The organism is Pedobacter alpinus (assembly GCF_042684645.1).
Classification (GTDB): domain Bacteria; phylum Bacteroidota; class Bacteroidia; order Sphingobacteriales; family Sphingobacteriaceae; genus Pseudopedobacter; species Pseudopedobacter alpinus.
The window spans coordinates 182054-239724 of sequence record NZ_JBHULV010000052.1 but is presented as its reverse complement, the minus strand read 5'-3'; the positions used below and the strand labels follow the sequence as shown (position 1 = coordinate 239724).

Genomic DNA, 57671 nt, shown 5'->3' with positions numbered 1-57671 from the left:
CATCACTCATAATTGGCAAATAAGCACCGCCAGCTACACAAGAACCCATTATTGCTGCTATTTGGATAATCCCCTCGGCGCTCATAATGGCATTGTTTCTGAAAATACGCCCAAAATGCTCTTTATCAGGGAAAATTTCGTCTTGCATGGGTAAAAACACACCTGCAGAATCTACCAAATAAATGGTTGGCAAGCGGTTTTCCATGGCTATTTCTTGTGCTCTTAAATTCTTTTTTGCCGTCATAGGAAACCAAGCACCGGCTTTAACAGTTGCATCATTTGCTACAACCATACACTGCCTGCCACTTACATATCCAATACCACAAACAACTCCAGCAGATGGACAACCGCCCACATCCTCATACATTCCATCAGCAGCAAAAGCTCCAATTTCTAAAAATGGTTGATCGTTATCCAATAAATACTTTACCCTTTCACGAACCAACATTTTACCTTTAGCCTTTTGCTTATCAGCTGATATTTTACCGCCACCTAAATAAACTTGTTTCAGTTTATATTTTAAAGCATCTACTAATTGTTTGTTGACGTCTTCATTTTTATTGAATTCCATATCCATAATTACAATTTAGTAGATATTATTTCTAAAAACAAAAGGATTGGTGTGTTTAGATTTAATTGCAGTATGTATTTTACAATTGTTTTGTTGATGGTCAACTATTGCGGAATTTATCTTTTCATTTTAATGAGTTTCTTAATACCAAAATAACAAGCAAAAAAAAGCTGTTTCAAGTTTTGCCTTGAAACAGCTTTTTAAATTTTAAAGGAAATAATTATTCTCCGCCTTCTTTTTCCTCTTTCTCTTCTTCCTTCTTTTTCTTCTTTTTAGCAGCTTTGCCAACGATAACAATTTCTTCTTTTTCTTTATCAAAACCAACTTCCATCACATCTCCTTCAGCTACATCACCTTTTAAAATTTCTTCGGCAATTGGGTCTTCTAAAAATTTCTGAATAGCTCTTTTTAACGGTCTTGCTCCAAAATTAGCATCAAAACCTTTTTCGGCAATATAATCTTTGGCTTCTTCTGTTAACTTAATTTCATAACCTAAAGCACTTACTCTACCAAATAAAGCTTTCAATTCAATATCAATAATTTTGAATATTTCTTCTTTAGCTAAAGAGTTAAACACAATCACATCATCAACCCTGTTCAAAAACTCTGGTGCAAAAGCTTTCTTTAAAGCACCTTCAATCACTGATCTGCTATGTGTTTCAGCTTGTAAAGCTTTTGCAGAAGTTGTAAAACCAACACCTTGCCCAAAATCTTTTAACTGGCGAGCGCCAATGTTAGAAGTCATAATTACTATGGTGTTTCTAAAATCAACTTTACGCCCTAATGAATCTGTTAACTGACCTTCATCTAAAACTTGTAATAAGATATTAAAAACGTCTGGATGTGCTTTTTCAATCTCATCTAATAAAATTACTGCATACGGCTTGCGTCTAACTTTTTCTGTTAATTGTCCGCCTTCTTCGTAACCTACATATCCCGGAGGCGCTCCCACTAAACGTGAAACAGCAAATTTCTCCATGTATTCACTCATGTCAATCTGAATCAAAGAATCATCAGAATCAAACATGAACCTTGCTAATTCTTTAGCTAATTCTGTTTTACCTACACCTGTTGGGCCTAAAAAAATAAATGAGCCAATTGGTTTTTTAGGATCTTTTAATCCCGCTCTTGTTCTTTGTATGGCTTTAGTTAATTTCTTAATCGCATCATCCTGACCAATAATTTTCTCATTAATCTTATCAAACATGTTTAATAGCTTTGTGCTATCTGTTTGTCCAACTCGTTGTAAAGGAATACCGGTCATCATAGAAACAACCTCAGCAACATTATCTTCTGTTACTGTATAACGCTTGGTTTTAGTTTCTGCCTCCCATTCTACTTTAGCTGCATCTAATTCCTCTATTAAATTTTTCTCAGTATCTCTTAATTTAGCAGCTTCTTCATATTTCTGACTTTTAACAACTCTATTTTTTTCAACCTTAATCAACTCAATTTTCTGCTCAATATCAATAATGTTTTGCGGAACATGAATATTGGTTAAATGAACACGAGAACCTGCTTCATCTAAAGCATCTATGGCTTTATCAGGTAAAAACCTATCTGTAATATACCTTGTAGTTAAGTTTACACAAGCATTTATTGCTTCGTCTGTATAAGTTACTCCGTGGTGATCTTCGTATTTATCTTTAATTCTGTTTAATATCTCAATAGTTTCCGTTGGTGTTGCAGGCTCAATCATTACCTTTTGGAAACGACGATCTAAAGCACCATCTTTTTCTATATACTGACGGTATTCATCTAAAGTAGTTGCACCAATACATTGAATTTCTCCCCTAGCTAATGCAGGTTTAAACATATTTGAAGCATCTAAAGAACCAGAGGCTCCACCAGCACCAACTATAGTATGTATCTCATCGATAAATAAAATTACATCTGGAGATTTTTCTAGCTCGTTCATCACCGCTTTCATACGTTCTTCAAACTGGCCACGGTATTTGGTACCAGCAACCAAAGAAGCTAAATCAAGCGTTACTACTCTTTTTCCAAATAAAACCCTAGAAACTTTACGTTGTACAATTCTTAAAGCTAAACCTTCTGCTATGGCAGATTTACCAACACCTGGTTCTCCAATTAAAATTGGATTGTTTTTCTTTCTTCGGGATAAAATTTGAGAAACTCTTTCAATTTCTTTTTCTCTACCTACAATCGGATCTAATTTCCCATCCTCAGCCATTTTGGTTAAGTCTCTACCAAAATTGTCTAATACTGGAGTTTTAGATTTAATATCTGAAACTTTTTTAGGAGCAGTAAAAGCATCATCCTCTTTATAATCATCGCCTTCGGCAGCAGAATTAGTTGGCTCATCTCTAAATCCATCTTTATTATGCTCTACCTCAGCTTTAAAAATTTCGTAGTTTAAATTAAACTGCGCTAAAATTTGAGATGCAATATTGTCTTCTTCTCTTAATACTGAAAGCAGTAAATGCTCAGTACCTATAATATCGCTCTTAAATATTTTTGCTTCTAAATAAGTGATTTTAAGCACCTTTTCAGCTTGTTTTGTTAAAGGGATATTCCCTAAATTAACTGTAGTGCCAGAATTACCTCTAACAGCATCCTCAACAGCTCTGCGTAGTTTAGAAGTGTCAACACTTAAAGATTTTAAAATCTTTATAGCCATGCCGTCTCCCTCTCTAATCAAACCCAATAATAAATGCTCTGTTCCAATATAATCGTGGCCTAATCTTAAAGCTTCTTCTCTGCTGTAAGAAATAACATCTTTTACTCTTGGTGAAAATTTAGCTTCCATAATAAAACCTTTCTCTTAATGTGTTGAACGTTCTAATGTATAAAATTGTTTTATAAACCGAACAGATTGTTTTGTTAGTATTTATCAACAATATATCCAAATACGTTGAAAACTCCAATAATGATTCGTATTTGAGAATAATTACTCGAATTTGACCAAAAAAACGATATTTGCACCTCAATTAAAGGAAAAAATGGCAGACGAGAAAATAATATTTTCAATGGCTGGGGTAAATAAGATTTATCCGCCTCAGAAACAGGTTTTAAAGAATATTTATTTATCTTTTTTTTACGGAGCTAAAATTGGCGTAATCGGTTTAAATGGTTCTGGAAAATCATCAGTATTAAAAATTATTGCTGGTTTAGATAAGGCTTACCAAGGTGAAGTAGTTTTTTCGCCAGGCTATACCGTGGGTTATTTAGCCCAAGAGCCTCAATTAGACCCAACTAAAACAGTTAGAGAAATTGTGGAAGAAGGCGCTAAAGCAATAACTGATATTATAAAGGAGTACGAAGAGATCAATGAAAAATTTGGCTTGCCAGAGGTTTATGAAAACGCTGATGCGATGGATAAACTAATGAACAGACAAGGCGAATTGCAAGATCAAATTGATGCTGTGGATGGCTGGAGCTTAGATGCAAAGTTAGAAAGAGCAATGGATGCTCTACGTTGCCCTGAACCTGATACAAATATAGCCACTTTGTCAGGAGGTGAACGTAGAAGGGTAGCACTTTGTCGCTTATTGATACAACAACCAGATGTTTTATTATTAGATGAGCCAACCAACCACTTGGATGCAGAGTCTATTGACTGGTTAGAACAGCATTTGCAACAATATGCAGGAACTGTAATTGCTGTTACCCACGATAGGTATTTCTTAGATAACGTTGCTGGTTGGATTTTAGAATTAGACCGTGGCGAAGGTTTACCTTGGAAAGGGAATTACACCAGTTGGTTAGATCAAAAATCTAAACGTTTAGCACAAGAAGAAAAAACAGAAAGTAAGCGTCAGAAAACTTTAGAGCGTGAATTAGAATGGAGTAAAATGGCTCCTAAGGCTCGTCATGCTAAATCTAAGGCTCGTTTATCTAATTACGAAAAACTAGCTTCTGAAGAAACTAAAGAACGCGAAGAAAGATTAGAGCTGTTTATTCCTCCGGGGCCACGTTTAGGAAATGTGGTAATAGAGGCAACCAATGTGACGAAAGCTTTTGGTGATAAGGTTTTGTTTGATAATTTGAATTTCTCTTTACCTCCAGCAGGAATTGTTGGTATAATTGGCCCCAACGGAGCGGGTAAAACTACTTTGTTCCGTTTAATTACCGGACAAGATCAACCAGATAGCGGAACTTTCAGGGTTGGAGATACTGTAAAATTAGGTTACGTAGATCAAAGTCATGATGACTTAGATGCTGAAAAATCTGTTTGGGAAAACATTACTGGTGGATTAGAGAGTATGCAATTAGGCAATAGAGTAACCAACTCTAGAGCGTATGTTTCTCGTTTTAACTTTAACGGTGCGGACCAACAAAAGAAAGTTGGTGTTTTATCTGGAGGAGAGAGAAACCGTGTGCATTTAGCCATCACTTTAAAAGAAGGTAGTAATGTTTTGTTACTGGATGAGCCAACAAACGATATTGACGTTAATACTTTAAGGGCTTTAGAAGAAGCTTTAGATGATTTTGGTGGTTGTGCTGTTGTTATTTCTCACGATAGGTGGTTTTTAGATCGTATTTGTACACATATTTTAGCCTTTGAAGGCGATTCGCAAGTTTACTTTTTTGAAGGTAATTATTCTGATTACGAAGAAAACAGAAAGAAACGTTTAGGTGATGTTGCTCCAAAAAGGATCAAATATAGAAAGATTGTTTAAAGGAAATGCCGCTGAAAAAGAGGGCACTGAAAACCTACCCATTAAAAAAGGGCTTATGAATTTTTTATTCCATAAGCCCTTTTCTTTGTGATATTCGCAATCTCCTAAATTTTATTTTGCAATTAGCCGATTCTAAGAGGCCTTATCTGCCGTTTTTTCTCAATGTTTAATACGACATTTTTTCACAAGGACTTTTTCAGTGCCCTCCTGAAAAAGCGGCATTTTTTATTACAGGCAATCTTTAATTATCTCACAAATAAGTTTTCAATCTAAACTTTAAAACTGTTTTTAATTGCTTTTGAATTTTCATTTTTTACTTTTATAAATATGAAAACTACCTTAATCATCATCACATTTTTAATTACGGCTTTTTCTGCAAAATCCCAAATATTAAACCCAGGTTTTGAACAGACAACACCTCAAAACAAGCCATTAATTTGGGGAATAAAACCACCTGCAAATTTCAGTTACACCTTAGATACAGTTGCAAAACACAGCGGTATTAATGCTTTAAAAATAACTGGAACACAAACATCAAAAACAGAATTTGTTCCTTTTTCACAAATCATAAATATTTCTGTTAACAGATTAGAAAACATTAAGCTAACAGCTTTTATTAAAACACAAGCGTTAAAAGGAAACGCTGCATTGTGGTGTCAAATTTGGGATAGAAACGATAAACAAATTGGTTTTCAAAACTCGGAAATGCAAGACTTATTTGTTAATGGAGATACGGATTGGAAGAAATACAATTTGGTGTTAAGCGTTGATACCAATGCTAAAAAACTTTTAATTGGCGGTTATGTAAGTGGCGATGGAACAGCTTGGTTTGATGATTTTAATTTGGAGCAATCGGCAAAAAGTGCTGAAGATGCTTCACAAATGGTAAGCAATTATGTTAAAGAATTTAAAACCATCGTAAAAACAAATTCTATTTATACAGATTCTTTAAATTGGGAGCAAATTGACAAAGATTTACAGCAATTGGCTAAAGGATTAAATACTATTAGTGAGGCAAAGGTTTTGACTGATTACATAATCAAACAGTTGAGGAAAGTTGGCGACAATCACTCATTTGTACAATCAAAAACCAATGCAGATAATTATACCCGTACAAACTCAAATCCGCTTAAACCTAAGGCCAAATTATTAGGAAGCAAAATAGGTTATATTTATGTCCCAGGATTTGCATCTACCAACAAAACAGTTTCTCTACAATTTACAGACACCATTCAAAATTTGATTAAAAATTTAGAACACAATAATCCTATAAAAAACTGGGTGGTTGATTTAAGAGATAATACAGGAGGAAATATGTACCCAATGATTGCTGGACTTGGACCGTTAATTGGTGACGGCACCTTAGGTTATTTTATAAAAGCTACCGTTAAAGAGGATATTAAAAATAGATGGTTCTATAAAAACGGAGCTACAGGAACTGGTAAAAATTCTATCATATTAAAATTAAAAAATTCTTATTTATTAAAGCATAAAGCTCCAAATGTGGCCGTATTAATTGGCAAAAAAACCAGTAGTAGCGGCGAAATGACCGCCATGTCTTTTATTGGCAAACCGAATTTAAAAACATTTGGACAAGCAACAGGTGGTTACACTACCGGAAATAGAATTTTTAGATTATCTAACGGTACTGCTTTAGTTTTAGCTACTTCTTTAACTGCCGACCGTAATAAAAAGCGTTACTTAAGCAGTATAATGCCAGATGTTGTGGTAGAGAAAACAAAAGATGATACTGATGCTGAATTAAAAGCAGCTGAAAATTGGTTGTTAAACAAGGACTGATTTGATTACAAAGTATGCAAATTCTTCTGGATTGTTTCTTTTAAATCATCCCTCACACCTACTTCATTGGCGTAATTGAGCCATTTCTTAATTTCACTATTAATATCATCTATAATTTTCTCTGCTTTTTTGATATTGTTAGCTTCGGCTATAGTTAACAAATCTTCTTTATTGATGTTCTTAAATTTGCCATTCACACTTAATGTTTGTTGGTTTACCCAAACGTTATTGGCATCAAAAGAATAACAAACATCATAAGCTGGTGCCAATTGCCATTTACCGCCCTGCTTCAACATAAAAGAAAAGTTTTTAGTATGGTCATCGCAATTGGTAGCCAAAACATTAAAAACCATTCTTTTAAACATTTGCTCGGCTTCTGGATAGCTTAAGCGTAACAATCGCATGGTTAAAAAAACTTGTTCGTAACTATAGCTTTGCAAATTATTATAATCAAAATGCTGAATACCGCATAAAGTTTGAATATGGTGTTTCGTATTATTCCCTTCTCTATCAAAACGTTTGGTCATAAAATGTGCCCTTGTGTTTTCTTCTAACAATTTACATTCAGACATTTCAATACCACAAGCAGTGGCCATTAAATAATAAGCATATTCTACCTTTCCCCAACCGCTACTTTCTCCAAATTGCGCATCATAAACTCCATCTAACTTAATTAACCAATGTTCAAAACCGTTAGGCACATTTGTTTGTCCAGACCGTACCTCGCCAGTTAAATGATTATAAGCAATTACCGCTTTTGGTCTTGCACCACCAGCAGAAGTTCCTATTTTTAAAATTTGGCTCAAAGCCGTTTCATCATCTTCACTTAAATTTGTATTAAAAGCCTCTTTATCTGTCAATAATCTTTGTGCAACCTCCACCAAACTATCTAATTGTATGGCAAAATTTTTTGTGTTTTCAGCAATTTGAGCAGGCCTAAACTCTAATGCGCCCATCGCCCTTGAACCTATAAAGCATAATTGCTCTACCGGGTTCATGCTATTTAATGCCCTTCCTTGTTGTGCCAGCCAAATATTTATCAATTGGTTACCGTACCTATCCGGCAAAACATCGGCTAATAAACCGGGTAAACCTTTAAAAGTATCAACCGTATTGTTTTTGTTTTTTCTTAATTCTGGGAAATTATAAATTCTTGCTCCGTTACCAATCGGCATTTTTATAGGCGCTAAATCCCATCCTTTTTTTAAAAAATCTGGTGCATACTCAAAACTTGCTAACTGTAATTGCGCATCCCATTTAACAGCACCAACCAACAAACCCCAAATTTTAACTTCTGCTATATCTACCATGATAATTCTTCGCTATCATTTAAAGTATTATTGATGATATTGCTTTTCTTAGATGCCCTTTTACGACTTTTCTTTTTCATTTTTGCGTAGGCAAGCGGACTTATTTCATCTGAAACCTCAAAATTATTAATCACATAAAGCAAATCTAAAACCCTTAAAACCCTAATAAAAGTATTTAAGCTTGTTTGCCCATCCTTTTCTAATAAACTTAAAGTAGAACGACTAATGCCCGCAGCTGCTGAAACATCATCCTGACTGCGGTTTTGTTTTACCCTATGGTGTTGCACAAACTTGCCCATTTGCGTGGTGATGGCTTTATCTGTTGAGGCTACTAAATTATTGTATGATTTATCATTCATAATGTGATTAAAATATATTTAATGTATGCTTTTACATTCAAATATACAATTTTAATTTATCAATATAAAAATGCATTAAATATCATTCAAAATACTAAGTAATATTATATTTTGAATTAAATATCATACAAAAAATGACTTAAGTATAATTAAAAAATATTTTTAGAATATTATAGTCATTTAATTAAATTGCGAAAAATAAAATCAAACATGACTTACATAGCCAAAGCCCAACGTTACCAAGAGATGCAATACCGACATTGCGGCAATAGCGGATTAAAATTACCTGCACTTTCTTTAGGTTTGTGGCATAACTTCGGCGATGTTGATGTTTATGAAAACTATAAAGCCATTTTAAAATTAGCCTTTGACAATGGAATTACCCATTTTGATTTGGCAAACAATTATGGTCCACCGGCAGGTTCGGCAGAAGAAAACTTTGGACGTATTTTACACCAAGATTTTAAGAATTACAGAGACGAGTTAGTTATTTCTACCAAAGCGGGTTATTACATGTGGGAAGGACCTTATGGGGATTGGGGATCAAAAAAATATTTAGTTTCTAGCCTAAACCAAAGTTTAAAGCGGATGAAATTAGATTATGTGGACATCTTTTACCACCACCGCCCCGACCCTGAAACACCTTTAGAAGAAACAATGGCGGCGTTGGATTTGGTGGTACGCCAAGGCAAAGCACTTTATGTAGGTTTAAGTAACTATAAAACTCCAGAGTTTGAAAAAGCGATAGCTATTTTAAAAGATTTAGGCACCCCTTGCATCATTCACCAACCTAAATACTCTATGTTTGAGCGCTGGGTAGAAGATAGTTTGTTAGATGCTTTAGAGAAGTACCAGGTGGGGTGCATCCCATTTTCTCCACTGGCACAAGGCTTATTAACCAATAAATACCTAAAAGGAATACCAGAAGATAGCCGCTTGGCAAAAGAACATGGTTTTTTGAATGCGGAGTATGCCACACCAGATAAAATTGAAAAGGTAAAAATCTTAAATACCATTGCCGAAGAAAGAGGACAAACTTTAGCTCAAATGGCAATAGCATGGTTATTAAAAGACGACAGGGTAACTTCTGTATTGGTTGGTGCAAGCAAACCCGCACAATTGGCAGATTCTTTAACAGCTTTAGACAATATTATTTTTGAGGAAAATGAGTTGAAAGAGATTGAGAGGATTTTGAGATAGGTTTAAGTTTTTTTTGAACATAATACATGATTTTAAAATTGGCGATATAATTTAGAATTCCTCCGCCGGCGGTGTATTAATACCTTATTTTTGTTGATGGCTTAAGCTTTTTGATAAATTACTAAACCAACTCTTTCAATATGATCTAATAAACCTGAGTTATTAATGTGTGATGAGATGCTTACATCAAAAGTATAAGGTAAATATAATTCATCTAAAGCTTCAACAACTTTAAATTGGGTATCTAAAACAAGATTTTCACCTTTTAAGGTAATATCGATATCGGAATATGTTTTAAAATCTCCCTTTGCTCTAGAACCATAAAGTAAAACTTGGTCAATATTTTCAATGACAGAAAAAACAGTTCTAATTTTATTCAAATCTATTTCAGATAAGCCAATTTCTTCTGCTTTACAATAGTTTTCCTTACTCACCATCTCTAATGCTTTCTATTTTAATTTCAAAATCTATCAATAGCGGATAATATAACTTCATAATATTACAAAAAATCTCATTTGCTGTTTCGGAGTTATAGGTATGAGATGATTCATTCCTACTTAAAATCATGTTCATCCAGTCTTGGGCGTTTGTAATTAAATTAACTTTGGCGGCAAATCTGGTTGCATCTTTACTCCCTCTTATTTCTTGGTTACCTTGATCTTTGGCAAAATCTTGCATTACCTTCCAAGCCAATTCGTGGGTAAACTCAAAACTTTGTATTAAACCTTGCTTAAGAATATCGGCAACATTTGATACCATCTCATCATCAATCTCGAACTCAAAATTTAAGTTTGGATACGTATTTTTAATATAATCAATATTATTATTGAGTTGATTTAAAGCTTTTTTATAATTGCTAAATCGTTGTTCCCATCTTAAATCTAAGTTCATGTATGCTGTTTTATTTTACTGCTATTTTTTTTTTAAAACCTGTTTAAATAAATTAAAAAATCGATTTATAAAACTAAAGATAATTTGTAAAAGCTTATTTACCGATACAGAACTTACTAAATATATTTTCCAATAAATCATCTGTAGTTACTGTACCTACTATTTCACCTAAGTAATGTAGCGCTTGTTTAATATCTAAAGCTAAAAAATCGGAGGTAACCGGATTATCTATTCCGCCTAAAACTCTGTTTAAAGCATCCTCTGTTTTTTGTAAAGCTTGTAAATGGCGAATGTTACTGATGATCACATCGTCGGAATTTAATGCATTTAAGTTTACTGCGTTTAAAAGTGCTGCTTCTAAAATTTCTAAATTACTTTTCTCTTTGGCAGAAATTTGCAAAATATCTTCATCAATTTCATAGTTAAGTTCATGTATATCTGACTTATTAGCTACTACAATTAAAGTGCTACTATTGGCAGAAATTACTTCTTTTAAATCGGCCAAAATCTCTTTTAACTCTGCTTCGTCTGTTTCTTTTGCATCAAATAAATACATCACAATTGCAGACGACTTAATCTTCTCAAAAGTGCGTTCCACTCCTTTTGCTTCAACAATATCTTGGGTTTCTCTAATCCCTGCTGTATCTATAAACCTAAAATTTATGCCCTTTATATTTATTTCGTCTTCAATGGTATCTCTGGTGGTTCCAGCAATCTCAGAAACTATGGCTCTTTCTTCATTTAATAATGCGTTTAATAAAGTAGATTTTCCTACATTTGGTTTACCCGCAATTACCACTGGCACACCGTTTTTAATTACATTACCTAAATTAAAAGATTGAATCAATTTGTAAATAATTTGGTGAATATTTAGGATTAATCTTTTCAAATCATCACGATTAGCAAACTCCACATCCTCCTCTCCAAAATCGAGCTCAAGTTCAATCATAGAGGCAAAGTGTATCAGTTGTTCTCTAAGTAATTTAAGCTCATTAGAAAAACCTCCACGCATTTGTTGCAAAGCTAATTGATGGGAGGCTTTAGAATTAGAAGCAATTAAATCTGCAACAGCTTCTGCCTGAGACAAATCTAAGCCTCCATTTAAAAAAGCCCTCAAGGTAAATTCGCCATGCTTGGCTAACCTTGCGCCCTGCTTTATAAAAAGTTTAATGATGGCATCAATAATATATTTTGAACCATGACAACTTACTTCTACCACGTTCTCTTTTGTGTACGATTTTGGGGCTACAAATAAGGAAACCAAAACCTCGTCAACAATATTTTCACCATCTCTAATAGTGCCAAAATGGATGGTATGAGAATCTTGAAGTTCTAGATTTTTACCTTTAAAAACCGAATTTATGATACTAATGGCTTGCGCACCAGATAAACGTATCACCCCAATTGCACCTATGCCATTTGGGGTTGCTAATGCTACAATTGTTTCTTCTTGATATAAATTCATACGTTGTAAAGGTAACAAAATGTGACGGTGATTTAACCTTATACAAGTTGCTATTTTAGCTATATTTGACAGCATAATATCACAATATTTAGGTCTTAAAAACTCAATTTTCATGAGTTTTCGAGTTTAACTTAAAAGAAATACTGTTTTTATTAAATTATTATTGAGTTACTTACATAGATTATATAAATTTTTAGTTAATGAAAAATATTACATTTATTGGATTAGGTAACATGGGTTTACCAATGGCGCAAAACTTAATTAATGCAGGTTATCATTTAAATGTTTACAACCGCACTACAGCAAAATCCGAAGGCTTAAAAGGTGATTTTAAAGTTTATGAAAATATTGCTGAAGCTTGTAAAGGGCAAGACGTTGTAATTACCATGTTGGCTAATGATGAAACTTTGTATGATGCTTGTTTAGGTAAAAACGGTTTTTTAGAAGTTTTAAATGAGGGCGCAATTCATATCAGTATGAGTACCATTTCTCCAGATGCTTCTAGAGATTTATTTGCAAAACATAAAGCTAAAGGGCAGCATTATTTAACTGCTCCTGTTTTTGGCAGACCTACCGCTGCCGCTGATGCAAAATTATTTATTTGTACTTCTGGAGAGGAGGAAATTAAAGAAAAAGTAAAACCTATTTTGGAAATAATGGGGCAAGCCATTTATGATTTTGGCAACGAACCTAGCGCAGCTAATGTAGTAAAGCTGACGGGTAATTTTATGATTATGGCAAGTATGGAAACCATGGCTGAGGCTTTTACATTAGCAGAAAAACAAGGTTTGGACAGAGAACAAGTGGCTAACTTTTTTGGCGAAACTGTTTTTAATGCCCCTATTTATAAAAACTACGGAACTTTAATTGCAAAAAAACAGTATCAGCCTGTTGGTTTTAAAGCCAGCTTAGGTTTTAAAGATGCTCGCCTAGCAAGTAAAATGGCATTAGATGCAGAAATGCCTGCTCCGCTTTTAAGCTTAGTTTATAACCGTTTGTTAAGTTCTTTAGCAAATGGTGGTGCAAATGCCGACTGGGTTGAAGGTATTGCTGGTGGTGTTTCTAAAGACGCTGGAATTTAATTATGTTAATGTATATAGGCCTAGCAATTGCCGTAATTGCTTTTTTTGTCTTGAGCTTTTTTAATAAAGCAGTTTTTGGAGGTAAAGCTGATGCCAAAGCTTTTACAGGCTTGACAAACTTTAAGGATGGTGTTTTTGTAAATCAGAAAATTACTGAGGTAATGAGTGCTGATGGGAATTTCTTTAAGGTCTTAAAGGAATGGATGAATAAAGCCCCAGATAATGAACCTAAACATATTTTACCAGTTGTTAAAACAGATTTAACTCAATTGCCAAACGATAGTATTGTTTGGTTCGGACACTCTTCTTACCTTTTACGTTTAGACGGTAAAAGTATTTTGGTTGATCCTGTTTTTAACAGAGCATCGCCTATAAAATTGTTTGGAAAACCCTTTGCTACAAGCTATCAGTACAGTGTTGATGATTTTGAAGATATTGATATTTTGGTGATTACGCATGACCATTACGACCATTTGGATTATGAAACGGTTAAAGCTTTGATTCCTAAAACTAAATGTATTATTACTTCTTTAGGTGTAGATGCGCATTTAAAAAGTTGGGGAGCAAACACAGAGCAGTTGAAAGTTTTAAATTGGCATGAAAGCGTGAATATTTTAGATTTAGATTTTACTTCTTTACCAGCAAGGCATTTTTCTGGTCGTAAGTTTAAACGTGGCGAAACTTTATGGAGTTCTTTTGCTTTAAAAACAGCTCATAAAAACATTTACCTTGGCGGCGATTCGGGATATGACAGTCATTTTAAAGAAATTGGAGAAAATTACGGTCCTTTTGATTTAGCCATTTTAGAGTGCGGACAGTATGGAAAATACTGGCCTAAAATACACCTATTTCCGCATGAGGTTTTACTGGCTTCAACAGATTTAAAAGCAAAAGTTTTATTACCAGTACATTGGGCTAAGTTCAGCCTATCTACTCACGGTTGGACAACATCAATTGATGAATTGATGGCTCACGCAAAAGCAAGTGATTATCCAGTTTGCACACCTCAGTTGGGAGCGGTTTTAGATTTGAATAATCCGGTTATTGGGGATTGTTGGTGGAAGGGTTGATTAACCTGTTTTGTCATTTCGAGGAACGAAGCAATCCGTTGTTTCTTTGCATAAACCTAAATTTTATAGAAGTGCTTTAATAAAGTTTTACCTCTGTAGGTTAGGGATTGCCACTCCGCTGAAAAATCGGATCTCAATGACACCTTTAGCATGTCATTACGAGGGACGAAGCAATCTCTTTATTCCGTTGCACTAACCGAAATCTGGTACTGCTTTAATAAAGTTTTACCTCTGTAGCTTAGAGATTGCAGCGGCTTGAAAAAAGCCTCGCAATGACACCGTTTATGTCATTGCGAGGAACAAAGCAATCTGTTTGTTTCTTTGCACTAACCGAAATTATGGCAGTGCTTTAATAAAGTTTTACCTCTGTAGGTTAGGGATTGTCGCGGCTTGAAAAAAGCCTCGCAATGACAGTTTATATTACATCTCATCAAACCAATCTAAACTTAAATCGTTCCAATCAGCATTCATAGAATTTATTAACTTTTCTTTATTCGCTCTCGAACCAGCCTTAATTTGCTTTTCTCTTTTAATAGCGTGTTCAATCAAATGATAATTTTCAAAATACACCAATTTATTGCAATTATAATTCGTTGCAAATTTTGAGCCTTTATCAAATTTATGCTCCCACATCCGTCTATTTAAATCGTTAGTTACACCAGTATAAATTACAGTATTGTTTTTATTAGTGATGAGGTAAACTGAATATGTGTCATAAGTTGATTGAAAATATAAATTTAAATATTAGGGGTTATTAAACAATTGAATTATACAATTTGAAACATTTGTTCATCACTAGGGACGAAGCAAACTGTTTATTCTTTAGTAAAAGCCTGTTTTCTGACAGTGATCTATCAAAGTTTTACCTCTGTAGCTTAGAGATTGCCGCGGCTTAAAAAAAGCGTCGCAATGACACGCAGTGATACTAGATTTTAAACGGCAATCACCAACTCCCCTTCTGTAGCTGCTTTAATATCTTCTATAGTAACACCTGGGGCTAATTCTATTAAATGGAAAGCTCCATCTTTTACTTCGTAAACGCCTAACTCGGTAACAATTTTTTTTACGCAATTAACACCTGTTAAAGGTAAACTGCAATTGGCAAGTAATTTAGATTCTCCTGCTTTATTCACTTGTTGCATGGCTACAATGATATTTTTTGCTGCTGCTACTAAATCCATAGCGCCACCCATTCCTTTTACCATTTTTCCTGGAATTTTCCAATTAGCAATATCTCCGTTTTGAGAAACCTCCATTGCGCCCAAAATGGTTAAATCTACTTTTCCTGCTCTAATCATCCCAAAACTCATTGCAGAATCGAAGAATGCTGAACCTGGCAAAGTAGTGATGGTTTGCTTTCCGGCATTAATCAAATCAGCATCCTCTTCCCCGTCAAAAGGAAAAGGCCCCATACCTAATAATCCGTTTTCAGATTGCAAAACCACATTTATCCCTTCTGGAATATAATTTGCAACCAAAGTTGGAATCCCAATTCCTAGGTTTACATACATTCCGTCTTTCACTTCTTTTGCTATTCTTTTAGCTATTCCGTTTTTATCTAACATTTTGGATTAACCTAAATTTTTACTGACTGAACCGTAAGCTGCTCTATCCTTTTTTCATAATCTTTACCTTCAAAAATTCGATGCACATAAATACCTGCAGTATGAATTTCATCAGGGTTTAACTCCCCTGGCTCAACTAAATGTTCAACCTCGGCAATGGTGATTTTACCAGCCATAGCCATTACCGGATTAAAATTACGAGCGGTTGCTTTAAAAACCAGGTTCCCCATGGTATCGCCTTTCCAAGCTTTTACAATTGCAAAATCGGCATCAAAAGCCATTTCTAACAAAAAGTCTTTTCCATTAAAGTTTCTGGTTTCTTTGCCTTCGGCAACTTCTGTACCTACACCTGCTGGGGTAAATATGGCTGGCATACCGTAACCAGCGGCCATACAACGGGTAGCTAAAGTTCCTTGAGGGATTAACTCTACATCTAACTCGCCGCTCAACAACTGTCTTTCAAACTCGGCATTTTCGCCTACGTAAGAAGAAATCATCTTTTTAACCTGACGGCTTTTAAGCATCAATCCTATCCCAAAATCATCAACCCCTGCGTTATTTGAAATACAAGTCAAATTTTTGGTGCCTTTTTTTACAATTGCAGTTATACAATTCTCCGGAATACCGCACAAACCAAAACCACCCAACATTATGGTATCGCCGTCCTTTATATCTTTAATGGCTGCATCTGCATTTGCTACTACTTTATTGATCATTATTTAGGGTTTTTACTAAGGTAAAAGATATAATCTCAAATAGAAAGTAAAATTACAGCTACTGTTTGGCACTTATCATCACAATTTTATCATCATTACCGTTTCCGGTGATAAAATAAACCTCGCCTTGTTTGCCAACACAAATTGCTCTCTTTCTACCAAATTCATTGGCATAAAAATCTTGCTGACTATCAATAGCGGTTTGTGTACTGTTTAATTTTAACTGAACAATTTTACTGGCTTTTAAGGTGGTTAATAATAGTGAATTTTTCCATTGAGGGATGGCATCGTTATTATAATAGGTTAAACCTGCGGTGGCAATAGTTGGTGTCCAATTAATTAAAGGCTCTGCAACGTTGTTTACTGCGCAAAATGCATTTTCAGAAGCATTATCGCAAAAACCTGCTACATTTGGCCATCCGTAATTTCTTCCGGGTTCAATCAAATTCACTTCGTCATCTGTATTTGGTCCATGTTCTGATGAAAATAGTTTATTTCCAACAAATGCTAAACCTTGCGAATTGCGATGTCCTAATGTATAAATATAGCTTCCTGCAAATGGATTATCAGCAGGGACTGAACCGTCTAAATTTAACCGTAGAATTTTGCCAGATAAGGAGTTCATATTTTGAGACAAAGAAGTATTTGCAGCGTCTCCAGTAGTCATTATTAATTTATTATCGGCACTAATTAGCAGCCTGCTTCCATTATGAATGTTGCTAGCGGTAATATCTTGAATAATAACGGTGGGGTTGCTTAAGGTATTATTAGTAAAAGTATAGCGCACTACCTTTTCTTTATAGCCGTTGCTAGCATTGTAGTTGTAAACCACATAAACAAAAGGCGATGTTTCAAAATTGGGATGAAGGACCATCCCTAACAAACCTCCCTCTCCGTTAGCCACCACATCTGCAATAGTAATAAGCGGTGTTATTTGTTTGGTAACAGGGTTTACCTTACTTATTTTACCGGCTCTTTCTGTAATCCATAATTGCTCATCTGGGCCAAAAATAATTTCCCAAGGTTGGATTAAACCCGATGCTATGATGGAGGTTTGTAACTCTACAGGTTCATTGCTCACTTGTGTTTCTGGTTTATTAGATTTTTTACAAGCTAACAAAGTCAAAAACACTAGGGTTAAAGTTAAATGTCTCATTTTAAAAAGGTTTTAAAAATTAACGTAATTTAACTTAAAATAGTTTTATCTCAAATATACATAGGTAATTCCATCTCCTCCTCTATCTACATGTTCGTCTTCCAATTTATCAACTTGAGGATAGTTTTTTAAATAGTTGCGAATCAGTTTGCGTAAAATGCCATCGCCTTTACCATGTATCACTTTAAAAGATGAAAAACCAAACATTACTGCTCTATCAAAATATCTTTCCAGTTCTGCCACAGCATCTTCCCCTCGTTTACCTCTCAAATCAATTTCTGGTGAAAAGCTCATGGCAGATTCCGAATAAGTAGATGTTCCAAAATTTTTAACTGCTTTTGGTACACTTTTGTTAGAAACTTTAATAACACGCTTTTTCTTAATCACAGATCGTAATTCGCCAAAAGCAACTATCAAATTGTCTTTTGCAATCTCTAAAACCTGAGCTAAGTTTTCGCTATCGGGCATTTTAACCCAATCGCCAACTTCAATTTCTTCGCTCTCTTTTTGTTGTTGTTTTGTTGGAGGCAAAGGCTTGGTTTCATTCTTTTTAAGCTCGGTATTTAAATTAGCTCTTAAAGTTTGGGTGGTTGCTTTATCAGCGTTAGCTTCTTTAATTTCCGAGATGGTGTTTTCAACTAACTTATTAGCGTTTTTAATAATTTGTTGTGCTTCTAACTTAGCTTCACGTATCAGATTTCGCTTATTTTCTTCGTAATAAGCTTTAAGTTTTTCGTTTTCTTCTAATAAAGATTTGTATTTGCTTTGTTGTTTATCCAAAGCAATTTTGCTATCAAACACCTCTTTTTTGTCCCGCTCTAAATCTACCAAAAGGGTATCAATTTTTCTTTGCTGTACGCTAATCTTACTTTTTGCTAAATCTATCAAATGTTTTGATAAACCTATTTTTTGCGCAATTTCAAAAGCATAAGAACTACCTGGTTTTCCCATTTCTAACATGTACATGGGTTGTAAATTTATGTTATCAAAAACCATGGAAGCGTTTTCTAAACCTGGGGCACTATTGGCAAATAATTTAAGGTTTGAGTAATGCGTGGTAATCATCCCGAAAGATTTTTTTTGATTCAATTGCTCCAACACCGCTTCGGCAATTGGGCCACCAAAAAGCGGATCGGTACCTGTACCAAATTCATCAATTAAGATTAAAGTTTTAGCAGAACTATGCTCTGTAAAATACTTCATTTTAGATAGATGTGCGCTATACGTACTTAAATCACTCTCAATAGATTGATCGTCGCCTATATCTGCAAAAAGCTGTTTAAAAACTCCAATTTCCGACTCAGCATCAGCAGGAATTAACAAACCTGCTTGTACCATTATCTGTAATAAACCTACCGTTTTCATGGCCACAGATTTACCCCCAGCGTTTGGGCCTGATACCAATAAAATTCTTACAGTTGGGTCTAAATGAACGTTTAAAGGCACTACAGGTTTACCACTTTCTTTATGGTTCAACAATAAAAGTGGGTGTTTAGCATTAATGAGTTTCAGCCTAGTTTCATTTACTAAAAGAGGCATATTTGCATCAATTTTTATAGCAAATAAAGCTTTGGCCCTCACAAAATCAAGCTTGGTTAAAAAGCCGTGGTAAGAAAATAAAATTGGCACATAAGGTCTTAACTGATTGGTTAATTCCGTTAAAATCCTGATGATTTCCCTACGTTTCTCGAACTCTAAATCCCTAATCTTATTATTTAAAGCAAAAACTTCTTCTGGTTCTATATAAACCGTTTGGCCAGATGCAGATTCATCGTGAACAAATCCTTTCAGTTTACGTTTGTTTTCTGCTAAAATAGGGATGCAAATTCTTCCATCTCGCATGGTTAAACTGCCATCTGCCACCCAATTATTGTTTTGTGCGTTCTTATAAATTTGGTCAATCTTTTTTAAGGCTTCCTGTTCTGCCTTGGCAATGGCTGTGGTAATTTCTGCCAATAACCTTGATGCATTTGGTTTCATTTTACCTTTAACATCAATTACAGCTTCAATGTGTCTTAATATATTTTTTTCTATAGGCAAATGCTCAAATAAAGCCTCCAAGTTTGGGTATAAACCGTTTCTATCTTCAAAATACTTAATTACAGCAAAAACAGTTTGTAAAGAACTATAAATTTGAAAAACCTCTTCGTCACTTAAAAAAGTGCCTTCAATCTTAGCTTTTTCGGCTAATTTTTTAATATCAAAAAAGCTCTGAATGGGTAAAGGCTGGTCATTTTCAATAATATTTTTAAACTCTGCTGTTTGCCTTAAAAATTTATTTATTTGATCATATTGGCTCATGAATTGGATTTTATCCACCATTCCCCGGCCCATCTCACTAATACAAAAACTTTTTATTAGGTTCTTAATATCATCAAACCCTAATTTTTGTAAACTATTGTACGGGTAAATCATCCTTAACGTTTTTAACTTTCTTTACTTTTTTAACTCTTTTTGGCTTAGGCTTTAAGGCTATTTCCCATTTGGTAATGCTATCTTCAACAAGTGTGTAAATAGCATGCATATTTTTCGGGTCTAAACTGTAATATTTTAAGCTATTTGTAAACTTTGCAGAATCTATTTTATGCTTTTTAAAAATATAATTATATCTGGTATGCGCTTGCATTTTTTGGGTATCTGGTTGGTAAACATGGTTTAAATAAGAGTCTGTAATTTCCATATCTACTAACACTTTAACCAGTTTTTGTTCATCCATCACATTTTTAGGTAACTCATTTTGATTACAGGATAAAATGCCTAAAGCAAGAACAAAAATGATTACTACATTCTTCATGATATTTTTTAAACGATGTTAAATAATTTTTATGTCTTTAATATGAACTTAAGATTCTAATTATAAGACAAGCATTTGTATTTTTGACAAATAAAAGGATAAAATTACGCATAAATGAGCATTACAGACAATATAAAATCATTAAAAAACGAAATTGAAGTTGCAGATGTGAAATTAGTGGCGGTTTCTAAAACCAAACCTAATGAAGATATTTTGGAAGCTTATGCAGCCGGACAAAGAATATTTGGTGAAAACCAAGTACAAGAAATGGTAGAAAAACATGAGCATTTACCAAAAGATATTGAGTGGCATTTAGTAGGGCATTTACAAAGTAATAAAGTAAAATATATAGCACCTTTTATCAGTTTAATTCATGGTGTGGATAGCTTGAAACTATTGGTTGAAATTAATAAACAAGCTATAAAGCACAACCGCGTAATTGACTGTTTGCTTCAAATTTATATTGCTGATGAAGAAACAAAATTTGGTTTGGGCTTTGATGAAGCCATTGAGCTTTTAGAAGCTCAGGAGTTTACCGAGTTGCAAAACGTAAGGATTGTTGGTTTAATGGGTATAGCTTCTAATGTTGAGAATCCGAAACAAATTAAAGAAGAGTTTTACGAGTTAAAAACCCTCTTTGATGGCATTAAGCTTAGTTATTTTAGAAAAGAAGATAGTTTTAAAGAACTTTCTATGGGTATGAGTGCCGATTATAAAAGTGCTATTGAGCAAGGTGCAACTTTGGTACGCATTGGAAGCGATATTTTTGGAAAAAGGGTTATCCCTCATTTAAAAAACGAAGAAAATTAAATGGGTATTTCTATAAGATTTGCAGTGCAAGAAGACTGCGAGCGAATGTTAGAGTTAATACATGAATTAGCTTTATATGAAAAAGCACCCGAAGAAGTTACCGTTTCTTTAGCTGATTTTATTGCAGCCGGTTTTGGTGATAAACCCGTATGGAAAGCTTTTGTTGCTGTTTGCGATGGCAACATTGAAGGTTTTGCTTTATATTATATTAGGTATTCTACCTGGAAAGGTTGCCGTTTATATTTAGAAGATTTTATAGTAACCGAAAAAATGCGTGGCCAAGGCATTGGTAAATTACTTTTTGAAAGAACCATTGAAGAAGCAAAAACCAATAATTACAAAGGCATGGTTTGGCAAGTTTTAGATTGGAACCAACCTGCTATTAACTTTTACAATAAATATGAAGCTTCTTTTGAAGACGGTTGGTTAAACGTTGCATTATCCGAAAAACAAATTCAAGCTTAAAAAATGAAGTATTTTTTTATTTTATTATTTTCTATCAGCTTTACAGCCTGCCAAAACACCAATAAGAATACCGATAAGGGATCTGCTAATAGCACACAAAATAACGATAGTTTATTTTATGAAATTATTGATTTTGAAAAAGTACCTGCCGATTTAAAAGACAAACCAGATAGCTTAAAAATTGCTTATGTTAAAGCATCATACCCTAAATTTAACGATAATGAAATTTCTTTAAATCTTTGGATTAAGAAACGCCTTGCTTCACAACCGATGGCAGAAAAACCAAGTTTAAATTTAGAGACTGCTGCAATTAATTTTTTGAAAGAATTTGAAGATTACAGAAAAGAATTTCCAGAATCTGCTGCTGGTTACGCTTGGGATCAAGATTTTACGGTTTTTAAACAAGATAGCCAACAAATAAATTTTATTTATACAACCTATGCTTATACTGCCGGTGCACATGGTTTAGCTACTATTTTATACCTTAATTGGGATAAAAAACTACAACAAGAAATAAAATTAGATGATTTATTGATTGCAGATTATAACAATAAACTAACTGCAATTGCAGAAAAAATATTTAGGAAAGATGAAGGTTTAACAGAAACTGAGCCTTTAGAAAGATATTTTTTTGAAAACCAAAAATTTGCTTTAAACCAAAACTTTCTGATTACTAATGAAGGTTTAAAGTTTTTATACAACCCTTACGAGATTAAATCTTACGCCGAAGGAACCACAGAATTATTAATTCCATACTCGGCAATTAAAGATTTAATTAAACCAAACAGCATCATTTCAAAATATACAAATTAAAAATGCAGGTATTTAAATTTGGAGGCGCATCTGTTAAAGATGCAGAAGAAATACAAAATTTAGGAGAGATTTTAAAGCTACAAAATGATAAAAATTTGCTGATTGTAGTTTCTGCAATGGGCAAAACAACCAATGCTTTAGAAAAACTTGCTAAAGGTTATTTTGATAAAACTGATGATATTGATGCTGTTTTTGAAGAGATAAAAAGCTATCATTTCAATATCATACACCAATTATTTGGAGATAAAAACCAAGCTGTTTATGATGATATAAACAATGCTTTTGTAGAAATTGAATGGATTTTAGAAGACGAACCTGTAGATGGTTTTGATTTCATTTACGACCAAATGGTTTCCATGGGCGAAATTATCTCAAGCAAAATTGTTGGTCATTATTTAAACAGTATTAATTTAAAAACGCAGTGGTTGGATGCTCGTTCTTACATTCAAACAGATAATATTTACCGAGAAGCTAAAATAGATTGGGATAAAACAACTCAACTTATCCAAAAAAATATTCCGCAAATACTAGAAAAAGGCTTTGCAATTACACAAGGTTTTATTGGTAATACTTCAGAAAACTTCACCACTACATTAGGGCGTGAAGGTTCTGACTTTAGTGCCGCTATTTTTGCCAATTGTTTAAATGCCCAAAGCGTAACCATTTGGAAAGATGTACCTGGAGTTTTAAATGCCGACCCAAAACTGTTTGAAGATTGTATAAAATTTGAAGAGCTTTCTTACACAGAAGCTATAGAAATGACTTATTACGGTGCAACTGTTATTCACCCAAAAACTATAAAGCCTTTACAAAACAAGCAAATTCCTTTATTTGTAAAGCCATTTTTAGCCCCAAAAGAAAGCGGAACAGTGATAAAAGAAGTGCAAATGAGCGGCTCCACTCCTATTATTATTGTAAAGAAAAATCAGTTATTGCTCACTTTAAACACCAAAGATTTATCTTTTATTACTGAAAAACATTTACAAAATATTTTCAAAGCTTTCGCCGATGTTTATATAAAAGTGAATATTTTACAGATCTCTGCTTTAAATTTTTCTGCTAGTTATGATCACCAAGATGATAAATTTAAGCTATTGATAAACCTGTTGACAGAAGAATTTGACATAAGGTATAATACTGGTTTAAAACTCATTACCATTAGACATGCTAATGAGCAAACCATTAAAAAACATATTTCTGGCGAAATTTATTTAGAACAAAGAAACCGTAATACTGCTCAGTTTATTTTAAAGGATGAATAAATTTAGCGACGAGAAAGTTCAGGATTTTATCCAAAAAAACTTAAAAACAGATTTACATAAACTCATTTTAAAAGGTTCGCCTTTTGAAGGCATCACTATACAAGAAATTGCCACGCAAATAGAAGGGAAAAATAAAACTGAGAAAAAATTACCTACTTGGTACAAAACTAAAAGCATTATTTTTCCTCCAAAATTAAATTTAGAGCAATCATCATCAGAAATTACTGCTGCTTATAAAGCTCAATTAATAAATAATGGGCCTTTATTAGATTTAACTGGCGGTTTTGGGGTTGATGATTATTATTTTGCTCACAAAGCTTCTGCTGTAACTTACTGTGAACTAAATTTAGAATTGTCTGAAATTGTAAAACACAATTTCGAAAAATTAGGCATCAAAAACATCAGTTTTAATGTTGGCGATAGCAAAGCAGTTTTATATCAGAAAACCAAATACGACACCATTTATGTTGACCCATCTAGAAGAGCAGAAACAGGGAGAGTTTTTTTATTAAAAGATTGTGAACCTAATGTTGTTGAAGACCAAAATATTTATTTAAAAAATGCAACTAAAGTAATTATAAAGGCTGCGCCAATGCTAGACGTACAAGCAGCTTTAAAAGATTTAAAAAATGTTAGCGAGGTACATGTAGTAAGCGTGAAAAATGAATGTAAAGAACTACTATTTATTTTAGAAGACAATAAAACCGAAGAGCCTACTATTTTTTGCGTTCTTTTAAACAAAGATCATCAACAGATTATACCTTTTAAATTTAGCGAAGAAAAAACAGCTAACCCAACAGCAAAACCTTTGTTAAATTACTTGTACGAGCCAGATGTCGCAATTTTAAAAGCTGGATTATTTAAATTGTTGACAACAAAATACGAAGTCAGTAAAATTCACCAGCACAGTCATTTATATACCTCAGATGAATTGGTTGATTTCCCCGGTAAGTCATTTAAAGTGATTAACAAATTTTTGTTTGACAATTTTAACGGTAAACAAGTGCCAAAACAAGTAAATGTGGTTTGCCGTAATTTTATTCTTAAACCTGATGAGCTTAAAAAAAAATTTAAACTAAAAGATGGTGGGAATAATTTCTTGTTTTTTACCACCAATTACAAAGAACAAAAAATAGTAATATTAGCAGAAAAAACATAAAAAAAACAAAACATGAATTTAAAAACAGCAATTGGGCAATTTAGGTTAACATGCCTATTAGAAGGTTTAAGCTTATTAATTTTACTATTTATAGCAATGCCGTTAAAATATTATTTTGATTATCCTATTGTTGTGAAAATTGTAGGGGCAGCACATGGTGGTTTATTTGTTTTGTATATAATTTACACCCTGTTTTTTGCTATTAAGTTAAGTTGGGGCGTTAAAATGATTTTGCTAGTTTCTTTGGCTAGTTTTATCCCTTTCGGGACTTTTTATGTAGATAAAAAAGTTTTAGCTAAAATAGATTAAACAGATTGGATAGGGAATTTATAAAAGGTTGAATAGGTTGATTTTTTTTGCTTAAAACTTCAACAAAACTTCAAACACATTTTCCTCTTTATCTGGGTTGTAGTAATAATGAAACTCGTCTGAACATTGTTTTATAATCATTAAACCAAAATTTTCTGGTATTTCACTAATATTTAGGTAATCAATTTCTGGTGGTTCTAAAAACTCTACCAAATGCTCGCTTTTTAAGGTAACCCCCAACTGGTAATTATTACCTAAAAGTGCTTGTATGGTAGTAGGTTCTTTAAAGTTTACTAACGGAAAATGATAATGCTCATCGGTATCAAAATCTTTAAAGGTAAATCTCGAACCTCCATCTCTTTTTCTAATCGTTAATTCGTTATTAGTATAATGTAATTCTAAAAAAGAAGTTATTTTACAATGCTTCATCGCATTGGTTAACAACTCCATAATCACTAATTTAAACTTAGCAACTCGCTTAAAATCATTGGCCAAAGGAGAAAAATCACTTATAAAATTACAGCAAGTTTCTATAATAATTTTATAGCTACTTACTTGTGCTGGAATTTCTAAAGTTAAAATTTGTGACTTTTGAACCATTATTTTAAAATGTTTAGGGCTTCATCTAAACTGTCGTATATTTTAAAAACTTTATCAAGTCTGGTTAATTCAAAAAGTGCCATTACATCACTATTAATTTTAACTAAAGCCATTTCACCACCTTTAGATAGTACGTTTTTTAGGCCCGCCACCAATGCGCCAATAAAAGAACTATCCATATATTCTATCTTAGTCATATCTATCACTAATTTTGGTGGCGTAAGTGTAGAGGCTTCATAAATAAAGTTTTTAAACACGTCTGATTGGTTTAAGCTTGCTTCAGATACATTTATCGTTACAACAACAATATCATTTATTATTTCTTTTTTGTAATCCATTATTTTATTCTTTTAATTTCTATTAAGCTACAATCATCAACTTGATATTTTTGATCGTTAAAAATACTTTCTGTAATACCTGTAAAGGATATATCTTGAGATAAGTGAAGTTCTAATTGTTCTATAAATAATCCTATATCCGTTTTCTTTACCCCTTTTGATTCAAAATCAATAGCACCGTCTGACAGTAAAAATAATTTATCTTCTATCTCAACATTAATTTGCTGTTCGCTAAAATTTCCATCTTTAAAAAAGCCTAATAATAAGCCTTTAGATTTTATTTGTGTTATCTTTTTAGCTGCTGCTTCATATTTTAAAATTGGCAAATCACTAGCTCCAGAATAGGTGATAAAATTTTCTTGGTTATCTATTAAAACAAGGCTAAGTGTTGAGTATATGTCATCTAAAAATTCATCAACATGTATTACACGGTTTATCTTTTGCATAATTTGCGATACAGATAAAGTGCCGTCAAAAACGCATAACCTAATTGCAGACCTTATGTAACTTAAAAACGTAAAAGAAAAAAACCAAGCTCCCCATTTTTTACCCATTACATCACCTAAAACCACAAAAGTATATCTGTCATCTATTTTAATAAAATCAATAAAATCTCCTCCGGGGTGGTTCTGGTAACTTTTATGAAATACGTTAACTTCAAAATTTTTCAGTTTTAATAATTTATCCGGAACGCTTTTTAAGTTTAACCTATCGGCAACTAGCTTTAATTCATTGATAGATTTTTCCTTTTGCTCAACAACAGTGGTTAAAATATTTTTTATTTTAGAAACTAATTGTTCAACTGGGGTATTCTTATCTACATAATCTATTGCTTTTAAAGCTAAACCTCTTTCTATTAATACTTCTTTGTTGTGCGATGTATGAAATAAGAATGGTATTTTTCTCAGCTTTTCATCTTTAAGAAGCTCTTCCCTAAAATCAAAGCCATCTCTTTCAGGCATTTCAATATCAGAAATTATTAAATCGAAGCCGTCGTTTTCTAAAATATATAGCGCTTCATCTACGGTTTCAGCAATGTGAACAATAAAATCGTTATTTTGTAACAACCTTTGCATCAGCTTTAACTGAAAAGATTCGTCATCTACTAAAAGGATTTTTTTTCCCACTTAAATATTATTGGTTTGCGAATTTAAAGTACGACTTTATTATCATATAAACGCCAGTTAAAACAATAATTAGTGATATTAAATCCATTAAAGTAAAACCATCATTTGTAGTAAAATGGAAAATAGTAAACATTTCAAAATAAGGTGGAGCAGGTAAAATAATCATCGCAAAACCTAAAGTAAGCATCACAAAACCTATACAAACCGGAATAATCATTTCTACAAATCTTTTAACTTTTACAGATTTAGCTACTTTAGTGTCAATAAAATTACTTTTTAAAATTAATTCAATCTTGTCTAATTTTTCTAATCTTGATAATGCATCATCCACTTTATCAAACTCATTTAAAAGCTCAGCCTCACTTAGTTTATTGTCTATTGCGTTGTTAAACTTAGATTGTATCGTTTTGATGTTTTGAGAATCGATATTGCTGTTGTTTAATATATTAATAAACTCGTTTAGTTTATTTTCAACACTAGTATCCTTAGCATTCTCTAAGCTTAGCGAATTTTCCATCTTACCAATTTTATTATTTTGTTTTAACAATTTGTATTAATTTGGGGTCTTAATAATTTTTAATGGATTTAGTATCAATTATTACTGTCAACTTTAATCAGCCACAAGCCACAATAGAACTGCTAAACGCTTTAAAAAAACATGACAGTTTTAACTTTGAATTGATATTAGTGGACAATGCAAGTGATGAAAATCACGAAGCAACATTCAAGAATATTTTCCCAAGTCTTACCTTTATTCGTTCAAAAGTGAATTTAGGTTTCGCTGGAGGTAATAATTTAGGGATAAATGTTGCAAAAGGTAATTACATATTCTTGTTAAACAACGATACTGAGATTCCGAACAACTGTCTTTCTACCTTAGTTGCGCAATTTGAAGAGGATAAAAATATAGGACTTTTATCTCCTTTAATTCTTTACTATGATGATAAAAGCATCATTCAATACGCCGGATACACCCCTTTAAACTATCTAACAGCTAGAAATGCGCAAATTGGACAATACGAGAAAAATATTGGACAGTATGGTCATATCACCAATGAAACTGGCTTTTGCCATGGCGCTGCTGTGATGTGTAGAAAAGAAGATTTAGAAAAAGCAGGCTTAATGGACGAAAATTATTTTTTATATTATGAAGAGTTAGATTGGTGCGAAAAGTTTAAAAAAATTGGAAAAACCATCAATTTTACGGGCAAAACTTTTATTTATCATAAAGAATCTATTTCTGTAGGGAAAGAAAGTGCTATAAAAACCTACTTTATAACACGTAACAGAATGTTGTTCATTAGAAAAAACACCAGTTTTTTAAACACTTTATTTTTTAGCATCTATTATATTTTTATAGCTTGCCCTAAATTGATTTTAAGCAATCTATTAAAAGGAAAATCAGCTTTAGCAGTTTGGGTAGTAAAAGCTATTGTTTGGAATTTAACACATCAAAAAAACAGTAAAAACTTAGGCTTTAAAATAAAATAATGATTGTACTTTTTTGGGTTTGCCTATTTATTATATTTTACACCTTTTTTGGTTATGGTATATTTTTATACTTTATTATAAAACTGAAAAGAGTTTTTAAAAAACCTTATCAGTTTAGCCTTAATGCTAATTTACCAACAGTCTCTTTATTAATTGCTGCTTTTAACGAAGAAGATATTATTGAAGAGAAGATAAAAAACTGTTTAGAATTAGCTTATCCAAAAGATAAACTAAAAATCATTTTTATAACCGATGGCTCGTCTGATAAAACTGCAGAAATTGTCGCTAAAAATAGCCAAGTTGAATTGCTACATGAAAACATAAGAGCTGGTAAAATGGCCGCAATTAAAAGAGCAATCCCGTTAATAACAAGTGAGGTTATTGTTTTTACAGATGCCAATACATTTTTAAACCCAACAGCAATTAACGAATTGGTTAAGCATTACCAAAACCCAAAAGTTGGTGCCGTTGCTGGCGAAAAAAGAATTTATGTAGCCCAACAAGCAGATGCCAGTGCAGCTGGAGAGGGTTTTTATTGGAAATATGAATCAACATTAAAAAAATGGGATTACGAATTATACTCTAACGTTGGCGCAGCAGGCGAACTATTTAGTATTAAAACAAACTTGTACCAACCTATAGAAAGCGATACCATTGTTGATGACCACATGATAGCTATGCGAATTGCAGAGAAAGGTTACATTATTGCTTATGAGCCAAATGCCTATGCTTTAGAAACTTCATCAGCAAACACAAAAGAAGAACTAAAACGCAAAATCAGAATTGCAGCAGGGGGAATACAATCAATTTTTAGATTAAAAAAATCAGCAAATCCGTTTCACAATCCAATACTTACCTTCCAATACATTAGCCATAGAGTATTAAGATGGACCATTACACCTTGGTTAATGGTATTTGTGTTTTTGCTAAATATTATAATTTATTTAAGCTACCCTAATTTAGTGTTGTACCAAATAGTTTTATTGCTTCAATCTGCATTTTATTTAGCAGCAATTTTAGGAAGTATTTTAGAGTCAAAATCAATAAAAATTAAAATACTTTTTATCCCTTTTTATTTCTGTATGATGAATTATGCTACCATATTAGGTACTTTCAGATATTTTAAGGGCAAACAATCTGCCGCTTGGGAAAAATCTAAACGTAAGTAGTTTACTATAACAATTACCGTAAAGTAGCTAAATTAGATATTTAAAAAGAATCGTTTTCTAAAACTACCTTTACAAAATATTTGGCTTACGTTTTGTAATCGTCTGCTCAAACAAACATTAATCTGTATTTATGAAATTTGAAATTAGTGCACAGTTAAAGTATTATACCTATTCTAATGGCTGTATCATTTTAAATATTAAAGCGCTAAAGGATAGCAAGCAAAAGGTAATCAAAGAATTTTTTACCACTTCTACAGATATAAAAATTAAAGATTATAAAGAACTTTCTTCAAGAAATAGGTTAACCAACCTTAAAATTGTTGCTGGCCAAGATTTAGAGATTAACTATAATGCTTTGGTTGATAATAATTTTGAGTTGATGGATATCAAAAAAGTGGCAGATTTAAATTTATCTAAAATAAGTCCCGAATTACTTAAATACATGCATCCAAGCAGGTATTGCCAATCGGATAAATTATACCGCTTAGCTAACAATAAGTTTGGAAAAAAAACTGATAATTTTGAAAAAGTAACGGCTTTAACACAATGGATTTATAAAAACGTAGAATACCTTAGTGGATCTACTAATTCACAAACATCTGCTTATGATACTGTTACAGAACAAGCGGGAGTTTGCCGAGATTTTGCGCATTTAGGAATTGCACTCTGTAGGGCATTAACTATACCCGCAAGATATTTTACTGGGTATGCCTACCAATTATTCCCACAAGATTTTCATGCTTGTTTTGAAGCCTACATTAATGGTAAATGGTTGCTTTTTGATGCTACAAGGTTAGTACCTCTAAATGGTTTAGTTAAAATTGCACATGGCAGAGATGCCGCAGATGCCGCTGTTGCTAATATTTTTGGGGAGGTTAATTTTATGTTTAGCAGTGTAAATTGCCAGTTGGCAGAGGATGAATTTATTCCATTTATCCCAGACAATTTAAGCAGAAAAGCTATTTCTTACTTATAAATAAAAAGGAGTTCTAAAAATTCACCACATCTAAAATATTAGCGTAAGTATTTGATCTAATGATATTAAAATCATTTTTTGCAAACCATTTAACTTCTGTAATACCTTCTTCTGTTTGTGGTATTAATTTTTGATTTGCCTTGGCTTCCATTGCATACCAATGAGAAATTTTTAAAACCATTTTACCTTTTATTTCATAAACGTGGTAGGTTTTAAGTAATTTATTTCCAAGTTTTTTAATTTTTATACCACACTCTTCCTCTACTTCTCTTACAGCAGCATCTTTTTTCTTTTCATTAAGCTCTAGTTTACCTTTTGGTAAATCCCACTTTCCTAAACGTTTTATAAAAAGATACTTTCCCTTCTCATTTTTCACTAACCCACCAGCTGCTTCTATAATTCTAATATTTTTTTTAATGAGCTTAAAAACAGATTTTGCGTCATCTGTAGTGATATAAAATAAAGAGATTGGATTTTGAGCCAAAGCATTATAAAATCTATCAAACTCAAACCCATTAGCATCTATTAACTGATAATTATTTGCATCCGCAGGAATTGCATCTGTAATAATTAAAGATTTTTCATTAATATAAATGTTGAAATTTTTATTATTTGTCAATTTCTTCCTTTTTTAGTTTTGCATTTTTTATCAATAAAAAACCAAAACGAATGTTAGTTTACTGATAAACAGCGTTATTAATCAATTTCTTTTAAACTTAAATTTGTTTAATTAACGCATAGTAAATAAAGTGATTACTTTATAAAGAAGCAAATCTATATCTAAAATATTGAAAGAATTTATTCAAATAACAAGTGTAAAAATTGCGGTAAAATTTTAAAGGTATCTTATGTAGATATTTTTATTTTCTTCTATTTTATTTTCAAAAATCTTAACCAATTTCCATTAACCGCTTAATTTAAAGTAAAAAATAGCTTTCATAATTAAAATTATTTTAGCTTATTATTTATTGGAAACGCTTTTCATTTTTAATTATAGTTTAAATAATTGATTTACAGAATGTGGGAAAATAAAGGTTGTTTCAACTTTAATAAATTTGTTTCTTTGCGCCAAGAAAGAAGGGAATAATAATTTACTTAACCCCTATATTTCTGCATCAAAATTATTTTTTCAATTAATTTGATGTTTAGCTAATTATTCAACATTATTTTATTTTGCGTTATGTACAACAAAAGTGAGATTGAACAGAAAGTTGCAGAGTTTTTGTTGCAAATTAAAGCAATTAAATTGCAGCCAAATACTCCTTTTACTTGGGCTTCCGGTTGGAAATCTCCTATCTATTGCGATAATAGGATAACCCTCTCTCATCCATCAATAAGAACTTATATCAGACAAAAACTTTCTGAACTGATACAAGAAGAATACGGATCTGTTAGTGTGGTGGCAGGTGTTGCAACTGCAGGGATACCACAAGGTGCTTTGGTAGCTCAAGAATTAGGTTTACCTTTTATATATGTAAGAGCTAAAGCTAAAGAACATGGCACACAAAGCTTAATAGAAGGTGAAATTAATCCTGGGCAACGTGTTGTTGTAGTTGAAGATTTAATTTCGACCGGAAAAAGTAGCATACAAGCAATAAATGCTTTACGAGAGGCTGGTTATGAGGTTGCTGGTTTAGTAGCTATTTTCTCTTACGGTTTTGATATAGCAACAGAAAATTTTGCTGAAGCTAAATGCAGATTTTCAACATTATCAAACTACAGTGCCTTAATTGATTACGCTTCAGAGCATCATTTTATACAAAACAACGATATTGATTTATTGAGTGATTGGAGAAAAAATCCATCTACTTGGGGTAAATAATTAAGCTATGACAAAATTTGAAAGTATTATTAGCATTGCACAGCCATTAGATAAAGTTTACGGTTTTTTAAGTGATTTAAACAATCACCAGCAATTAATGCCAGAAAATATTTACAATTGGAGCAGTACAACAGACGAAGCAAAATTTACCATTCAAAACATGGCGAAATTGGCTTTGAAAGTAAATGCCAGAATTGAAAATGCTGAAATCTTAATAACACCCTCTGAAGAAGCTCCTTTTGCTTTAGAAATGAAATGGCTTGTTGCAGCAGATGGTGCTGGAACTACTGCAAAACTAATTGTTTCTGCAGAATTAAACATGATGATGAAAATGTTAGCTAGTGGACCTTTACAAAAATTAGTTGACCACCAAACCACTGCTTTAGCTAAAGCATTAGCATAAATGAAATGGGGATTAAGATTTTTTGGAATAGCTGATATTCTAACTTTCTTAATCCTCATTCAATCAAAATTCAACTTCCTCCTTGCTACTTTCTCATTACCTTTTTCTGCAGCTCAAAAAGTGGGTGCTATTTGGGAATTAATAGTCCTTTCACTATTCTTATTCACTGGAATATCATTTTTAAAATCCCCGAAAGACGGATTGTTATGGAGTTTTATCCTAATTCCATTTAGAATTATTTTCCTCTATTTCAGTTTCGATTTTTTCAGTTATATAGCCTTTTTTATGGGGTTTATAAATTTGGTTTCTACGGCTAGCTTTCAAAATATTTGGTTTTATGTATTGATAGGTTTAGAAATTGTACGATATTCCATTTCTGCTTATTGCTATGTTCAATTAAGTCAACTATAATTCTTAAGAAATTAAATTCATATTAAGTACTTAATAACGTACCTAATTATTAACTTCGTGAAAATTAAAATTATGAAAGTAGTTAATTATACTGATCTCAGACTAAATCTAAAAAAATGGATGGACTTAGTAGTTAATGATGTTGAAGAACTCATTATTAAAAGAAAAGACAATAAAGATTTAGTTCTTATCCCTTTAGATGAATACAATTCTTTAAAAGAAACTAGCTATTTGCTTTCCGGAAAAAACAGGGATATTTTAATTCAATCCTTAAAAGAAGCAAAAGATGCCCAAACACTAGAGAAGCAAATTATTGAAGAGTGAAAATAATTTGGACCAAAACTGCTTGGGAAGATTATATTTTCTGGCAGACAACCGATAAGCAAAAACTAAAAAGAATTAACGAGTTAATAAAACACACTTGGAGAGATCCTTTTAAAGGAATTGGAAATCCCGAACCTTTGAAACATGACTTGCAAGGTTATTGGTCGAGAAGAATAGATGGTGAACATAGATTAGTTTATTCTTTTGAGGATAATATACTGTTGATTATAGCTTGTAGGTATTATTATTAACCGAATTGTAATTCGGAAATTTTAGCAGTAAAATTTAAAAAATACAGACATATTGTCGTTGTCTTTCAAGTATTTATGACATTAATCACTTTTAGTAAGTAAACCTGTCTTTGGTTTTATATTTGTTAACTCTGAATAGAGGAACAAAACTATGAACTTTAACAATTTCACTATTAAAGCACAAGAAGCAGTACAAAAAGCTTCTGAAATCACCACAGGATTTCAACAACAAGCCATAGAAAATGCTCATATTTTAAAAGCATTATTATCTGTTGATGAAAATGTAGTTGGTTATATTTTAAAGAAATTAAATGTAAACATTAATCGTTTAAATCAATCTTTAGATGAACAAATTAATAGCTATCCAAAAGTAAGCGGTAATAATGTTTATTTATCAAATGCTGGAAATTCAACGTTACAAAAAGCACAATCTTATTTAAAAGAATTTAAAGATGAATTTGTATCTGTAGAACATATTCTTTTAGGGATTTTAGCAGCTAATGATAAAACATCGGCTTTGCTTAAAGACCAAGGCGTTATTGAAAAAGATTTAAAGAAGGCTATTGCAGATTTGCGTGGAAACTCAAAAGTGACCGACCAAAATGCAGAAGCTACTTACAACGCTTTAAATAAATATGCCAGAAATCTGAATGACTATGCCGAATCTGGCAAACTTGACCCCGTAATTGGTAGGGATGAAGAAATAAGAAGGGTAATTCAAATTTTATCTAGAAGAACAAAAAACAATCCTATTTTAATTGGTGAACCGGGCGTTGGTAAAACTGCCATTGCAGAAGGAATTGCTTTCAGAATTATTAAAGGCGATGTACCAGAAAACCTTAAATCAAAAATTGTTTACTCTTTAGATATGGGTGCTTTAATTGCTGGTGCAAAATACAAAGGCGAGTTTGAAGAGCGTTTAAAGGCGGTTGTAAAAGAAGTTGGAGATAGCGACGGAGAACTTATCTTATTTATAGATGAGATACACACTTTAGTTGGTGCAGGTGGCGGAGAAGGTGCTATGGATGCTGCAAACATTTTAAAACCAGCTTTAGCAAGGGGTGAATTAAGAGCAATTGGTGCCACCACCTTAAATGAATATCAAAAATATTTAGAAAAAGACAAGGCTTTAGAGCGCAGGTTTCAGAAAGTGATGGTTGAAGAACCTGATACCGCAGATGCCATCTCTATTTTACGTGGTTTAAAAGAACGTTACGAAACTCACCATAAAGTACGCATAAAAGACGAAGCTATTATTGCTGCTGTAGAGCTTTCTCAACGTTACATTTCTGATCGTTTTTTACCCGATAAGGCCATCGATTTAATGGATGAAGCAGCATCTAAGCTTCGCATGGAAATGGATTCGGTGCCAGAAGTAGTTGACGAGTTGGATAGAAAAATTATGCAATTGGAGATTGAGCGTGAAGCTATTAAACGCGAAAAAGATGAGCGTAAAGTAGGCGATTTATCGCAAGAAATAGCCAACTTAACATCAGAACGTGATGAATTAAGAGCCAAATGGCAAGGCGAAAAAGATTTGGTGGATGCTTTAAATACCAAAATTGAATCTATTGAAGATTTAAAACTAGAGGCAGAACAAGCGGAAAGAGCTGGGGATTATGGTAAAGTTGCCGAAATTAGATACGGAAGAATTAAAGAAACTCAGGAACAAGTAGAGCAGCTTAAATCTGAATTAGAGAATAAAAATTCTGATCATAGAATGCTAAAAGAGGAAGTAACATCAGAAGATATTGCTGGTGTTGTTGCCCGTTGGACAGGTATTCCAGTTAATAAATTAGTAGCGAGCGAACGCGAAAAATTATTGACTTTAGAGGCCGAACTTCACAAACGTGTTGCTGGGCAACATGAAGCAATTGAAGCTTTATCTGATGCAATTAGACGTTCTAGAGCGGGCTTAAGCGACCAAAAAAAACCATTAGGCTCTTTTATTTTTTTAGGCACAACTGGTGTTGGTAAAACAGAACTTGCAAAAGCTTTAGCCGAGTTTTTATTTAACGATGAGCACAGCATGGTACGTATTGACATGAGCGAGTACCAAGAAAGACATGCTGTAAGTAGGTTAATTGGTGCGCCTCCGGGTTATGTAGGTTATGATGAAGGTGGACAATTAACGGAAGCGGTACGTAGAAAACCATATTCAGTAATTTTATTAGATGAGATTGAAAAAGCTCATCCAGATGTTTTTAATATTTTACTTCAAGTTTTGGATGACGGTCGTTTAACCGATAATAAAGGGCGAGTAGTGAATTTTAAAAACACCATTATCATAATGACATCTAATATAGGTTCGCATTTGATACAAGAAAACTTTAGCCTTTTAGTTGATGAGAATAGAGATGAAGTAATTGCTAAAACCAAAAATGAAGTTTTTGAATTATTGAAAAAATCTATCCGTCCGGAGTTTTTAAACCGAATTGATGAAGTAATTATGTTTACTCCGTTAAACCGAGATGAAATTAGAGATATTGTAGAATTGCAATTTGCAGGTGTGCAAAAATCTTTAGCAGAAATGGGGGTAACAATTGAAGCCTCAACAGCAGCTTTAGATTGGTTAGCAGAGTTAGGCTACGACCCTCAGTTTGGTGCCCGCCCCTTAAAAAGAGTGGTGCAAAAAAGAATTTTAAATGAATTATCTAAACAAATTTTGGCAGGAACTGTGGACAGAGATAGCAAAATAAAATTAGATGTTTTTGATAAAAACTTTGTTTTTATGAATGAAGGATAAACCAGACATAACTTAAGACCAACCCTATAAAAAAGCGAGTCAAACCTAATAATGATGACTTGCTTTTTTATAGTGCTTATTTTACAAATCTTTTATCATTTCAAAATCAATTCCGTATTTGGAAAATAAGTCTACCACTTTTTCATCGTTTTGATATTTAATATAAATATCCTTTACTGTTTCTAAATTTTCGAGCTTTAATCCCTTAGATAGTGCTATACTCAAATTCAAATAAAATTCACTCATTTTACCTTGAGCCTCATTAATTTCAGATAATGTTGACCAGTAAACTGGATGTTCATTGTTAATTTCAAGTGCTTTATAAATATCATCATAAGCATTATCCCATTCGGCTATCGTACGAAAATAGTCAGCTCGACTGTTAAGTAAATCTGCATCTGCTAAATTAAACTCATCTAGAATTAAATCATAAATTGCTTTTGCATCATCCTGACGCCCCTTTCGCCTAAGAATCACGCTCTTGGTCTTGTAAGCATGTAGCGAAATGGCACCAGGTTCTAAGTTAATCTGCTCATCAACATATTTTAACGCCTCATCTACATTATTTAATGCAAGATACATTACAGCTATATTACTTCGTACCATTGCCCCGAACTCACCGTTTTTATTTTCTATTTCTAATAATAAGAATTGCTGTTTTAAGGCTTCCTCGTAATTCTTTAAGGCATAATTTATCAAACTACTTGAAAGTATGTAATTAGCATTATCTGGTTCCAATTCTAATGCCTTTTTAATGTGCTTTAGTTTAATTAGACTGTCATTAGCTTGTGTAGATTTCACATACTCACCTTCCGCTTTTTTTGAATTTTCAAGTTTGGTCAATTCCTTTTCAGATAATAAATCTGAAGTTAATAATTTGAATAGCTTTAAATAATCATTAGAAATAGATACTCCTTTTTCTTCAAGGGAATAACCGATTAATTGTCTTTCTTTTTCTTCTAGTCTTCTATCAGTATGAATTACATTAATCACAAAATCATTTAGCCCTATTTCAGTTTTAATAGAAGTTGTTAGTTCCGAAAGAATACGTTCTTTCTTCGATTTATCTTCCTGACTATCAGTATATGGCAAACGTGTGAGTACGAAATTAAGTTTTGGAACTTTACCAAATAAGGCTGCGTCTTTACTCAGTAAATTCTTAATGATCATTTTCGAGCCAAAGATATTCTCTTCATTATTTACCGCAAGAATAACAACCTCATCAGCAAAGAGTCGTAAAGTTATACCAGAAATATCTGTGATTCCAGTTCTAGAATCAATTAACAAAAAATCAGGCTTTATTTCTGTCACTATCTTATGCTTTAAATCTAAAAAGAATTGAATTCCATTAGATTCTTCCCCGTAAAACATATCAGACCAAGAAATCATAGAAAGCTTTTTCCAATACTCATTATCATAAATATTCCCAGCCGGAATTAAGTCAATGCTAGCAAAAGTACGATTATATGGATGAAGCTTATATTTATAGGGCAAGATACTATTAGCTATGGCACCATTAACACTATAATCATAAACATAATCTACTATACCTTGTTTAAATTCTGGAAGTATATAATCGTTATTAAACTTAAACTGCAAACCTGGCGCATCTAAATCAAAATCGATAATACAAACCTTTTTATTCAATTCTGATAATCTACGAGCTATGTTACTTAAAGCAAGCGACCTACCAACTCCACCTTTATAAGAGTAAAATGTTATCGTTTTCATATTATGAAATTAATAATGACCCTCTATTTTTCACTTTTAAAACTTCTTGTTCAACAGCCTCCTCTGTGATTTCATCACCAAAAGAAAAAACAGATTCCTTATCTATTGATATAATTGTTTTTTCGAAAAAAAACTTCAATCCTAAAGCCTCAGAAAAATCTAATAATCTATCAAAAGAAACACCTTGATAATCTTCCGACTCATATCGTTGAACTTGCTGTTCCTTAAGTCCCATTAACTCAGCAAAAGTTTTTTGTGTATAACCCAATGCAATTCTTGTTTGAATAATTGCTACAGGGAGACTTTCTAAGGATTTTGGTTGTATAATATGAAATCCTCCGCCCGATAGACTTTCATAATCTTCCTTCTCCTTAACTAAATCAGAAAGAATTGCATCAAAAGAATTAACACCTATTTGAAACTTAGCAGATTCATGATCTTTATTTTCTTCTAGAAATGCTTCTTTAGCTTGAGTAAGTTCATCAATTTTGCTTTTTATTCTATTATATTGACTATTATTCTTTATCATAATAAATATATTTTTAATATACCTTTCTTGTGACCTGTATCTTTATCCTCTTGAAAAAAATCTAAAAAATACTTTTTCGATTGAAACTCAGTAATGTCAGCAGGAAAAACATCCGCTTTAAAAACGTCTTTATGATACTTTCGATTAGTAATAGTTGGATTTAAAATTGGAGCATTCTTGTACTCATAATCATAATTTGTACCCGTTGCTTCTTGCCAACATACGTCAACATCTCCAGGTCTATTTTTAGAGGTAACAAAACTCCCATCTAAATATATTGCACCACAAGAAACAGACCTAAGTACCACAATCAACTTTAACAAACCTTCAAAAATGGTTTTTCTAGTTTGGTTATATACAAATCGATTCTCAACTTCATCGAGTCCGCATGTATATACGCCAGCTGGTAACTTACCATTTTCGTCTAAATCTGGTATCATAACTGAATTTTAAACAAAGTAAAACAATTTTAAATAAACAACAAGACATTACACAACGTTTTTGTTGTGTAATTACATTTATATGATAACCGAAATTGAAAAAAAAAATTTAAATGAATTATCTAAGCAAATTTTGGCAGGAACTGTGGACAGAGATAGCAAAATAAAATTAGATGTTTTTGATAAAAACTTTGTTTTTATGAATGAAGGATAATACTTGTAATTAATAAGTTAAAATAAGCCGTCTTCGACATAATTGAAGACGACTTATTATTTTACAGCCTTTTTTAAATACTAAACCAAAAAGTTGAACCTTTACCCAATTCACTCTCCACACCTATTTCGCCATTATGGCGTTTAATAATTTCTGAGGAAATATATAATCCCAAACCTATGCCTGCAAAATTTTGAGAAGAATTTTCTACCCTAAAAAATCGGTCAAAAACATCATCTAAATGATTTTTAGGAATACCAATACCTTGATCTATTACCGAAACTTTCACTTTTCCGTTATCTATTTTTTCAGCTATAACATTTACTTTATTAGAGTTTGGAGAATATTTTATTGCATTTGTAATTAAATTACACAAAACCTGATCTATCCTACTTCTGTCACCATAAACCACCAAATCAGAATTAGCTCTTACATGTACATTACATTCTTTATTTTCTATTTCACATTCTTCTGCACATTCATTAATTAACAAACTAAGATCAAATTCAGCGTTGTTTAATATAATTTTTCCGGCTTGTATTTTCGTTACATCTAATAAATCATTTATAATACCAGTTAGTTTCTTTGTTTGTCTAGCAGCTTTATCTACCAACATTTTTGTAGGTTCTAGTTCTTTATTGGTTGAAACCATACGTTGTAAAAGCTGTAAAGATGATTTTAATGTTGTTATTGGCGTTTTTAGCTCATGACTAGCAATACTCATAAACTCATCTTTTCTATTCATTAAATTATTAGTGGCTTCTTGTCTCATCATTAAAATGCGTGTTTCCTCCTCCGCCTTTTTCCGTTCTATTATTTCAAACTCTAGTTCTTCTTGGGTTCTCAGCTTAAAAATAATGGGTAAAAGTTTAAATAAACTAAATACTGTAATTACAGATACCAACGCAGTGAAAAACCGGAGTAAAGCACTTAGGCGGTATGCTGGCCACCAAAATATAATGGCATCAATAAAATGAGTTAATCCACATAAAAGAATAAAAGCAATAAACAACCAAAATATATTCAAAAACGGAATATCTTTCCTTTTTTTTATGATAACTAAAAGCAAAATCGGTATAGCAAAATAAGCTGCCCAAATGGTTAAATCAGAAATTATATACAGCCAACCATGAAAATCAGACCAAGTGCCGCAATTCCAGCGAGCAGGCCAATCATTAGTGTTAAATAAATTTGAAAAAAAACTTTGAACTTGAAATCCAATATTATTAGACTCGGCTGTTTGATTTATAGGAGAAACCGTACAATTGCCACAAGTAAGAGAATCCTTGATTAAATCCTCTTTTAGGTAAATAGTAAACATGTTAATTTTTTTGTGCAATATTGTCATTTTCTAAGAAAAATCTTTATTTAACTTATCTAAAATTAAAAATTAAACTGATGGTAAGTTAATATCTTAAATAGAAACTAATGCGTTAAAATATATAATTTAGCCTTCTATAAATTAACACAATGAAAAGTACTTATACTCTAAACTACACTCAAGAATTTATAGCAAGATTAAATTCTCTTAACCATTCTGGCCAACCATTATGGGGTAAAATGAATGTTGCGCAAATGCTTGCACATTGTAATGTAACTTTTGAAATGGTTTACGATGATAAACACCAAAAACCTAATTTTTTAATGCGCTTTATTTTAAAATCTTTTGTTAAGAAAATTGTAACCAATGAAGTGCCATATCAAAAAAATTCAAGAACAGCCCCTGCATTTATAATTGCTGATGAGAAAGTTTTTGACAGTGAAAAGAACAGACTGATAGCATATATAAATAAAACTCAGGAATTAGGTGAGGCATATTTTGATGGAAAAGAATCTCTTTCTTTTGGTAAGCTAAATAAAACAGAATGGAACAATATGTTTGCTAAACATTTAGATCATCGCCTAAAACAATTTGGAGTTTAAAAAAAACAATTTTCTGATAGCGCATCATTTATAAGTATCATAATTTATACATTCATCACAACTTGTAAATATCACGTTACTAAGGTTAAAGCGTTATAAATTAATGCATATTTGTTTAAGTAAATTTAAATAAAACCTTATGTACAAAAAAACTTTACTCCACTTTTTTTTACTTGGCGGATTGTCTTTTTCAGCAATAGCTCAAGACGATGTTAGTTATCAAAACCCACCACAAGTAATTGCTGATTTATTGTTGGCAAAACCAACCCCTTCTGTACGTATTGACAGTAAAGCCGAATGGATTTTATTTAGCGAAAGAAACTCTTACGTATCTGTTGAAGAATTGGCAATGCCGGAATACAGAGTTGCAGGGTTAAGGATAAATCCTAACAATTACTCACCTAGCAGGCAAACTTTTGTAAACAATTTTAGTTTACAAAACATCAAAACAAAAGCAAGTTTCGCTATTACTGGCTTACCACAACCTTTAAATGCTGGTGTAACATACTGGAATCCTTCTGAAACTAAAATAGCTTTCACCAACACTACACAAAAAGGAGTTGATTTATACATAATTGATATTAATACAAAAAAAGCAACTAAAGTAAACAAAGCTTTCTTAAATGTTGTTTTAGGAACTGGCGTATTATGGTTAAATGATAATACTTTAATGTACCGCACTGCAACAAAAGCTGCCCAGTTGGCTCCACCAAAACCTTTAAAACCTAAAGGCCCCACCGTACAAGTTAATTTAGGCAAAGTTGCACCAAGTGCTACTTACCAAGATTTAATTAAATCCCCTTACGATGAAAGTTTATTTGAGTTTTACGCTACTTCTCAGTTAGTTAAAAACACTGCTGGTGTAGAAACCACAGTTGGCACTCCTTCTATTTACAGCGGTGTAAGTTTATCACCAGATAAAAAGTTTTTATTAATAAGCACAATTAAAAAACCATTCTCCTATTTAGTTTCGGCAGGTGGGTTTCCAACAACCGTTAACATTACAGATTTAAATGGAAAAGTAATCAAAACATTGGCTCAGTTACCGTCAAGAGAAGGAACTCCTTCTGGTTATGATAATATTCAAGATGTACCAAGAGGATTTGATTGGCGGGATGATGAAGCCGCTACAATAATTTGGGCAAAACCACTTGATGGTGGCTTAATTAAAAAAGATGTTCCTTTCCATGATGCTGTTTATGCTTTAAGTGCACCATTTACTGGTTCTGAAAAAGAGATATTTAAAACTAAAACAAGATACAGAGGCATACAATGGGGAACCCAAAATGTTGCTTTAGTTTCAGAAGGTTTACGCAGCAAACAAACCACTCAAGTAAATCTTTTTAATCCTTCTAACAATACCATTGAAGAATTATACAGTCGTAACCAAACAGATGCTTATGGAAGCCTTGGTAGCCCGGTAACCATTAAAAATAAATTTGGTAAAGAAGTTATTTGTTTAACAGACAATGGCACCAAAATTTTAATGAATAACCCTGTTGGCTCATCAGAAAAAGGAGATTTACCATTTTTATCTAAATTTGACATCGCGAGTAAAACAAATAACATTATTTGGAGATGCCAAGAAGGTTCTTACGAGTTTGTAAGTGAAGTAATTGACCCAGAAAAACTGATATTAATTACAAGAAAAGAATCTCAAAAAGAAGTACCAAACTACTTTATCAAAAATTTAGTTTTGCGTATCGCAGATCTACCAATCACCAATTTCACCAATCCTTACACTGCTTTAGATGGTATTTCTAAAGAAAAAATAAGCTATAAAAGAGCCGATGGGATTGATTTAACGGGCACATTATACCTTCCAAAAAACTACAATAAAGAGAAAGACGGTACATTACCAACTTTAATTTGGGCTTACCCACGCGAATTTAATTCAGCGGCAGATGCTGCACAAGTACGAGGTAGCGAAAACAGATTTACAACCATTAGCTGGGCCTCTCCTATTTATTGGGTAACACGTGGTTATGCAGTTTTAGATAATGCCGAAATGCCAATTGTTGCTGCTGATGGTAAAAAACCAAATGATACTTTTGTTGATCAGTTAAAGTTAAATGCAGAAGCTGCCATCAATAAATTAGCTGATTTAGGTGTTGGCGATAAAAATAGAATGGCAGTTGGTGGCCATAGTTATGGTGCATTTATGACCGCACATTTATTAGCACATACCAAACTTTTTGCGGCAGGAATTGCCCGTAGTGGCGCCTATAACCGTACATTAACACCATTTGGGTTTCAAAACGAAGAGCGTACTTATTGGGAAGCACCCAAGTTGTATTATGATATGAGTCCGTTTAGTTATGCTGATAAAATGAAGACCCCACTTTTATTAATCCACGGAGATAGTGATGATAACCCAGGTACTTATCCTATAAACTCTGAACGTTTATTTGCAGCAATAAAAGGTGCTGGCGGTACTGTTAAATTTGTTTTTTTACCTTACGAAGCGCATAGCTACAGAGCTAAAGAAAACATTTTGCACATGTTGTATGAGCAAGATGCTTGGTTAGAAACCTATGTAAAAAATAAAAAGTAAAATACTTTCAAATAGAAAAATGCCCAGCTAAATAAAAATTAGTTGGGCATTTTTTTTTTAGAAATTTATATCGCTTATGAAAGTAAAACTCCGGCTAAAACACCAACCAAAATAATATAAGGAGTTTTTATTTTAGTGAAATTTAAAACTAAAAACGTAGCCGAAACTATTGCAATATTCACAAAATCAAAACCAACTGGTTTTAGTAATAAAAAAAATGCAGCAGCCATAAAACCAACCGCAACCGCATTTATACCACTTAAAGAACGTTTAATCCTAGTAATTTTTTTTAAATCTTCCCAAAAAGGAACAATAAAAAGTATCAGAATTACACCTGGTGCATTAATTCCTAAAGTAGCAATTGCACTGCCCATAATTTGGCCTCCAATACCATACCCTCTATTTTCTAAAGAAAGGGCACCAACAAAAGATGTAAAAGAAAAAGTTGGTCCGGGTATAATTTGTTGCAAAGCAAAACCCGATAAAAACTCTTGTCCGGTTAAATAATGTTTAACATCCACAAACTCGGTGTACATTAAAGGCACTAAAACCTGGCCGCCTCCAAAAATAATAATCCCGTTACGGTAAAAATTTTCAAAAAGCCTAATGGGCAAACTAAAAGGAGAAGTTCTGTTAATAACTGCACCTAAAGTACCAAACAACAATAATACACCAACAAAATAAGCTACCTTTTTTGTATTAATATTAGAAAAAAGTTTTACCCTTATTACATCTTCTTCCTGTTTAGCTTCTGTTGCAGAACTTAAAATACCGCCCAATAATATTAAAATTGGAAAAACATAAGGGCTTCTTAATATTAAACTTGCTGCCACTGCACAAGCTGCCAATATGATACTGATATCTGATTTAAGCGCTACTTTACCAAAAGAATATGTTGCGTAAGCTACAATACCTAAAGCTATGGGTTGTATAAAACTTAATACTTTAGAAAAACTGGTATTTAAAGAAAATGACTCTAAATTTATAGCTATAAAGCACATAACAGCAGCAGAAGGTACAGCCCAAATTAAAAAAGTAATAATAGCTAAAGAAATACCTCCAACCTTATAAGCCACGCCTACTAATGTTTGTGTAGAAGAAGGCCCAGGTAAAATCTGAGTGAGCGAATAAAGTTCCATTAACTCCTCTTCTGTTAAATAGGCTCTTTTTTTTACAAAATCATTAAGTAAAATAGCCAAGTGTGCTTGTGGCCCACCAAAAGATGTGAGCATAAATGCCAAAACATCTCTTAAAAAAATGAGTTTTCTAAAACGTTTACCTTTCACATTAAGTTAATTTAAAATGAATAAATAATTATAATGAAAGAATGATTGAATTTTGTATGATTAAATATAGTATTGTCATAGAATGAATAAATAATTTAAACTACTTAGGCATTCTATCCTTCACTCATTCCTTCCTTCAAAATTATCACACTCTCTCCTTCAATCATTAATCGTACATCTCATCTTTCAAACTATTATAAACACCCATTAACTCATTTAAAGCGTGTTGGTCTTTAATTCTTTTTGCAACCCCAATACCTTGCTCATATATCTTTAAAGCGTCATCTTGTTGTCTTAATTGTTCATATAATTTTCCCAAATGATAATAAGTTCCAATATAATCTGTATGTTTATCTACCAAGTCTAAATAAAACCATAAAGCTTTTTCGGTATTATTTAACCTAAGATATTCAGTTGCAAGAGCATACTTTAAAAAAGGGTCATTTGGCTCGTTTTTAAAAAACTCAAGCAGTCGTTCTAATCTATTTATTGACATTTAAAAATAAGCTTAAATAATTAATTTTGTTAAAACCGCAATAATATGAAAATTTTAGTTTGTATAAGTAACGTACCAGACACAACAACAAAAATAACTTTTACTAACAACAACACAACCTTTAATGATGCAGGTGTTCAGTTTGTATTAAACCCTTATGATGAGATTGCCTTATCAAGAGCTGTAGAACTAACTGATAACGGCAACGGAACCGTAACAGTTATAAATGTTGGCGAGGCAAGTACAGAGCCGACCATCAGAAAAGCATTAGCTGTTGGTGCTACAGATGCAGTAAGAGTTAATGCAGCACCAAAAGACGCACATTTTGTAGCAAAACAAATTGCTGCCTATGCTAAAGACCAAGCTTTTGATTTAATTCTTACTGGCAGAGAATCTATTGATTATAACGAGGCAAAAGTTGCTGCCATGATTGGCGAATTACTAGATATTCCATCAGTATCTATCATCAAAAAATTAGATGTTGATGGAAATACGGCAACTGTTGAAAGAGAAATTGAAGGTGGTAAAGAAATTTTAAGCATCCCCTTCCCTTTTGTAGCGGGTACAGCAGAAGGTGTGGCCGAGTGGAAAATTCCAAACATGAGAGGAATTATGAGCGCAAGAAGTAAACCTTTAAATGTGATTGAACCTATTGAAGTTCAAACATTATCTACCATTGTAAAATTTGAAACACCAGCACCAAGAGGAACTGTTAAATTGGTTGATGATGCCGATGCTGAAAAATTAATTGAATTATTACACAGCGAAGCAAAAGTGATTTAATTTTTTTGGACTTTCCTCACCAGCTGTAGAGGATCGGGCTTTCCGTTAAATTAACAAGATTAAAAACACGATAAATAAAATTATCAAACAAAAAATATAAATATATGTCAGTTTTAGTATATGTAGAAAATGCCGAAGGCAAATTCAAAAAATCAATATTTGAGGCTGTTTCTTACGCAAAAGCAATAGCAACTCAACTAAACACTAATTTAACCGCTATATCTATTGGTAATGTTGGCGCATCAGAATTAGAGAATTTAGGAAAGTATGGTGCAACAAAAGTTTTAAACGTAAGTAACGAAAAACTTAAATCTTTTGTTAACCAAGCATACGCATCTGTAATTGCAGAAGCAGCAAAAAAAGAGGATGCTAATATCATTGTAGTTTCCAACTCATTTTCTGGCAAAGGCTTGGTAGCAAGAATTGGTGTTAAATTAGATGCCGCTGTTATAAGTGGTGCAATTGAACTCCCAAATACCGATGGTGGAAAATTTACCATTAAAAGAACGGCTTTTTCTAACAAAGCATTTGCAACTGTAGATGTTACAGCCCAAACTAAAGTTATTTCTTTAACACCAAATTCTTACAAAGTTGTTGAAGATGGCCAAAGTGCAAGTATTGAAGATTTTGCACCAACTACCAAAGATTCTGATTTCACAACCATCATAAAAGATATTGTTAGAGCAACTGATAAAGTTTCTTTACCCGATGCGGAATTAGTAGTAAGTGCCGGACGTGGATTAAAAGGACCAGAAAATTGGGGAATGGTAGAAGAACTGGCTAACCTATTAGGTGCAGCAACTGCTTGCTCTAAACCAGTATCTGATGCAGATTGGCGCCCGCACAGTGAACACGTTGGGCAAACCGGTATTGCTATTTCTCCCAACTTATACATTGCCATTGGCATTTCAGGGGCAATTCAGCATTTAGCGGGTGTTTCATCATCTAAAGTAATTGTGGTAATTAACAAAGACCCAGAAGCTCCGTTTTTTAAAGTTGCCGATTATGGAATTGTGGGCGATGCCTTTGAAGTTGTACCAAAATTAATAGCAGCAGTAAAATCTTTAAAAGCAAATTCTTAAATTAGCAAAATAAAATTTTATGAAATACATTTTGGCTCTACATTTGCCAAAATGTATTTTGTATTTTAATGACTTTTAAGGGACATACCCGAAAAATCAGAATTTTTGAGATTTTACACTTAATGAAAAAATTAAAACTAGATATTATAGGCCTATCTTACAGCCAAACACAATCTGGAGCTTATGCTTTGGTGTTAGGCGAAGTAAACGGCAGAAGAAGATTACCTATAATTATTGGTGGCTTTGAAGCACAAGCTATTGCCATTGAAATAGAAAAAATGACCCCAAGTAGGCCTCTTACGCATGATTTATTCAAATCATTTGCAGAATCTTACAAAATAAATATTCAAGAAGTTATTATTTACAATTTAGTAGAAGGTGTATTCTTTAGTAAATTAGTTTGTAATGATGGAAAAAAGATAACCGAAATTGATGCCCGTTCATCAGATGCTATTGCTTTAGCTGTAAGGTTTGGATGCCCTATTTATACCTACGAATTTATTTTAGCATCAGCCGGAATTGTGATAGAAGGCTCTGACTTTGTCTTTTTAGACAATATTGAACCTACTTCAAGCATCACTCCACAAGAAAAAGACGCTCAAAAAACAAATAGTTTTAGTTCATATTCTGATGACGAATTACAAAAAAGATTGCAAGAGGCACTTGCAGAAGAGGCCTATGAAAAAGCGGCCAAAATAAGAGACGAAATCTCTAAAAGAAAAAGTAATTGAATTGTTTTAGAGAGAAAAGCTAAAAACCCTTAATACTTTGGCAAGCCAAAGTATTAAGGGTTTTCTTTTTATAAACATTCATTATATATAAATGCTAGCACTTACATATTTTAGTGCGCTTGGCTATTCTCATAACCTAAAATGGTAATACTAAATGGTTTTTCACTAACTTTGATTTTCTTTACATCAGAAAAATTTGTTGTACTAATTTGGTTAATTTCACCTTCTTTTGGGTCAACTAAATATATAAATCTTTCAGTAGCAGCTAAAAATGGTTTAGAAGTTTCTGTTTTTAAGGTCTCCATAAATACTTTACCGTCTTTCTTCAATACTCCAGTAGAAGAATTATAAATTCTCAAATTACCATTAAGTAGCATCACTATTAAATTTTTATTGCTGTAATCTAATTTACAATGCATAATATCTTTATTTTCAATTATAGGTGTAATCTGTTTTGTAGTTACATCTATTAAATAAGCTCCCATAGCAGCGGTGTATCCAATAAATTTATTGTCGTTACTAGTCTCTAATATAGATCCAAACCATGCCGTACTAAAATTAGATGGATGCTCAATTAATTCTTGATTACCATTTTGGTAAACTAATAAAACACCACTTGCAGAACCAAATAAAGAAACTGAACCATTTGAAGCATTACCATGAATACCTTTTGTTTGAATGGTAGAAGCATTAACCTCAGAGCCATTGCCGTCAATAATTTTTACACGTTCCGGCAAAGAACCAGCAATAGAACCATCCTTTACCGTAATGGCGTAATTTCCATTATTAAACTTCGTCATTGCGCCATGATGCGCAATAACATTTGTAGCAATCGTTCGCATAACAGCACCATTATTATGAAAATCTTCTTCCTTACATATACTTAAACTACCATCTCCATCATTAAATGTTAAAATTTCATTTCCCTTAGATTTAAAATGTGTGGGTTTATTAGCCGTACCGGTTAATGATGCAAATTTTGGTGTTCCTTTCAAATCAACATGGTCTCCGTGAAACTCAAATCCCGAATCAAAATTTTCTATAAAATTGAAATCTCTATGTATTAGCGTAGCAAACCTACCAGACGCTGTAGTGTATAAAGCAGATTTTGCATGTTTAGCGTTAAATTTTGAAGTCTCTAGCTTTAATGGATTAACTAATGTTAATTCTGTGGAGTTAGCATCTGACAGCATCAACCTAATATACTTGTGCTCTGTGATAGGGGTCACTCCTATCGGTTCATCTTTTTTACATGATGCCAAAATTGTTAATCCAAGTAATACTGATAAAATTTTAGTTCTGTTTGTTTTCATTTTGCTTTTTTATTTTTATTTAATGCAATTATGTTGCAATTATAGCTATATAAATTTATAAACACAACTAAGTTGCATTTATAAATTTTAAAATACTTTTTAAATAAAAAATAGATTTTACAGCATCAATATTTAATCTATATTTAGATTAAACTTATCTTATTTAACAATGACAAAGTTTGAAAAACTCTTAGATAACAAGCAGTTAAAAAAAACCATCCCAAGATTAAAAGTTTTAGAAACTTTAAGTTCTACAGAATTTGCAAGTTCGCAGCCATTTTTAGAAAAAACTTTAGGTAAAACTGTTGACCGTGTTACGCTTTATAGAGTTCTAAAATCATTTGAAAATAATGGAATTATCCATAAAATAATTGACGACAATGGCACAGCCAATTATGCAATTTGTAAATCTGATTGTAATAGCGTTAAGCATAACCATAATCATGTTCATTTTATTTGTGCTATCTGTAATAAAATCTACTGCTTATCTAACGCACCATTAATAGAGTATGATTTTTCTGACGAGTTTGAGATTGAAACTATTGAGGTAATTACACGTGGAAAATGCAAAAATTGCAAATAATAAAATTAATTAACGCAAACTGAATTTTAGTTTAATTTGCTGTTGATATTATATATATTAGGCATTTGTATTTCTAATTTTTTTTCTCGCATATATGAGTATTAAGGTACGTTTAATTGCAATGAACTTTCTGCAATTTTTTGTTTGGGGTTCGTGGCTAATTTCTTTAGGTGGCTACATGATAGTAACACTAAATTTTACTGGTGTTGAAGTAGGAAGTATATTTTCTACCATGGGAATTGCCTCTCTTTTTATGCCCGCAATTATGGGTATCATTGCCGATAGATTTTACAATGCCGAAAGGGTTTTAGGCTTTTGTCATATTGTAGGCGCATTATTATTATTAGTTGCTGCAAACGTTACAGATTATCCCTCCCTTTACATCATCATGCTTTTTAACTCCATGCTTTATATGCCAACCATTGCTTTGGCTAATACGGTATCTTATAACGCTTTAGAGAAAAACGGATTAGATATTGTAAAATCATTTCCTCCTATTAGAGTTTGGGGTACTGTTGGTTTTATTTTTGCCATGTGGATTGTAGATTTTTTAGGCTGGACAAAAAGTGCTAATCAGTTACTTGTTAGTGGTGGTGCCGCATTAATTTTAGGTTTATATTCTTTTACCATGCCTAAACGCCCACCTTTAAAAATTAAAGACTCTCGTAGCCTTGCAAATAGTGTTGGTTTAGATGCTTTTGTATTGTTTAAAAACAGAAAAATGGCAATCTTCTTTATCTTTTCTATGTTTTTAGGCGCCGCTTTACAAATTACCAATTTATTTGGCGGTTCTTTTCTAGACGATTTTAAAACCGTTTACCCAGATTCTTTTGGCGTACAACACCCTAACTTGTTGCTTTCCATATCTCAAATATCCGAGACCTTATTTATATTAACAATTCCTTTCTTTTTACAAAAATTTGGAATTAAAAAGGTAATGATGTTTAGTATTATTGCTTGGGTTTTAAGGTTTGCTTTATTTGGCATAGGCAACCCTGGCGATGGTTTATATTTATTGGTTTTATCAATGATTATATACGGTATGGCTTTCGATTTCTTTAATATATCAGGTTCTCTTTTTGTTGAACGTGAAGCCGACCCTAAAATTAGAGCAAGCGCACAAGGCTTATTTATGATAATGACCAACGGTTTAGGTGCCTTTTTTGGCGGAATTTTAAGCGGTTGGGTGGTTGATCATTTTACCACAAACGGTATAAGAGATTGGCAAAGCATTTGGTTTTCATTTGCCGGATACGCTTTATTATTAGCAATTATATTTCCTTTTATCTTTAAATACAACCACGTTAAAGAAGAAAAAATCAGATTGAGTCATTAATTTTTTTGATACAAAAAGTAACATATTCTAAGCCTGAGTTTTTTTTCTTGAAAGAACTCAGGCTTTTTGCATTTAACAGCAGCCTGTACCGGCTATTCACTACAAATCCTCGCTTCGTTTCACTCGCTGTGGGTTTTTCGTTGCTATCCGGCTTAGGAAGTTTGGCTGTTGCAGGTAATTTGGCTTTCATTATTTATTAATTCATTTTCGGTTTTAGCAGTAGGATTTTAATGTATTAGAGAAAAATATATAGAGTATTAACGCCATAATACAATCTAATATAGATGAATTACCGGGGGTGTTATTGCACATATATTTAAGTTACCTGCAAGCCTAAAAACGAATAACCCATGAAACACTCTTTTCAAAAAAGGTTTACTTCTGCAATTGATGAGAATTTTGAGACTGTTCAACCTTTCTACGATAGCAGACTAATAGTTATGGTTGAACTAACTAATCTTAGAAATGAAATTCTAAATTGCTTATTACTTGGTTTATATCAGACTAGCATATTTTCTACAAATCATTTCTTAGAAAGATTAATAAAAGTTTCTCTAATAAAAAATCATACGCAAGGATTCAATTATTCTAATGCTGTGGCTTATAATGAAAAAATTGAAGAGAGTAAGATTTTGTTTGACTCATTAGTTTTAGCTGAATCGCTAAAGAAAGCAAAACAAGAAGGTTTAATAACAGAGTCGGAAATGACAGAATTAACGAGTTTAAGAAGAAAAATTAGAAATCCTTATACACATGCCGAGATTTCAAAAATAAATGAAGGAAGTCCGAAATCATTCAAAGGCTTTATGTTCAGTTTTGAAGATGTGAAGCATAAACTAATTAATAAAGAAAAACTCGAACTGCCTGAAATAACTGAAATAAACACTTTCTCTCCAACTTTTGCTCAATTACAACAGGAAGATAATAGTAAAATAATTGCATTTAACTATTTTAAAAAAATATATGATTTGATGCTTAAAATGGAAAATAGACTCTCCGCAAAGAAATAAAAGGCCTACACATAAATACAGGTTTAAAAAATTGCTGGCGAAGTGCTTATACTTTCTACATCACTTTGTATTAATTAATACGGGCTGACGGAGGTTTTGCAAGTAAAAACGCAAATTCTTAAACCTGCCAATCTTCAAACTGTCTAAAAACCTAAAAATTGAAATTTGATATATGAACACCTACACCTATCTTACAAAATTCTTGTATATTCAATTCTCAGCGATTAGATTTAGGTTTTTAGACAAGCATCCATGTAAAAGCAGTAAATTTAAGTTCCACAAAAACAGCAATGTGATACAGAAATATACCTGTCCATCCAACTGTCGTTATGGGTAATTGTAAAATCAACTATGTGTATTAAAATGAACTTAGGAATTCTGATTCTACTATCAATAGCCTGCTCTCAGAATAAACAAGAAGACAGTCTTAAAACTGCTCCAACCGATACTATAATTGGAAGTAAAAATATAAAAGACGAAATAGCAGGTTCTGCATACAGAAACAAAGCAATGGGCTATTTTGTAATCATTGGCAAAGACACATCTGACTTTACTTGTATTTTTACTGAATCTAAGTCAGGGAAAATCAATATTGACCTGAATATCCCATATTTAAGAAAAACCATGACTTATAGGCAACGGCTTAAAGAAATAAAGTTAATTTTACCAGAGGCTTCTAAGAGCTTCAATTTTGATTCTTTAAATTATGTAAGTTATGGGCGACTTGTTCAAAGCGGAGACCTTGCAATCGAAATCACTCAAGAATACAAGCGGAAACACGGGACATTTAAGAATCTTTTTACAAATTACAACAAATTTGAAGAGTTCCTTATAACATCAAAACTAGGAAGAGATCTAGATAATATTTTGAAACCGTACCAAATTTCTATTTCATCTGTTTCTATAGAGAAATTATTCTTCACAACAAAAAAAGACCTTTTTTGGGCAAGTAAAGTTGAAGCTGATTCGACAGAGATTCCTGAGAGAATTTTAGACTGCATAATATTAGTAAAGTTGAAAAAAGAAAATAACAACTACCCATAATAACAAATTTGTTCAAAAATGGCTAACGGTGGTTTACGTCAATTCATCAGTTATTTAATTTTGGGCTTTAAGAAATTGGGTTTGTGATGTAATAAAATCATTATTTATTTAAACTCAAATGATGCATTAATTACCTAATAATTATAAAAAGGCACAGTTTCTATGTTTAAAAGCAAACTTAAAGCAGAAATGGAATATGATAAATACCGAATAATTCAAGACCAAAATTACGAATTTACTTCTACCTAGAAATAAAAATTAAAAGGCAACTAATAAATCAAGAAAGTCAATCTCATCCGCCACTCTTCAATTCATCCAAAAACTGAACATCATTTAAATCGTAAGGAGTTTCTTGGTACACAAAATAGTTTAACCAATTATTAAAAAGTAAATTAGCATGGCTTGTCCAACAAACTAAAGGAGCATTAGCTGGTTTATCTTCTCTATAATAATTTTGCGGTATGGGAACATTTAATCCCTTATTTACATCTCTTTTGTATTCTGTATCTAAAGTAAGTGGCGAATATTCTGAATGCCCTGTTAAATAAAATTCTCTCCCTCCTCTTGATGATGCAATAGCAACTCCAGCATCTACAGACTCAGACAAAATGCTAACATCCTGCTTATTTTCAAATTCTGATTTTAAAATAGTTGTTAACCTACTGTGCGGAATAAAAAACTCATCATCAAAGCCTCTAAATAAAGGGTAACCTTTTTCTATAGCCGTATGCTTAAATACACCAAACAGTTTTTCTTGTAAAGGTGTTTTTTGTATCCCGTAAAAATGGTACAAAGCAGCTTGAGAGGCCCAACAAATATAAAGTGTGGAAGTAACGTGTTTTTTAGCCCAATCAAAAATACTGGTTACCTCTTTCCAATAACTCACTTTTTCAAAATCCAACATTTCTACAGGTGCGCCAGTAATAATCATCCCGTCGTAATAGTTTTCTTTAATATTACTAAAACCTTTATAAAACTGCTGTAAATGCTTTTCCGATGTGTTTTTTGAAGTGTGAGAATCTAATCTTAAAAATTCTACTTCTACCTGTAAGGGATTATTAGATAACAATCTTACAAAATCTGTTTCGGTAGTAATTTTGATAGGCATTAAATTAAGAATCAACACTCGCATCGGGCGAATATCCTGAATATCTGCCTTTAAGTCGCTCATAACAAATATGTTCTCCTTTTTTAAAAGCTCAATTGCTGGAAGATTATCTGGTATTTTAACTGGCATATCTAAATTCTATTATTTTCAAATGTTTTCGCAAAAATATAAAGAATAAACCGAAACACTAAACCAAAAGCAGCACTTAATTTTTTTTGCAAGAAATAAATATTGAGCGTTCAATATTTTAATCCATTTATTGCAAAACACAAAATCAATCATTCCTTAAAATGATTTGTATCATTAATTACTGGTATTAATTTGGCTATTTTTATATAATTAACTTTATAAAAAGCTTTAAATATGGAAAATTTAAACAAGAAAGATTGTATTGCATTATTAAACAATAATTACATTGGTCATTTGGCTTATATTTCTAACAATAAGCCTTATACTATACCAATCACTTACTTCTTTGATCAAAAAGAATCAATTTTAGCTTATTCATCAGAAGGGCATAAAATTGAAGCAATGAGAAAAAATGGAGCTGTTTCTTTACAAGTTGCAGAAATTAATAATGTAAAAAATTGGCATTCTGTTTTAGTACATGGGCAATTTGAAGAAATTGAAGGTACTGATGCAAAGTTTCTTTTACATGAATTTGCAGAGGGAGTGAAAAACATCATCAACAAAAAAGAGAAGATTAATCACCAATTTATTAGCGATTTTACAGGCGATGTTTATGAAAACGGCTTAACAGTGGTTTACAGAATAAAAATTTCTGAAATTGAAGGAAAGAAAATGAGTTAATTAATAATTTTGCGCTACTTAAATCGGTTTAAAACTGCTGTTAGATAGTTTGGCTCATTATTTTTTTTTTGGAAAATTTATCCGCAATTTATTGTCATTTAATTAGTTTAACTATTTCTATTTCTCTATAATCTTATATTTGTATCATATTAGATAAAAGATGAGCGAAAAGAAACCACAAAACTCTTTGATTACAATGAATGAATTGGTATTACCTAACGATACCAATACTTTAAACAATTTAATGGGCGGTCGATTATTACATTGGATGGATATAGCGGCTGCAATATCTGCACAAAAACATTGTAATAGAATTGTTGTAACTGCTTCTGTTGATAATGTATCTTTTAAACACCCAATAAAATTAGGAGATGTTGTTACCATAAAAGCGAAAGTGACAAGGGCTTTTACAACTTCTGTAGAAGTAAGGCTTGATGTTTGGGCAGAAAACATTCCATCTGGCGAGAGGGTAAAATCAAACGAAGCTTATTATACATTTGTAGCTTTAGATAACGATGGTAAAAAAGTGTCTATACACGAGCTTATACCCGAAACCGAAGAAGAAAAAGAACTTTTTGAAGGTGCATTAAGACGTAGGCAATTACGTTTGATTTTAGGGGGTAAAATGAACCCTGATGATGCTACAGAATTAAAGGCATTATTTACTGCTGCAAAACAATAATTTCTATTTCAATTACATCAATATATTTTAAAATGAAAATTGGTCAATTTATTACTAAAAGAATATTTTTTCTATTTTTAGCCATAAGCTTAAAGTCTTTTGGAGCAACGGTTGATACCGTAAATACCTTTAGTGCTTCCATGAATAAACAAATAAAAGCCGTTGTTTTAAAACCAAATAGTTACGATAATAAAAAAACCTTTCCGGTAGTTTATTTATTACATGGTTATTCTGGCAATTATGCTAATTGGGTAAATACTGTTCCAAAAATTAAAGATTTAGTAGATCAATATCAATTAATGATTGTTTGCCCAGATGGAAATTTTGGAAGCTGGTATTTTGATGCGCCAAAACTTGAAAATAGCAAATACGAAACTTATGTTTCCAAAGAATTAGTAAACTGGGTTGATAAAAACTATAAAACAATTGCCAATAAGAGTAACCGAGCAATTACTGGCTTAAGTATGGGCGGACATGGCGCTTTGTATTTAGCTTTTAAACATCAAGACATTTATAGTATTGCAGGCAGTATGAGTGGCGGTGTTGATATAAGACCTTTTCCTTTAAATTGGGATATGGCAAAATCTTTAGGAACTTATGCCGAAAACAAAGAGAATTGGGATAAAAACACAGTAATGGAGCTTACGCATTTATTAACGCCAAAATCATTATGCTTAGTTATACAATGCGGAACAGAAGATTTCTTTTATAATGTAAATGTTAAACTACACGAAAAGTTAGCATTTAATAATATCCCTCACACTTTTATCACAAATCCTGGTGCGCATAATTGGTCTTATTGGAGTGAAGCCATTGAATACCAATTGCTTTATATGCACAATAAATTTAAGAATTAAGATTTTTAGAGCGATTGGCGAATTTGTGTTATAATGGCATAGAAAGCAAAAAATTTTCTGA

Annotated in this window: 57 protein-coding genes and 1 pseudogene (1 of these 58 cut by a window edge); 32 read left to right on the top strand and 26 right to left on the bottom strand. The window is 32.4% G+C overall.

Features of this window, described 5'->3' with window-relative positions:
• Positions 1–577, bottom strand: the 5' portion of a protein-coding gene (locus tag ACFSSE_RS16620; protein WP_379046334.1) for an acyl-CoA carboxylase subunit beta. Its footprint begins 1052 nt before the window's first position; only the first 577 of its 1629 coding nucleotides appear in the window; its start codon is at positions 575–577; its stop codon lies off the left edge, out of view.
• 214 nt (positions 578–791) lie between these two features.
• Positions 792–3341, bottom strand: coding sequence for an ATP-dependent Clp protease ATP-binding subunit (locus ACFSSE_RS16615; RefSeq protein WP_379046331.1), 2550 nt, complete (start codon positions 3339–3341; stop codon positions 792–794).
• Positions 3342–3534: 193 nt separating this feature from the next.
• Here ACFSSE_RS16615 and ettA point away from each other — a divergent pair, with 193 nt between their 5' ends.
• Positions 3535–5214: an energy-dependent translational throttle protein EttA gene (ettA, locus tag ACFSSE_RS16610; protein ID WP_379046328.1), complete on the top strand. Its 1680-nt coding sequence runs from the start codon at positions 3535–3537 to the stop codon at positions 5212–5214.
• Positions 5215–5541: 327 nt separating this feature from the next.
• Positions 5542–7014, top strand: a complete 1473-nt coding sequence (locus ACFSSE_RS16605; RefSeq protein WP_379046325.1) for a S41 family peptidase — start codon at positions 5542–5544, stop codon at positions 7012–7014.
• Between the two features lie 5 nt (positions 7015–7019).
• On the opposite strand, the gene ACFSSE_RS16600 is transcribed toward ACFSSE_RS16605, so the two are convergent.
• A complete protein-coding gene (locus ACFSSE_RS16600) occupies positions 7020–8324 on the bottom strand; it encodes a type II toxin-antitoxin system HipA family toxin (protein WP_379046322.1) in 1305 nt (434 codons plus the stop codon).
• Entirely contained in the window at positions 8318–8683 is a 366-nt protein-coding gene (locus ACFSSE_RS16595; protein WP_379046319.1) for a helix-turn-helix domain-containing protein, read from the bottom strand. The genes ACFSSE_RS16600 and ACFSSE_RS16595 overlap by 7 nt, the downstream gene beginning before the upstream one ends.
• Positions 8684–8893: 210 nt before the next feature.
• On the opposite strand from ACFSSE_RS16595, the gene mgrA reads away from it, so the two are divergent.
• The gene (mgrA, locus tag ACFSSE_RS16590; RefSeq protein ID WP_379046316.1) at positions 8894–9883 is read left to right on the top strand and encodes an L-glyceraldehyde 3-phosphate reductase; all 990 of its coding nucleotides are present in this window, start codon (positions 8894–8896) and stop codon (positions 9881–9883) included.
• Positions 9884–9984: 101 nt separating this feature from the next.
• On the opposite strand, the gene ACFSSE_RS16585 is transcribed toward mgrA, so the two are convergent.
• From ACFSSE_RS16585 to mnmE, 3 genes are all read right to left on the bottom strand, one after another.
• Positions 9985–10320: a nucleotidyltransferase domain-containing protein gene (locus ACFSSE_RS16585; RefSeq protein WP_379046313.1), complete on the bottom strand. Its 336-nt coding sequence runs from the start codon at positions 10318–10320 to the stop codon at positions 9985–9987.
• A complete protein-coding gene (locus tag ACFSSE_RS16580) occupies positions 10310–10774 on the bottom strand; it encodes a nucleotidyltransferase substrate binding protein (RefSeq protein WP_379046311.1) in 465 nt (154 codons plus the stop codon). The genes ACFSSE_RS16585 and ACFSSE_RS16580 overlap by 11 nt, the downstream gene beginning before the upstream one ends.
• 94 nt (positions 10775–10868) lie before the next feature.
• Entirely contained in the window at positions 10869–12239 is a 1371-nt protein-coding gene (mnmE, locus tag ACFSSE_RS16575; RefSeq protein WP_379046416.1) for a tRNA uridine-5-carboxymethylaminomethyl(34) synthesis GTPase MnmE, read from the bottom strand.
• 200 nt (positions 12240–12439) lie between these two features.
• Between mnmE and ACFSSE_RS16570 the strand changes: the two genes are divergently transcribed.
• Entirely contained in the window at positions 12440–13321 is an 882-nt protein-coding gene (locus ACFSSE_RS16570) for an NAD(P)-dependent oxidoreductase (RefSeq protein ID WP_379046308.1), read from the top strand.
• An 8-nt stretch (positions 13322–13329) separates the two neighbouring features.
• Positions 13330–14391: an MBL fold metallo-hydrolase gene (locus ACFSSE_RS16565; protein ID WP_379046306.1), complete on the top strand. Its 1062-nt coding sequence runs from the start codon at positions 13330–13332 to the stop codon at positions 14389–14391.
• A 420-nt stretch (positions 14392–14811) separates the two neighbouring features.
• On the opposite strand, the pseudogene ACFSSE_RS16560 reads toward ACFSSE_RS16565, so the two are convergent.
• The 6 genes and pseudogenes from ACFSSE_RS16560 to ACFSSE_RS16535 form a co-directional block, all read right to left on the bottom strand.
• Positions 14812–15087, bottom strand: a pseudogene (locus ACFSSE_RS16560) (GIY-YIG nuclease family protein); the annotation flags it as partial.
• A gap of 236 nt (positions 15088–15323) precedes the next feature.
• Positions 15324–15956: a CoA transferase subunit B gene (locus tag ACFSSE_RS16555; protein ID WP_379046303.1), complete on the bottom strand. Its 633-nt coding sequence runs from the start codon at positions 15954–15956 to the stop codon at positions 15324–15326.
• A gap of 11 nt (positions 15957–15967) precedes the next feature.
• The gene (locus ACFSSE_RS16550; RefSeq protein ID WP_379046300.1) at positions 15968–16672 is read right to left on the bottom strand and encodes a CoA transferase subunit A; all 705 of its coding nucleotides are present in this window, start codon (positions 16670–16672) and stop codon (positions 15968–15970) included.
• 58 nt (positions 16673–16730) lie between these two features.
• On the bottom strand, positions 16731–17828 hold the full coding sequence (locus tag ACFSSE_RS16545; RefSeq protein ID WP_379046297.1) for a PQQ-dependent sugar dehydrogenase: 1098 nt from the start codon (positions 17826–17828) through the stop codon (positions 16731–16733).
• Positions 17829–17873: 45 nt separating this feature from the next.
• On the bottom strand, positions 17874–20243 hold the full coding sequence (locus ACFSSE_RS16540; protein WP_379046294.1) for an endonuclease MutS2: 2370 nt from the start codon (positions 20241–20243) through the stop codon (positions 17874–17876).
• On the bottom strand, positions 20224–20622 hold the full coding sequence (locus ACFSSE_RS16535; protein ID WP_379046292.1) for a DUF4296 domain-containing protein: 399 nt from the start codon (positions 20620–20622) through the stop codon (positions 20224–20226). Before ACFSSE_RS16535 ends, ACFSSE_RS16540 begins: the two co-directional genes overlap by 20 nt.
• A gap of 114 nt (positions 20623–20736) precedes the next feature.
• Between ACFSSE_RS16535 and ACFSSE_RS16530 the strand changes: the two genes are divergently transcribed.
• The 6 genes from ACFSSE_RS16530 to ACFSSE_RS16505 are packed head-to-tail and all read left to right on the top strand — an operon-like array spanning position 20737 to position 25440.
• Positions 20737–21432 carry a YggS family pyridoxal phosphate-dependent enzyme gene (locus ACFSSE_RS16530; protein WP_379046290.1) on the top strand — a complete coding sequence of 232 codons (696 nt, stop codon included), beginning with the start codon at positions 20737–20739 and terminating at the stop codon, positions 21430–21432.
• Complete coding sequence (locus tag ACFSSE_RS16525) at positions 21433–21897, top strand: GNAT family N-acetyltransferase (protein ID WP_379046287.1); 465 nt, start codon at positions 21433–21435, stop codon at positions 21895–21897. It abuts the gene before it with no gap.
• Positions 21898–21900: 3 nt separating this feature from the next.
• Positions 21901–22710, top strand: coding sequence for an RsiV family protein (locus ACFSSE_RS16520; RefSeq protein WP_379046284.1), 810 nt, complete (start codon positions 21901–21903; stop codon positions 22708–22710).
• A 2-nt stretch (positions 22711–22712) separates the two neighbouring features.
• Positions 22713–23972: an aspartate kinase gene (locus ACFSSE_RS16515; RefSeq protein WP_379046281.1), complete on the top strand. Its 1260-nt coding sequence runs from the start codon at positions 22713–22715 to the stop codon at positions 23970–23972.
• Positions 23965–25131 (top strand): THUMP-like domain-containing protein, encoded by a 1167-nt coding sequence (locus tag ACFSSE_RS16510; protein WP_379046278.1) that lies wholly within the window; start codon positions 23965–23967, stop codon positions 25129–25131. The genes ACFSSE_RS16515 and ACFSSE_RS16510 overlap by 8 nt, the downstream gene beginning before the upstream one ends.
• A 12-nt stretch (positions 25132–25143) precedes the next feature.
• Entirely contained in the window at positions 25144–25440 is a 297-nt protein-coding gene (locus tag ACFSSE_RS16505) for a DUF3817 domain-containing protein (protein WP_379046276.1), read from the top strand.
• Between the two features lie 51 nt (positions 25441–25491).
• Here ACFSSE_RS16505 and ACFSSE_RS16500 read toward each other — a convergent pair whose 3' ends face one another.
• The 4 genes from ACFSSE_RS16500 to ACFSSE_RS16485 are packed head-to-tail and all read right to left on the bottom strand — an operon-like array spanning position 25492 to position 28022.
• Positions 25492–26040: a hypothetical protein gene (locus ACFSSE_RS16500; protein ID WP_379046274.1), complete on the bottom strand. Its 549-nt coding sequence runs from the start codon at positions 26038–26040 to the stop codon at positions 25492–25494.
• The gene (locus ACFSSE_RS16495) at positions 26040–26378 is read right to left on the bottom strand and encodes an STAS domain-containing protein (RefSeq protein ID WP_379046271.1); all 339 of its coding nucleotides are present in this window, start codon (positions 26376–26378) and stop codon (positions 26040–26042) included. The genes ACFSSE_RS16500 and ACFSSE_RS16495 overlap by 1 nt, the downstream gene beginning before the upstream one ends.
• Positions 26378–27505: a PP2C family protein-serine/threonine phosphatase gene (locus ACFSSE_RS16490; protein ID WP_379046268.1), complete on the bottom strand. Its 1128-nt coding sequence runs from the start codon at positions 27503–27505 to the stop codon at positions 26378–26380. The genes ACFSSE_RS16495 and ACFSSE_RS16490 overlap by 1 nt, the downstream gene beginning before the upstream one ends.
• Before the next feature lie 7 nt (positions 27506–27512).
• Positions 27513–28022, bottom strand: a complete 510-nt coding sequence (locus ACFSSE_RS16485) for a hypothetical protein (RefSeq protein WP_379046265.1) — start codon at positions 28020–28022, stop codon at positions 27513–27515.
• Between the two features lie 62 nt (positions 28023–28084).
• Here ACFSSE_RS16485 and ACFSSE_RS16480 point away from each other — a divergent pair, with 62 nt between their 5' ends.
• The 3 genes from ACFSSE_RS16480 (at position 28085) to ACFSSE_RS16470 (ending at position 31141) form a co-directional block, all read left to right on the top strand.
• Positions 28085–28996, top strand: a complete 912-nt coding sequence (locus ACFSSE_RS16480; RefSeq protein WP_379046262.1) for a glycosyltransferase family 2 protein — start codon at positions 28085–28087, stop codon at positions 28994–28996.
• Positions 28996–30165, top strand: coding sequence for a glycosyltransferase family 2 protein (locus ACFSSE_RS16475; protein ID WP_379046259.1), 1170 nt, complete (start codon positions 28996–28998; stop codon positions 30163–30165). The genes ACFSSE_RS16480 and ACFSSE_RS16475 overlap by 1 nt, the downstream gene beginning before the upstream one ends.
• A gap of 130 nt (positions 30166–30295) precedes the next feature.
• Positions 30296–31141, top strand: coding sequence for a transglutaminase-like domain-containing protein (locus ACFSSE_RS16470; RefSeq protein ID WP_379046256.1), 846 nt, complete (start codon positions 30296–30298; stop codon positions 31139–31141).
• Positions 31142–31154: 13 nt separating this feature from the next.
• On the opposite strand, the gene ACFSSE_RS16465 is transcribed toward ACFSSE_RS16470, so the two are convergent.
• Entirely contained in the window at positions 31155–31760 is a 606-nt protein-coding gene (locus ACFSSE_RS16465; protein ID WP_379046253.1) for an NUDIX hydrolase, read from the bottom strand.
• A gap of 561 nt (positions 31761–32321) precedes the next feature.
• On the opposite strand from ACFSSE_RS16465, the gene pyrE reads away from it, so the two are divergent.
• From pyrE to clpB, 5 genes are all read left to right on the top strand, one after another.
• A complete protein-coding gene (gene pyrE / locus ACFSSE_RS16460) occupies positions 32322–32963 on the top strand; it encodes an orotate phosphoribosyltransferase (RefSeq protein WP_379046250.1) in 642 nt (213 codons plus the stop codon).
• A gap of 7 nt (positions 32964–32970) precedes the next feature.
• Complete coding sequence (locus tag ACFSSE_RS16455; RefSeq protein WP_379046247.1) at positions 32971–33366, top strand: SRPBCC family protein; 396 nt, start codon at positions 32971–32973, stop codon at positions 33364–33366.
• Between the two features lie 483 nt (positions 33367–33849).
• Positions 33850–34101, top strand: a complete 252-nt coding sequence (locus ACFSSE_RS16450) for a type II toxin-antitoxin system Phd/YefM family antitoxin (protein WP_379046244.1) — start codon at positions 33850–33852, stop codon at positions 34099–34101.
• On the top strand, positions 34098–34352 hold the full coding sequence (locus ACFSSE_RS16445) for a Txe/YoeB family addiction module toxin (RefSeq protein ID WP_379046241.1): 255 nt from the start codon (positions 34098–34100) through the stop codon (positions 34350–34352). Before ACFSSE_RS16450 ends, ACFSSE_RS16445 begins: the two co-directional genes overlap by 4 nt.
• 151 nt (positions 34353–34503) lie before the next feature.
• The gene (gene clpB / locus ACFSSE_RS16440) at positions 34504–37098 is read left to right on the top strand and encodes an ATP-dependent chaperone ClpB (protein WP_379046238.1); all 2595 of its coding nucleotides are present in this window, start codon (positions 34504–34506) and stop codon (positions 37096–37098) included.
• Positions 37099–37179: 81 nt separating this feature from the next.
• Here the strand turns inward: clpB and ACFSSE_RS16435 are convergent, their stop codons facing one another.
• From ACFSSE_RS16435 to ACFSSE_RS16425, 3 genes are read right to left on the bottom strand one after another with little or no spacing between them, the layout of a single operon-like run.
• Positions 37180–38829, bottom strand: a complete 1650-nt coding sequence (locus ACFSSE_RS16435) for a KGGVGR-motif variant AAA ATPase (RefSeq protein WP_379046234.1) — start codon at positions 38827–38829, stop codon at positions 37180–37182.
• Position 38830: 1 nt separating this feature from the next.
• Positions 38831–39358 (bottom strand): helix-turn-helix domain-containing protein, encoded by a 528-nt coding sequence (locus ACFSSE_RS16430; protein ID WP_379046231.1) that lies wholly within the window; start codon positions 39356–39358, stop codon positions 38831–38833.
• Entirely contained in the window at positions 39355–39798 is a 444-nt protein-coding gene (locus ACFSSE_RS16425) for a DUF6932 family protein (RefSeq protein WP_379046228.1), read from the bottom strand. The genes ACFSSE_RS16430 and ACFSSE_RS16425 overlap by 4 nt, the downstream gene beginning before the upstream one ends.
• A gap of 82 nt (positions 39799–39880) precedes the next feature.
• Between ACFSSE_RS16425 and ACFSSE_RS16420 the strand changes: the two genes are divergently transcribed.
• Positions 39881–40012, top strand: a complete 132-nt coding sequence (locus ACFSSE_RS16420) for a hypothetical protein (RefSeq protein ID WP_379046423.1) — start codon at positions 39881–39883, stop codon at positions 40010–40012.
• Positions 40013–40085: 73 nt separating this feature from the next.
• Here the strand turns inward: ACFSSE_RS16420 and ACFSSE_RS16415 are convergent, their stop codons facing one another.
• A complete protein-coding gene (locus tag ACFSSE_RS16415) occupies positions 40086–41333 on the bottom strand; it encodes a sensor histidine kinase (protein ID WP_379046225.1) in 1248 nt (415 codons plus the stop codon).
• A 149-nt stretch (positions 41334–41482) separates the two neighbouring features.
• On the opposite strand from ACFSSE_RS16415, the gene ACFSSE_RS16410 reads away from it, so the two are divergent.
• A complete protein-coding gene (locus ACFSSE_RS16410) occupies positions 41483–41935 on the top strand; it encodes a DUF1569 domain-containing protein (RefSeq protein ID WP_379046222.1) in 453 nt (150 codons plus the stop codon).
• 139 nt (positions 41936–42074) lie between these two features.
• Positions 42075–44489, top strand: a complete 2415-nt coding sequence (locus tag ACFSSE_RS16405; protein WP_379046219.1) for an alpha/beta hydrolase family protein — start codon at positions 42075–42077, stop codon at positions 44487–44489.
• A gap of 74 nt (positions 44490–44563) precedes the next feature.
• Here ACFSSE_RS16405 and chrA read toward each other — a convergent pair whose 3' ends face one another.
• Together chrA and ACFSSE_RS16395 are read right to left on the bottom strand one after the other, a co-directional pair.
• Positions 44564–45775, bottom strand: a complete 1212-nt coding sequence (gene chrA, locus ACFSSE_RS16400) for a chromate efflux transporter (RefSeq protein ID WP_379046216.1) — start codon at positions 45773–45775, stop codon at positions 44564–44566.
• 166 nt (positions 45776–45941) lie between these two features.
• The gene (locus ACFSSE_RS16395) at positions 45942–46271 is read right to left on the bottom strand and encodes a tetratricopeptide repeat protein (RefSeq protein WP_379046213.1); all 330 of its coding nucleotides are present in this window, start codon (positions 46269–46271) and stop codon (positions 45942–45944) included.
• Between the two features lie 45 nt (positions 46272–46316).
• Between ACFSSE_RS16395 and ACFSSE_RS16390 the strand changes: the two genes are divergently transcribed.
• From ACFSSE_RS16390 to ACFSSE_RS16380, 3 genes are all read left to right on the top strand, one after another.
• On the top strand, positions 46317–47054 hold the full coding sequence (locus ACFSSE_RS16390) for an electron transfer flavoprotein subunit beta/FixA family protein (RefSeq protein ID WP_379046211.1): 738 nt from the start codon (positions 46317–46319) through the stop codon (positions 47052–47054).
• Between the two features lie 104 nt (positions 47055–47158).
• Positions 47159–48136, top strand: coding sequence for an electron transfer flavoprotein subunit alpha/FixB family protein (locus tag ACFSSE_RS16385; protein WP_379046208.1), 978 nt, complete (start codon positions 47159–47161; stop codon positions 48134–48136).
• 122 nt (positions 48137–48258) lie between these two features.
• Positions 48259–48867: a bifunctional nuclease family protein gene (locus ACFSSE_RS16380; protein WP_379046205.1), complete on the top strand. Its 609-nt coding sequence runs from the start codon at positions 48259–48261 to the stop codon at positions 48865–48867.
• Positions 48868–48977: 110 nt separating this feature from the next.
• On the opposite strand, the gene ACFSSE_RS16375 is transcribed toward ACFSSE_RS16380, so the two are convergent.
• The gene (locus ACFSSE_RS16375) at positions 48978–50180 is read right to left on the bottom strand and encodes a hypothetical protein (RefSeq protein WP_379046202.1); all 1203 of its coding nucleotides are present in this window, start codon (positions 50178–50180) and stop codon (positions 48978–48980) included.
• Between the two features lie 169 nt (positions 50181–50349).
• Between ACFSSE_RS16375 and ACFSSE_RS16370 the strand changes: the two genes are divergently transcribed.
• The 4 genes from ACFSSE_RS16370 to ACFSSE_RS16355 all read left to right on the top strand — a co-directional run bounded on the left by ACFSSE_RS16370 (position 50350) and on the right by ACFSSE_RS16355 (position 54153).
• A complete protein-coding gene (locus ACFSSE_RS16370) occupies positions 50350–50763 on the top strand; it encodes a Fur family transcriptional regulator (protein WP_379046199.1) in 414 nt (137 codons plus the stop codon).
• A 94-nt stretch (positions 50764–50857) separates the two neighbouring features.
• Positions 50858–52099 (top strand): nucleoside permease, encoded by a 1242-nt coding sequence (locus tag ACFSSE_RS16365; protein WP_379046196.1) that lies wholly within the window; start codon positions 50858–50860, stop codon positions 52097–52099.
• Positions 52100–52449: 350 nt separating this feature from the next.
• Entirely contained in the window at positions 52450–53109 is a 660-nt protein-coding gene (locus ACFSSE_RS16360; protein WP_379046193.1) for a hypothetical protein, read from the top strand.
• Between the two features lie 363 nt (positions 53110–53472).
• A complete protein-coding gene (locus tag ACFSSE_RS16355) occupies positions 53473–54153 on the top strand; it encodes a hypothetical protein (protein WP_379046190.1) in 681 nt (226 codons plus the stop codon).
• Positions 54154–54445: 292 nt separating this feature from the next.
• Here ACFSSE_RS16355 and metA read toward each other — a convergent pair whose 3' ends face one another.
• Complete coding sequence (gene metA, locus ACFSSE_RS16350) at positions 54446–55390, bottom strand: homoserine O-acetyltransferase MetA (protein WP_379046187.1); 945 nt, start codon at positions 55388–55390, stop codon at positions 54446–54448.
• 234 nt (positions 55391–55624) lie between these two features.
• Here metA and ACFSSE_RS16345 point away from each other — a divergent pair, with 234 nt between their 5' ends.
• The 3 genes from ACFSSE_RS16345 to ACFSSE_RS16335 all read left to right on the top strand — a co-directional run bounded on the left by ACFSSE_RS16345 (position 55625) and on the right by ACFSSE_RS16335 (position 57610).
• Positions 55625–56071, top strand: a complete 447-nt coding sequence (locus ACFSSE_RS16345) for a pyridoxamine 5'-phosphate oxidase family protein (protein WP_379046184.1) — start codon at positions 55625–55627, stop codon at positions 56069–56071.
• Between the two features lie 160 nt (positions 56072–56231).
• Positions 56232–56753: an acyl-CoA thioesterase gene (locus ACFSSE_RS16340; RefSeq protein ID WP_379046181.1), complete on the top strand. Its 522-nt coding sequence runs from the start codon at positions 56232–56234 to the stop codon at positions 56751–56753.
• A 32-nt stretch (positions 56754–56785) separates the two neighbouring features.
• Positions 56786–57610, top strand: a complete 825-nt coding sequence (locus ACFSSE_RS16335; protein WP_379046178.1) for an alpha/beta hydrolase — start codon at positions 56786–56788, stop codon at positions 57608–57610.
• Positions 57611–57671 lie beyond the last annotated feature (61 nt).

Bases quoted from the DNA above. Each gene is read 5' to 3' on its own strand.
- ACFSSE_RS16450 (WP_379046244.1), top strand. From the start codon at position 33,850: ATGAAAGTAGTTAATTATACTGATCTCAGACTAAATCTAAAAAAATGG.
- ACFSSE_RS16355 (WP_379046190.1), top strand. From the start codon at position 53,473: ATGAACTTAGGAATTCTGATTCTACTATCAATAGCCTGCTCTCAGAAT.
- ACFSSE_RS16510 (WP_379046278.1), top strand. From the start codon at position 23,965: ATGAATAAATTTAGCGACGAGAAAGTTCAGGATTTTATCCAAAAAAAC.
- ACFSSE_RS16595 (WP_379046319.1), bottom strand. From the start codon at position 8,683: ATGAATGATAAATCATACAATAATTTAGTAGCCTCAACAGATAAAGCC.
- ACFSSE_RS16335 (WP_379046178.1), top strand. From the start codon at position 56,786: ATGAAAATTGGTCAATTTATTACTAAAAGAATATTTTTTCTATTTTTA.
- ACFSSE_RS16580 (WP_379046311.1), bottom strand. From the start codon at position 10,774: ATGAACTTAGATTTAAGATGGGAACAACGATTTAGCAATTATAAAAAA.
- ACFSSE_RS16340 (WP_379046181.1), top strand. From the start codon at position 56,232: ATGAGCGAAAAGAAACCACAAAACTCTTTGATTACAATGAATGAATTG.
- ACFSSE_RS16420 (WP_379046423.1), top strand. From the start codon at position 39,881: ATGATAACCGAAATTGAAAAAAAAAATTTAAATGAATTATCTAAGCAA.
- ACFSSE_RS16480 (WP_379046262.1), top strand. From the start codon at position 28,085: ATGGATTTAGTATCAATTATTACTGTCAACTTTAATCAGCCACAAGCC.
- ACFSSE_RS16375 (WP_379046202.1), bottom strand. From the start codon at position 50,180: ATGAAAACAAACAGAACTAAAATTTTATCAGTATTACTTGGATTAACA.
- ACFSSE_RS16500 (WP_379046274.1), bottom strand. From the start codon at position 26,040: ATGGTTCAAAAGTCACAAATTTTAACTTTAGAAATTCCAGCACAAGTA.
- ACFSSE_RS16485 (WP_379046265.1), bottom strand. From the start codon at position 28,022: ATGGAAAATTCGCTAAGCTTAGAGAATGCTAAGGATACTAGTGTTGAA.
- metA (WP_379046187.1), bottom strand. From the start codon at position 55,390: ATGCCAGTTAAAATACCAGATAATCTTCCAGCAATTGAGCTTTTAAAA.
- ACFSSE_RS16515 (WP_379046281.1), top strand. From the start codon at position 22,713: ATGCAGGTATTTAAATTTGGAGGCGCATCTGTTAAAGATGCAGAAGAA.
- pyrE (WP_379046250.1), top strand. From the start codon at position 32,322: ATGTACAACAAAAGTGAGATTGAACAGAAAGTTGCAGAGTTTTTGTTG.
- ACFSSE_RS16410 (WP_379046222.1), top strand. From the start codon at position 41,483: ATGAAAAGTACTTATACTCTAAACTACACTCAAGAATTTATAGCAAGA.
- ACFSSE_RS16585 (WP_379046313.1), bottom strand. From the start codon at position 10,320: ATGGTGAGTAAGGAAAACTATTGTAAAGCAGAAGAAATTGGCTTATCT.
- ACFSSE_RS16470 (WP_379046256.1), top strand. From the start codon at position 30,296: ATGAAATTTGAAATTAGTGCACAGTTAAAGTATTATACCTATTCTAAT.
- ACFSSE_RS16570 (WP_379046308.1), top strand. From the start codon at position 12,440: ATGAAAAATATTACATTTATTGGATTAGGTAACATGGGTTTACCAATG.
- clpB (WP_379046238.1), top strand. From the start codon at position 34,504: ATGAACTTTAACAATTTCACTATTAAAGCACAAGAAGCAGTACAAAAA.
- ACFSSE_RS16365 (WP_379046196.1), top strand. From the start codon at position 50,858: ATGAGTATTAAGGTACGTTTAATTGCAATGAACTTTCTGCAATTTTTT.
- ACFSSE_RS16530 (WP_379046290.1), top strand. From the start codon at position 20,737: ATGAGCATTACAGACAATATAAAATCATTAAAAAACGAAATTGAAGTT.
- mgrA (WP_379046316.1), top strand. From the start codon at position 8,894: ATGACTTACATAGCCAAAGCCCAACGTTACCAAGAGATGCAATACCGA.
- ACFSSE_RS16605 (WP_379046325.1), top strand. From the start codon at position 5,542: ATGAAAACTACCTTAATCATCATCACATTTTTAATTACGGCTTTTTCT.
- ACFSSE_RS16405 (WP_379046219.1), top strand. From the start codon at position 42,075: ATGTACAAAAAAACTTTACTCCACTTTTTTTTACTTGGCGGATTGTCT.
- ACFSSE_RS16390 (WP_379046211.1), top strand. From the start codon at position 46,317: ATGAAAATTTTAGTTTGTATAAGTAACGTACCAGACACAACAACAAAA.
- ACFSSE_RS16430 (WP_379046231.1), bottom strand. From the start codon at position 39,358: ATGATAAAGAATAATAGTCAATATAATAGAATAAAAAGCAAAATTGAT.
- ACFSSE_RS16360 (WP_379046193.1), top strand. From the start codon at position 52,450: ATGAAACACTCTTTTCAAAAAAGGTTTACTTCTGCAATTGATGAGAAT.
- ACFSSE_RS16345 (WP_379046184.1), top strand. From the start codon at position 55,625: ATGGAAAATTTAAACAAGAAAGATTGTATTGCATTATTAAACAATAAT.
- ACFSSE_RS16395 (WP_379046213.1), bottom strand. From the start codon at position 46,271: ATGTCAATAAATAGATTAGAACGACTGCTTGAGTTTTTTAAAAACGAG.
- ACFSSE_RS16600 (WP_379046322.1), bottom strand. From the start codon at position 8,324: ATGGTAGATATAGCAGAAGTTAAAATTTGGGGTTTGTTGGTTGGTGCT.
- ACFSSE_RS16505 (WP_379046276.1), top strand. From the start codon at position 25,144: ATGAATTTAAAAACAGCAATTGGGCAATTTAGGTTAACATGCCTATTA.
- ettA (WP_379046328.1), top strand. From the start codon at position 3,535: ATGGCAGACGAGAAAATAATATTTTCAATGGCTGGGGTAAATAAGATT.
- ACFSSE_RS16545 (WP_379046297.1), bottom strand. From the start codon at position 17,828: ATGAGACATTTAACTTTAACCCTAGTGTTTTTGACTTTGTTAGCTTGT.
- ACFSSE_RS16475 (WP_379046259.1), top strand. From the start codon at position 28,996: ATGATTGTACTTTTTTGGGTTTGCCTATTTATTATATTTTACACCTTT.
- ACFSSE_RS16535 (WP_379046292.1), bottom strand. From the start codon at position 20,622: ATGAAGAATGTAGTAATCATTTTTGTTCTTGCTTTAGGCATTTTATCC.
- ACFSSE_RS16525 (WP_379046287.1), top strand. From the start codon at position 21,433: ATGGGTATTTCTATAAGATTTGCAGTGCAAGAAGACTGCGAGCGAATG.
- ACFSSE_RS16555 (WP_379046303.1), bottom strand. From the start codon at position 15,956: ATGTTAGATAAAAACGGAATAGCTAAAAGAATAGCAAAAGAAGTGAAA.
- ACFSSE_RS16520 (WP_379046284.1), top strand. From the start codon at position 21,901: ATGAAGTATTTTTTTATTTTATTATTTTCTATCAGCTTTACAGCCTGC.
- ACFSSE_RS16495 (WP_379046271.1), bottom strand. From the start codon at position 26,378: ATGGATTACAAAAAAGAAATAATAAATGATATTGTTGTTGTAACGATA.
- ACFSSE_RS16540 (WP_379046294.1), bottom strand. From the start codon at position 20,243: ATGATTTACCCGTACAATAGTTTACAAAAATTAGGGTTTGATGATATT.
- ACFSSE_RS16455 (WP_379046247.1), top strand. From the start codon at position 32,971: ATGACAAAATTTGAAAGTATTATTAGCATTGCACAGCCATTAGATAAA.
- ACFSSE_RS16415 (WP_379046225.1), bottom strand. From the start codon at position 41,333: ATGTTTACTATTTACCTAAAAGAGGATTTAATCAAGGATTCTCTTACT.
- ACFSSE_RS16425 (WP_379046228.1), bottom strand. From the start codon at position 39,798: ATGATACCAGATTTAGACGAAAATGGTAAGTTACCAGCTGGCGTATAT.
- ACFSSE_RS16435 (WP_379046234.1), bottom strand. From the start codon at position 38,829: ATGAAAACGATAACATTTTACTCTTATAAAGGTGGAGTTGGTAGGTCG.
- ACFSSE_RS16615 (WP_379046331.1), bottom strand. From the start codon at position 3,341: ATGGAAGCTAAATTTTCACCAAGAGTAAAAGATGTTATTTCTTACAGC.
- mnmE (WP_379046416.1), bottom strand. From the start codon at position 12,239: ATGAATTTATATCAAGAAGAAACAATTGTAGCATTAGCAACCCCAAAT.
- ACFSSE_RS16565 (WP_379046306.1), top strand. From the start codon at position 13,330: ATGTATATAGGCCTAGCAATTGCCGTAATTGCTTTTTTTGTCTTGAGC.
- ACFSSE_RS16370 (WP_379046199.1), top strand. From the start codon at position 50,350: ATGACAAAGTTTGAAAAACTCTTAGATAACAAGCAGTTAAAAAAAACC.
- ACFSSE_RS16380 (WP_379046205.1), top strand. From the start codon at position 48,259: ATGAAAAAATTAAAACTAGATATTATAGGCCTATCTTACAGCCAAACA.
- ACFSSE_RS16385 (WP_379046208.1), top strand. From the start codon at position 47,159: ATGTCAGTTTTAGTATATGTAGAAAATGCCGAAGGCAAATTCAAAAAA.
- ACFSSE_RS16550 (WP_379046300.1), bottom strand. From the start codon at position 16,672: ATGATCAATAAAGTAGTAGCAAATGCAGATGCAGCCATTAAAGATATA.